The sequence below is a fragment of the Flavobacterium aquiphilum genome, assembly GCF_027111335.1.
In the GTDB taxonomy this organism is placed as follows: domain Bacteria; phylum Bacteroidota; class Bacteroidia; order Flavobacteriales; family Flavobacteriaceae; genus Flavobacterium; species Flavobacterium aquiphilum.
This window is the reverse complement of the sequence record NZ_CP114288.1, coordinates 3,402,206-3,459,876: the sequence shown is the minus strand read 5'-3', so window position 1 is coordinate 3,459,876 and position 57,671 is coordinate 3,402,206. Positions and strand designations below refer to the sequence as shown.

Annotated in this window: 52 protein-coding genes (2 of these 52 running past the window's edge); 29 read left to right on the top strand and 23 right to left on the bottom strand. The window is 35.1% G+C overall.

The annotated features are described in order from the left end of the window. The 4 genes in view from OZP12_RS14120 to OZP12_RS14105 are tightly spaced (at most 48 nt apart) and all read right to left on the bottom strand, a layout consistent with a single transcriptional unit that may run on beyond the window. On the bottom strand, positions 1 to 522 hold the 5' portion of the coding sequence (locus OZP12_RS14120; protein WP_281225670.1) for a transketolase family protein. The gene continues 435 nt to the left of window position 1, outside the view; only the first 522 of its 957 coding nucleotides appear in the window; it begins with the start codon at positions 520 to 522; the stop codon falls past the left edge of the window. Next, complete coding sequence (locus OZP12_RS14115) at positions 522 to 1,361, bottom strand: transketolase (protein WP_281225669.1); 840 nt, start codon at positions 1,359 to 1,361, stop codon at positions 522 to 524. The genes OZP12_RS14120 and OZP12_RS14115 overlap by 1 nt, the downstream gene beginning before the upstream one ends. A 10-nt stretch (positions 1,362 to 1,371) precedes the next feature. Then, positions 1,372 to 2,775, bottom strand: coding sequence for an L-fucose/L-arabinose isomerase family protein (locus OZP12_RS14110; protein ID WP_281225668.1), 1,404 nt, complete (start codon positions 2,773 to 2,775; stop codon positions 1,372 to 1,374). A gap of 48 nt (positions 2,776 to 2,823) precedes the next feature. Next, entirely contained in the window at positions 2,824 to 3,585 is a 762-nt protein-coding gene (locus OZP12_RS14105) for a DeoR/GlpR family DNA-binding transcription regulator (protein WP_281225667.1), read from the bottom strand. 791 nt (positions 3,586 to 4,376) lie between these two features. On the opposite strand from OZP12_RS14105, the gene OZP12_RS14100 reads away from it, so the two are divergent. From OZP12_RS14100 to OZP12_RS14065, 8 genes are all read left to right on the top strand, one after another. Further along, positions 4,377 to 4,871, top strand: a complete 495-nt coding sequence (locus tag OZP12_RS14100) for a hypothetical protein (RefSeq protein WP_281225666.1) — start codon at positions 4,377 to 4,379, stop codon at positions 4,869 to 4,871. 677 nt (positions 4,872 to 5,548) lie between these two features. Then, positions 5,549 to 5,983 carry a thioredoxin family protein gene (locus OZP12_RS14095; protein WP_281225665.1) on the top strand — a complete coding sequence of 145 codons (435 nt, stop codon included), beginning with the start codon at positions 5,549 to 5,551 and terminating at the stop codon, positions 5,981 to 5,983. A 6-nt stretch (positions 5,984 to 5,989) separates the two neighbouring features. Next, a complete protein-coding gene (locus OZP12_RS14090) occupies positions 5,990 to 6,658 on the top strand; it encodes a response regulator transcription factor (protein WP_281225664.1) in 669 nt (222 codons plus the stop codon). 4 nt (positions 6,659 to 6,662) lie between these two features. Next, on the top strand, positions 6,663 to 8,042 hold the full coding sequence (locus OZP12_RS14085; protein ID WP_281225663.1) for a sensor histidine kinase: 1,380 nt from the start codon (positions 6,663 to 6,665) through the stop codon (positions 8,040 to 8,042). Between the two features lie 325 nt (positions 8,043 to 8,367). Beyond that, entirely contained in the window at positions 8,368 to 12,702 is a 4,335-nt protein-coding gene (locus tag OZP12_RS14080; RefSeq protein ID WP_281225662.1) for a CusA/CzcA family heavy metal efflux RND transporter, read from the top strand. A gap of 132 nt (positions 12,703 to 12,834) precedes the next feature. Then, positions 12,835 to 13,950: an efflux RND transporter periplasmic adaptor subunit gene (locus tag OZP12_RS14075; protein ID WP_281225661.1), complete on the top strand. Its 1,116-nt coding sequence runs from the start codon at positions 12,835 to 12,837 to the stop codon at positions 13,948 to 13,950. A 12-nt stretch (positions 13,951 to 13,962) separates the two neighbouring features. Beyond that, the gene (locus OZP12_RS14070; protein WP_281225660.1) at positions 13,963 to 15,081 is read left to right on the top strand and encodes a VIT1/CCC1 transporter family protein; all 1,119 of its coding nucleotides are present in this window, start codon (positions 13,963 to 13,965) and stop codon (positions 15,079 to 15,081) included. Between the two features lie 70 nt (positions 15,082 to 15,151). Then, positions 15,152 to 15,649: a DUF2231 domain-containing protein gene (locus OZP12_RS14065; RefSeq protein WP_281225659.1), complete on the top strand. Its 498-nt coding sequence runs from the start codon at positions 15,152 to 15,154 to the stop codon at positions 15,647 to 15,649. A gap of 292 nt (positions 15,650 to 15,941) precedes the next feature. Here OZP12_RS14065 and OZP12_RS14060 read toward each other — a convergent pair whose 3' ends face one another. From OZP12_RS14060 to OZP12_RS14045, 4 genes are read right to left on the bottom strand one after another with little or no spacing between them, the layout of a single operon-like run. Then, positions 15,942 to 17,126 (bottom strand): DUF3570 domain-containing protein, encoded by a 1,185-nt coding sequence (locus OZP12_RS14060; RefSeq protein WP_281225658.1) that lies wholly within the window; start codon positions 17,124 to 17,126, stop codon positions 15,942 to 15,944. A gap of 17 nt (positions 17,127 to 17,143) precedes the next feature. After that, complete coding sequence (locus OZP12_RS14055) at positions 17,144 to 17,320, bottom strand: DUF4266 domain-containing protein (RefSeq protein WP_281229077.1); 177 nt, start codon at positions 17,318 to 17,320, stop codon at positions 17,144 to 17,146. A gap of 53 nt (positions 17,321 to 17,373) precedes the next feature. Beyond that, positions 17,374 to 18,267 carry an FAD:protein FMN transferase gene (locus OZP12_RS14050; protein WP_281225657.1) on the bottom strand — a complete coding sequence of 298 codons (894 nt, stop codon included), beginning with the start codon at positions 18,265 to 18,267 and terminating at the stop codon, positions 17,374 to 17,376. A 40-nt stretch (positions 18,268 to 18,307) separates the two neighbouring features. Next, entirely contained in the window at positions 18,308 to 18,745 is a 438-nt protein-coding gene (locus tag OZP12_RS14045; RefSeq protein WP_281225656.1) for a thioredoxin family protein, read from the bottom strand. Positions 18,746 to 19,051: 306 nt separating this feature from the next. On the opposite strand from OZP12_RS14045, the gene OZP12_RS14040 reads away from it, so the two are divergent. Then, on the top strand, positions 19,052 to 21,553 hold the full coding sequence (locus OZP12_RS14040) for a cation-translocating P-type ATPase (protein ID WP_281225655.1): 2,502 nt from the start codon (positions 19,052 to 19,054) through the stop codon (positions 21,551 to 21,553). 94 nt (positions 21,554 to 21,647) lie between these two features. On the opposite strand, the gene OZP12_RS14035 is transcribed toward OZP12_RS14040, so the two are convergent. From OZP12_RS14035 to OZP12_RS14000, 8 genes are all read right to left on the bottom strand, one after another. Then, positions 21,648 to 22,253: a 5'-methylthioadenosine/S-adenosylhomocysteine nucleosidase family protein gene (locus tag OZP12_RS14035; protein WP_281225654.1), complete on the bottom strand. Its 606-nt coding sequence runs from the start codon at positions 22,251 to 22,253 to the stop codon at positions 21,648 to 21,650. A 504-nt stretch (positions 22,254 to 22,757) separates the two neighbouring features. Beyond that, positions 22,758 to 22,943 carry a YgaP family membrane protein gene (locus OZP12_RS14030; protein WP_281225653.1) on the bottom strand — a complete coding sequence of 62 codons (186 nt, stop codon included), beginning with the start codon at positions 22,941 to 22,943 and terminating at the stop codon, positions 22,758 to 22,760. 2 nt (positions 22,944 to 22,945) lie between these two features. Then, positions 22,946 to 23,254, bottom strand: coding sequence for a hypothetical protein (locus OZP12_RS14025; RefSeq protein ID WP_281225652.1), 309 nt, complete (start codon positions 23,252 to 23,254; stop codon positions 22,946 to 22,948). Between the two features lie 73 nt (positions 23,255 to 23,327). Then, positions 23,328 to 26,522, bottom strand: a complete 3,195-nt coding sequence (locus tag OZP12_RS14020) for an efflux RND transporter permease subunit (protein WP_281225651.1) — start codon at positions 26,520 to 26,522, stop codon at positions 23,328 to 23,330. Between the two features lie 79 nt (positions 26,523 to 26,601). Then, complete coding sequence (locus OZP12_RS14015) at positions 26,602 to 27,693, bottom strand: efflux RND transporter periplasmic adaptor subunit (RefSeq protein ID WP_281225650.1); 1,092 nt, start codon at positions 27,691 to 27,693, stop codon at positions 26,602 to 26,604. A 55-nt stretch (positions 27,694 to 27,748) separates the two neighbouring features. Continuing rightward, positions 27,749 to 29,062: a TolC family protein gene (locus OZP12_RS14010; RefSeq protein WP_281225649.1), complete on the bottom strand. Its 1,314-nt coding sequence runs from the start codon at positions 29,060 to 29,062 to the stop codon at positions 27,749 to 27,751. A 151-nt stretch (positions 29,063 to 29,213) separates the two neighbouring features. Next, positions 29,214 to 29,855 (bottom strand): Crp/Fnr family transcriptional regulator, encoded by a 642-nt coding sequence (locus OZP12_RS14005; protein WP_281225648.1) that lies wholly within the window; start codon positions 29,853 to 29,855, stop codon positions 29,214 to 29,216. 195 nt (positions 29,856 to 30,050) lie between these two features. Then, positions 30,051 to 30,455, bottom strand: coding sequence for a response regulator transcription factor (locus OZP12_RS14000; RefSeq protein ID WP_281225647.1), 405 nt, complete (start codon positions 30,453 to 30,455; stop codon positions 30,051 to 30,053). 864 nt (positions 30,456 to 31,319) lie between these two features. On the opposite strand from OZP12_RS14000, the gene OZP12_RS13995 reads away from it, so the two are divergent. From OZP12_RS13995 to OZP12_RS13970, 6 genes are all read left to right on the top strand, one after another. Then, positions 31,320 to 31,733 (top strand): response regulator, encoded by a 414-nt coding sequence (locus OZP12_RS13995; RefSeq protein ID WP_281225646.1) that lies wholly within the window; start codon positions 31,320 to 31,322, stop codon positions 31,731 to 31,733. A gap of 434 nt (positions 31,734 to 32,167) precedes the next feature. Next, positions 32,168 to 34,045, top strand: a complete 1,878-nt coding sequence (locus OZP12_RS13990) for a PAS domain S-box protein (RefSeq protein ID WP_281225645.1) — start codon at positions 32,168 to 32,170, stop codon at positions 34,043 to 34,045. A 4-nt stretch (positions 34,046 to 34,049) separates the two neighbouring features. Further along, a complete protein-coding gene (locus tag OZP12_RS13985) occupies positions 34,050 to 35,183 on the top strand; it encodes an FIST signal transduction protein (RefSeq protein ID WP_281225644.1) in 1,134 nt (377 codons plus the stop codon). Next, entirely contained in the window at positions 35,183 to 36,226 is a 1,044-nt protein-coding gene (locus tag OZP12_RS13980; RefSeq protein ID WP_281225643.1) for a sensor histidine kinase, read from the top strand. Before OZP12_RS13985 ends, OZP12_RS13980 begins: the two co-directional genes overlap by 1 nt. After that, positions 36,207 to 36,536, top strand: coding sequence for an Hpt domain-containing protein (locus OZP12_RS13975; protein ID WP_281225642.1), 330 nt, complete (start codon positions 36,207 to 36,209; stop codon positions 36,534 to 36,536). Before OZP12_RS13980 ends, OZP12_RS13975 begins: the two co-directional genes overlap by 20 nt. 10 nt (positions 36,537 to 36,546) lie before the next feature. Beyond that, complete coding sequence (locus OZP12_RS13970; protein WP_281225641.1) at positions 36,547 to 37,275, top strand: LytR/AlgR family response regulator transcription factor; 729 nt, start codon at positions 36,547 to 36,549, stop codon at positions 37,273 to 37,275. A gap of 205 nt (positions 37,276 to 37,480) precedes the next feature. Here OZP12_RS13970 and OZP12_RS13965 read toward each other — a convergent pair whose 3' ends face one another. Beyond that, complete coding sequence (locus tag OZP12_RS13965) at positions 37,481 to 37,888, bottom strand: winged helix-turn-helix transcriptional regulator (protein ID WP_281225640.1); 408 nt, start codon at positions 37,886 to 37,888, stop codon at positions 37,481 to 37,483. Positions 37,889 to 38,002: 114 nt separating this feature from the next. Between OZP12_RS13965 and OZP12_RS13960 the strand changes: the two genes are divergently transcribed. The 6 genes from OZP12_RS13960 to OZP12_RS13935 all read left to right on the top strand — a co-directional run bounded on the left by OZP12_RS13960 (position 38,003) and on the right by OZP12_RS13935 (position 43,260). Further along, on the top strand, positions 38,003 to 38,803 hold the full coding sequence (locus tag OZP12_RS13960) for an SDR family NAD(P)-dependent oxidoreductase (protein WP_281225639.1): 801 nt from the start codon (positions 38,003 to 38,005) through the stop codon (positions 38,801 to 38,803). A 71-nt stretch (positions 38,804 to 38,874) separates the two neighbouring features. Continuing rightward, the gene (locus OZP12_RS13955; RefSeq protein ID WP_281225638.1) at positions 38,875 to 39,246 is read left to right on the top strand and encodes a DoxX family protein; all 372 of its coding nucleotides are present in this window, start codon (positions 38,875 to 38,877) and stop codon (positions 39,244 to 39,246) included. Positions 39,247 to 39,334: 88 nt separating this feature from the next. Next, entirely contained in the window at positions 39,335 to 40,171 is an 837-nt protein-coding gene (locus OZP12_RS13950; protein ID WP_281225637.1) for an alpha/beta fold hydrolase, read from the top strand. Positions 40,172 to 40,190: 19 nt separating this feature from the next. After that, positions 40,191 to 41,195 carry an NADP-dependent oxidoreductase gene (locus tag OZP12_RS13945; protein WP_281225636.1) on the top strand — a complete coding sequence of 335 codons (1,005 nt, stop codon included), beginning with the start codon at positions 40,191 to 40,193 and terminating at the stop codon, positions 41,193 to 41,195. A 149-nt stretch (positions 41,196 to 41,344) separates the two neighbouring features. Then, positions 41,345 to 42,382: an SDR family NAD(P)-dependent oxidoreductase gene (locus OZP12_RS13940; RefSeq protein ID WP_281225635.1), complete on the top strand. Its 1,038-nt coding sequence runs from the start codon at positions 41,345 to 41,347 to the stop codon at positions 42,380 to 42,382. A 56-nt stretch (positions 42,383 to 42,438) separates the two neighbouring features. Beyond that, positions 42,439 to 43,260 carry a helix-turn-helix domain-containing protein gene (locus OZP12_RS13935; RefSeq protein WP_281225634.1) on the top strand — a complete coding sequence of 274 codons (822 nt, stop codon included), beginning with the start codon at positions 42,439 to 42,441 and terminating at the stop codon, positions 43,258 to 43,260. Positions 43,261 to 43,380: 120 nt separating this feature from the next. Here OZP12_RS13935 and OZP12_RS13930 read toward each other — a convergent pair whose 3' ends face one another. Then, complete coding sequence (locus OZP12_RS13930; protein ID WP_281225633.1) at positions 43,381 to 43,743, bottom strand: winged helix-turn-helix transcriptional regulator; 363 nt, start codon at positions 43,741 to 43,743, stop codon at positions 43,381 to 43,383. Positions 43,744 to 43,855: 112 nt separating this feature from the next. Here OZP12_RS13930 and OZP12_RS13925 point away from each other — a divergent pair, with 112 nt between their 5' ends. Both OZP12_RS13925 and OZP12_RS13920 read left to right on the top strand, forming a co-directional pair. Beyond that, positions 43,856 to 44,614, top strand: a complete 759-nt coding sequence (locus OZP12_RS13925) for an SDR family oxidoreductase (RefSeq protein ID WP_281225632.1) — start codon at positions 43,856 to 43,858, stop codon at positions 44,612 to 44,614. Between the two features lie 22 nt (positions 44,615 to 44,636). Next, positions 44,637 to 45,395: an SDR family NAD(P)-dependent oxidoreductase gene (locus tag OZP12_RS13920; RefSeq protein ID WP_281225631.1), complete on the top strand. Its 759-nt coding sequence runs from the start codon at positions 44,637 to 44,639 to the stop codon at positions 45,393 to 45,395. A 216-nt stretch (positions 45,396 to 45,611) separates the two neighbouring features. Here OZP12_RS13920 and OZP12_RS13915 read toward each other — a convergent pair whose 3' ends face one another. From OZP12_RS13915 to OZP12_RS13895, 5 genes are all read right to left on the bottom strand, one after another. Then, on the bottom strand, positions 45,612 to 45,980 hold the full coding sequence (locus tag OZP12_RS13915) for an MmcQ/YjbR family DNA-binding protein (RefSeq protein ID WP_281225630.1): 369 nt from the start codon (positions 45,978 to 45,980) through the stop codon (positions 45,612 to 45,614). 82 nt (positions 45,981 to 46,062) lie between these two features. After that, a complete protein-coding gene (locus OZP12_RS13910) occupies positions 46,063 to 46,959 on the bottom strand; it encodes a helix-turn-helix domain-containing protein (protein ID WP_281225629.1) in 897 nt (298 codons plus the stop codon). Between the two features lie 8 nt (positions 46,960 to 46,967). Continuing rightward, complete coding sequence (locus tag OZP12_RS13905; RefSeq protein ID WP_281225628.1) at positions 46,968 to 47,825, bottom strand: SDR family oxidoreductase; 858 nt, start codon at positions 47,823 to 47,825, stop codon at positions 46,968 to 46,970. An 18-nt stretch (positions 47,826 to 47,843) separates the two neighbouring features. Then, positions 47,844 to 48,950 (bottom strand): alkene reductase, encoded by a 1,107-nt coding sequence (locus tag OZP12_RS13900; RefSeq protein ID WP_281225627.1) that lies wholly within the window; start codon positions 48,948 to 48,950, stop codon positions 47,844 to 47,846. Positions 48,951 to 49,399: 449 nt separating this feature from the next. Continuing rightward, the gene (locus OZP12_RS13895; RefSeq protein ID WP_281225626.1) at positions 49,400 to 50,293 is read right to left on the bottom strand and encodes an SDR family oxidoreductase; all 894 of its coding nucleotides are present in this window, start codon (positions 50,291 to 50,293) and stop codon (positions 49,400 to 49,402) included. 178 nt (positions 50,294 to 50,471) lie between these two features. On the opposite strand from OZP12_RS13895, the gene OZP12_RS13890 reads away from it, so the two are divergent. The 6 genes from OZP12_RS13890 to OZP12_RS13865 all read left to right on the top strand — a co-directional run. Next, positions 50,472 to 50,804, top strand: a complete 333-nt coding sequence (locus OZP12_RS13890) for a winged helix-turn-helix transcriptional regulator (protein ID WP_281225625.1) — start codon at positions 50,472 to 50,474, stop codon at positions 50,802 to 50,804. 157 nt (positions 50,805 to 50,961) lie between these two features. Beyond that, complete coding sequence (locus OZP12_RS13885) at positions 50,962 to 51,579, top strand: TetR/AcrR family transcriptional regulator (RefSeq protein ID WP_281225624.1); 618 nt, start codon at positions 50,962 to 50,964, stop codon at positions 51,577 to 51,579. A 52-nt stretch (positions 51,580 to 51,631) separates the two neighbouring features. After that, positions 51,632 to 52,969, top strand: a complete 1,338-nt coding sequence (locus OZP12_RS13880; RefSeq protein ID WP_281225623.1) for a TolC family protein — start codon at positions 51,632 to 51,634, stop codon at positions 52,967 to 52,969. 11 nt (positions 52,970 to 52,980) lie between these two features. Further along, positions 52,981 to 54,021, top strand: a complete 1,041-nt coding sequence (locus OZP12_RS13875) for an efflux RND transporter periplasmic adaptor subunit (RefSeq protein ID WP_281225622.1) — start codon at positions 52,981 to 52,983, stop codon at positions 54,019 to 54,021. 7 nt (positions 54,022 to 54,028) lie between these two features. Then, on the top strand, positions 54,029 to 57,094 hold the full coding sequence (locus tag OZP12_RS13870) for an efflux RND transporter permease subunit (protein WP_281225621.1): 3,066 nt from the start codon (positions 54,029 to 54,031) through the stop codon (positions 57,092 to 57,094). A 68-nt stretch (positions 57,095 to 57,162) separates the two neighbouring features. Continuing rightward, a protein-coding gene (locus tag OZP12_RS13865) for an SDR family NAD(P)-dependent oxidoreductase (protein ID WP_281225620.1) crosses the window boundary here: on the top strand, positions 57,163 to 57,671 show its 5' portion. 262 nt of this gene lie beyond the right edge of the window; the window shows 509 of its 771 coding nt (coding positions 1-509); its start codon is at positions 57,163 to 57,165; its stop codon lies beyond the right edge, outside the window.

Genomic DNA, 57,671 nt, shown 5'->3' with positions numbered 1-57,671 from the left:
TGCAGGCATCGCTTTTTTGCCAAAACGCAGGTATATTGGACTTTGCATTTCGGCCGCTTCTTTGATGGCTTCTGCAGTTTCATAATTATCTGCAGGGGCAACAATGGTAATGTTATTAATGGCTCTCAACACTGCATAATCATGTAAGCTGTGATGTGTTGTTCCTAAAGCACCATAACTTACTCCGGCACTTATGCCAATCAGTTTTACAGCATTATCAGAATAAGCTACATCATTTTTAATTTGTTCCAATGCCCGTGCCGTAAGAAAACAGGCAGGGGAAACAGCAAATGCTTTTTTACCCATACTTGCCAATCCTGTGGCAACGCCTACCAAATTTTGTTCGGCAATACCAACTTCAACAATTTGTTCAGGATATTTTTGACCAAATGGCACCAGCTTTCCTGAGCCACGAGAATCACTTGTTACAACCATAATATCCCTGTCTGTTGCTGCCAATGATTGAAGAACTTCAGAAAAGACTTCGAGATTAGCGGCGTCGATTGTTTTTATTTCTTCCATTATTTTATGACAGTTTCAAGTTCTTGTAATTGTTTGTCTAATTCTTCTATAGCCAAATCGTATTGCTCTTTTGAAGGAACACCATGGTGCCATTTCAATACGTTTTCCATGTAGCTGATTCCTTTTCCTTTGGTTGTATGGGCGATGATAAAACTTGGTTTTCCATTTTCCAATGGTAAACTATTAAGCGTTTGCGAAAGTTCTTCTAAATTATGACCATCAACATGAGTTACTGCCCAGCCAAAAGCTTCCAGTTTTTTATCTATTGGCTCCAAGCCCATAACGTCAGCATTTGGAGCTGTAATTTGAAGTTTATTATAATCTAAAATAGCACAGAGATTATCTAATTTGTAGTGCGCAGCAAACATCATGGCTTCCCAGTTTGAACCTTCTGCCATTTCACCGTCACCCAAAATAGTAAAGACTTTTGTTTTTAAATTGTCTTTTTTTGCTGCCAAAGCCGCTCCTGCACTAATAGGCAATCCGTGACCTAGACCACCGGTATTTTGTTCAATACCGGGAATAGCTTTGGTTGGATGCCCTATATAAGGTGATTTGTATTGGCAAAGTGTCAATAAATCCTCTTCTGGAAAAAAGCCTTTGTCAGCCAAAATAACGTACAAAGCTTCAACACAATGTCCTTTACTCTGGATAAATCGGTCTCTGCTATTAGAATCGAAATTTTCAGGAGAAACGTTCATCACATCGTTGTACAATACGTTCAGGATATCCAGAATAGAAAGGCTTCCACCTGTATGACCTGCTTTGGCATTGTAGATGTATTTGAGTATTTTTTTTCTACTCTCTATAGATTTTCGTTTTAAATTTTCGATATGCATTTTGATTTATTTAATGTTTGTAAACTTCCCAACCCATGTAGTTTCCTAGGGCTTCTTCTAAGATTGCTGCCGTTTTTGAAGCATTCATTACCACGTGGTGTTCAAATCCGTTTTTACATACGTATTGCATTAATCCTTGTAAGTCTGGAATTTGAGCTACGGCTCTGTTTCCAAAAGTGTTTAATTCATCATTAGTTAATTCACCTTCACCAATATATACTTTGATGATTCCTTTAGGATCATCGGTACTGATTCTACCATAAGTCAATGGCATGGCAGGAGTTCTTCCGTCAAGAGCACCATAAGTGTTTTCAACTCCAACAGTAGTTCCTAAGATAGGAGCAGTGCTTAACTGAATATCTGGAAGGAATGATTTTGCCCAGTTTCCACAGTGGAATAAAACGCATTTTTCAGGATCGTCAGCATAGTTGTTATTCCAGTCCACTAAAGCACTTGGTGAACCTGAAGCCAATTGCATCGCATACATACTCAATGTACCCGTAACGTCCACTTCGCAGGCACTTGGAAGCATATTTTCGCTCATGATACTCATACTGGTACACACATTACAACCATAGTTTTGTTGCAATGAAGTCCAACATTGAATAGCTGTAGCGTCTAAAGCGTACTCTTCCATGAAATCTTTCAATACCACATCTAATTTTGCAATTTGAAGCATCGCTTCATTAGGTGTTTTTCCTTGGGCTACATAAGCGTTGATCGATTCCAGATGTTTTTTTACAGCCGGGCTTTCAGCCGTTAATTTATTAGCTTTTCCTAAAATTTCAGATAAATCCACAGTAGTAACTGTGATACCGTTTCTTTGTAATATTTTTTCAGAATAACGAACCGTGTTGAAAGCGCCCGGTCTTGCACCGATAGCACCAATACGTACATTACGCATTCCTTTTACGACTCTGCAGACAGCGGTAAAATCTAATAAGTCTTTATGGAAAATAGGATCCGAAGGACTCATTACATGCTGACTTGTTAACGAATATTTGATACCGTATTGGTATAAATTGTTGCAAACTGATATTTTTCCACACCAGGAATCACGACGGTTCACTACATTCATTTTTGTCAATTCATCCGGGTAAGCCTGGATTAAAACGGGAACATTCAAATTGGCTAATTTTAAGGTATCAGCTACTCCTTTTTCATCACCAAAATTTGGTAGTAATACTAATACTCCCATAATTTCATCTTGGTGCTTTTTGAATAATTCAGCACATTTTTGCGCTTCTTTATACGTTTCGACACCGCCTAGTTTTGTATCCGTACTGTCTAATAAAATAGGTTTGATATTTAATTTAGCAAAGACTTCAATGATTTCAAATCTTGCTTTTTCAACTAAACTGTCTGGAAAAAAATCTCTGTTTCCTATAATTACTCCTAATGTTGATGCTGCCATTTTGTTTGTGTTTATTTTCTTTTTGTATGTTTTACTTTTGTTTTCTTTTTATGCGACAATAACTTCTATTTCGTTATCTTTAAATACTTCTTTGTGCTTTTCTTCAATTCCGTTATCTGTAATGATATAATCGATTAAGGATAAGGCGCCTAAACTGGCCAGGGCACTTTTGCCAATCTTTGTGCTGTCAGCTACCAAATAAGTCGTTTCGGCGGCATCAATCATGGCTTTTTTTACTACTAAATCACTTATACTTGGATAGGTAAGTCCTGATTTTAAAGAGATTCCTGCGGTGGCTAAAAAAAGTTTTTGAACATTTAAACCTTTAAAGAAATCGGCAGCTTTTTGACCAGTTAATGATAAGGTAGGCGGTTTAAATTCGCCTCCTGTCATAATAACTTCTATATCTGGATCTGCTCCTAATAATAATGCAATATTTAATGCATTTGTAATCACTGTCAATTCTTTATAGCCTTTTAGTTTTTTTGCAATTTCCGTTGTTGTTGAACCAGAATCAAGGATAATGGTGTCTCCATTTTCAATAAATTCTAAACATTTTTGAGCAATAGCTGATTTTTGCTCTAGGTTTTCCTGGCGCTGTAAGGAAAAGCTCCTTACCTGATCTTTTACGTTTTTAATGCTTGCTCCTCCGTGCTCTTTGATGATGAGGTCTTCGCTCTCTAGTTTTTCAAGGTCTTGACGTATAGTGACCTCGGTTACTTTGAATAAACGCGCTAAATCGTTAACTTTTGCAAAGCCATCCTCTTTTAAAAGATCTAAAATTTTTTCCCTTCGTTGATTTGGCAACATAGTTTGTTTTCTTTTTGTATTAATGTGAAAACAAATATAAAAGAAAATAAACGAAACAAAAAGAAAATAAAAGTTAATTTTTAGTGGAACAAAATAAAATTTAAGAAGCTATTTTGTTATTCGGAAAAATAATCTGGTTTTATTAATAGATTCTTATCCAATAAAAGAAAATAATTGATCGTTTCTATGAAACTAAAAGGCCGAAAACTTCCAGTATTCTGTAGATATTTTACTTTTAACAGAGTTGTTTGAGTTTCGTCGGGGCGAATTATTTATAGAAAAAAGAATCCATTAAAAGAAAGTTCGATAGGAGCGAGCTGTTTCAAGATGTTTTAGGAATAGAAAATTATCTTTAAATTAAGCTAATTGTCCCATAATGTAAAGTATGCTGTTAATTGATATGGTTCTTGCTTGTAAAAGGTTTTGTAGAACTGAGAAACAACAAGGCTAATTTATTAAAGTTGAATTTTGTTACTGAAATATCTAACCTTTACTTTTTTTAGGGTTTTGGAATTGGGATATTATCTTTTTTTCACTCTGAGAATTCTCCTGTCATACATTATTAGCAAATTAGAGTGTAGTTGCTTAATAAAGATGCCCTGTCCTGAAATAATTATACAGGTTATTAAATAAATCCTATTATAGTTATATAAATATAATTTTTATTGTGGAAAAAAAAGTAAATTCGTTACCCAACATCCACGAATTCGTTGGCTTTTGGACTCTAATGAATCCTTAAAAAGTTAGACGAAATACTAGAATAACCATGCAAACAATAAACTGACCTTAAAATGAAGCAACTACTTTTAATCATATCTATATTAGGACTTTTTGCTTGCAATCGGCAGAAAGACAACACGAAGGTTTTGCAAAAACGAATTGATAGTTTGGAACACAAACTGGTAGACACTTACAAGCCTGGCTTTGGCGAATTTATGACGGGCATACAGGCACATCATACCAAACTTTGGTTTGCAGGACAAAACAAAAACTGGAAACTTGCCAACTTTGAAGTTCACGAAATAATGGAAGCGATAGAAAATATTCAGAAATTTCAAAAGGAACGGAAGGAAAGTCAAGTGATAGGAATGATAAATCCTGCATTAGATAGTATAAACAATGCTATTCAGCAGAAGGATCCTGTACTATTTAAAAAAAGTTATACCTTACTAACAAACACTTGCAACGCTTGCCACCGTGATGCTGACTTTGAATTCAATGTTGTGAAAATCCCCGATGCACAACCTTTCAGTAATCAAGACTTTAAAGTTAATGAGTTAAAGTAATCTGAATGGAGTAACCAAATTATTTTGATTCTACTCTTTTTAGTTTTCTGACTGGCTACCTAATGTGTTTTATTGTGATACTACATGTTTTGTTGATTTCTGAAATTTGCTATATGAAATGGCAAGGCAATTTTTTTCAGATATAATAAAAGGTTCATTATGAATAATGTGTGAAAAAAAATGCGAAATAAAGAGTTGTCTTGTTGTAGAATGGAACCCATATTTGGCAAGTAAAAAAAAAATCTCGAAACCCCATGAATCAAGTGTCTCTGGATTAAAGAAGTGGCCTTGCCGTATAATTTGTAAACCACATTTTACAAGATTTAAAGAAATTTATTATTTAAATAAATCAATTAAGTAATTGAATATAAATAATTATATAAGAATGTTTTTGTCTTATAAATAAAGATTCATATCGTTAAGATATTTTCGTAAGATTGTGTTTGGGGGATCGAGTAAATTTGTTTTTATTTTAAGCAAAATTAATAATGTAGTTCTTATTTTTATTCTTAAATTTAACTTAAGACCAAAGTAATAATACAATTAAACAGAACTATTTAAGCTAATTTTGTAGAACATAATTTTTTTGCAATATTGCTATGGTTCTCAATAGCCAATAGATAAGAAATTAATAAAAAAATACTGTACGAACTTTGCAAAAAGTACAAATGAAACTTATGAAATATCAAATCTCTTTTTTGGTCTTATTAGCAACCGTGTTTGGTTATTCTCAAAATTGGCATACTAATTTTGAAGAGGCTAAAATGAAAGCGGAAAAAGAAAATAAAAATATCTTGTTGGTTTTCTCTGGTTCAGATTGGTGTGGACCCTGCATGAGATTGGAAAAAATAGTTTGGAAATCTCCAGAATTTCAAACTGAAGCCAATAATAACTGGGTCATTTACAGAGCCGATTTTCCTAGAAAGAAAGTAAATCAACTTTCACCGGAATGGGCAGAAAGAAATAATAAATTAGCTGAAAAATACAATAAATACGGTAGCTTTCCATTGGTTTTACTTTTGGATAAAAAAGGAAAAGTAATTGGAACCACCGGTTTCAAAAATGTGTCGGCATCCGAATATATTAAGCTCCTCCATTCATTTGAAAAATAGTAAAAAATGAAAGTTTTAGTTGTCGAAGATGAAATAGGTATTGCCGGTTTTCTAAAGCAAGGTTTAGAAGAAGAAGGTTATGAAGTTCTCGTAGCCCACGATGGAAACTCGGGACTTGAAATAACCAGAAAACAAAAAGTGGATATCGTTTTGCTAGATTGGATTTTACCTCAAATGTTAGGTATTGATGTTTGCAAAGAAATCCGAAAAGTCGATTCGAAAACACCAATTTTATTTTTGACTGCCAAAGATACGATCCAGGAAACCATTGAAGGCTTGAAGGCAGGTGCCAATGATTATATAAAAAAGCCATTTAGTTTTGATGAATTGGTAGAGCGTATCAAAATTCATTTTAGAAATGAAAATCAAAATGATATACTTTCGCTGGGTAGGATTAAAATAATTCCGTCCAAACACCAAGTCATGGTAAATGATCAGGAAGTTTCACTTACCCAAAGGGAATACGAGTTGCTTGCTTATTTGATAAAGAATAAGGGAAAAGTATGTACAAGAAATGAAATTATTAATGATGTTTGGGATATACATTTTGAATACGATACTGGTGTAATTGATGTTTTTATGAATGCCATTCGGAAAAAACTTAATTTGAATAAGGATGAAGAATTGATAAAAACCATTAGAGGTGTTGGATATATTGCAAACGACATAAATTAGATTAATGCTTTTATTCTCCTATAAAAACAGAATTGCTTTTAATTACATTTTTAGTACGGCACTATTGATATCCGCTGTGTTTTTTGCTATATATGGAATCACGTCTTATAGCATTAATAAACATATAAATGATGATATATTAGAAGAGTCAAGTGAATATATTAAAGAGATTGAAATTGATAATAACAATACCTATCTAATTCAAGTTGAACAATGGAGAGAAAGGGACAATAATAGGGTAAACGTTAATCCTGTTTTTGTTCAGTTTTCAGACAATAAAAATGTGTTAATTGACAAGTCCCCAAACCTTAAGGGACTTCGTCTTCAATTGCACAAACCCAAAAAAGATAATCTATTTGTTGATACTTATTTGAATAAAAAACCAATTCGGCAAATACAAATTCCGCTTTTAAAAAAAGGCAGGAAATTGGGGTATCTTTTTGTAGCAATGTCTTTGGACGAAGCTTCATCGGTATTGACTAATCTTAGAAATACCCTTTTTATCGCTTTTCCGTTAATTTTAGTCCTGTTGTTTTTTATTGCGAGACTTATAGCCGGGCGCAGTATCAAACCAGTAACTTTAATCACAGAAACTTCGAGCAGAATAACGAAAGACAATCTGAAAGACAGAATAATTTTGCCTCAATATAAAGATGAACTATATGTGCTCTCTAAGACAATTAATGATTTGTTAGATCGAATTGAAAATGCAGTCGAAAGAGAAAAACAATTCACATCTGATGCTTCTCATGAGTTAAGAACGCCTTTGACCGTTTTAAAAGGAACTTTGGAAGTTTTGATTCGAAAACCTAGAAACCAAGCTGAATATGAAGATAAAATCAATTTCAGCATTTCAGAAGTTAACCGTTTGAATAATTTGGTGGATCAGTTGCTATTGTTAGCCCGATTTGAAAATCAAAAACAAAGTTTGCGGATAGAACAAATTTATTTGAATGCCATAATTTTAGATGCGCTTTCTTTGTATTCAAGTAAGATAAATGAAAAAAAAATTGAAGTGTCCTACGATTTTTCGAAAGACTATTTTGTTACATCAGATAATTATTTGGTTTCGACAATCGTCAGCAACGTAATTTCAAACGCCATAAAATATTCTCATGAAAATGGGAAAATAGTGATAAATATTAGCAAAAAAGATTCAAAAACGATTTGCTCCATATCAGATAATGGTATAGGAATTCCGACTGCCGATTTGGATAAAATTGTAAACCCCTTTTTTAGATCAAATCCAACATTACATCCTGAAATTAAAGGTTCCGGTTTAGGGCTTTCGATTGTAGAACGAATAACACGATTGTTAAATATTAAATTCAAAATCGAAAGCGAATTAAACAAAGGAACTACAGTTTTTTTTATTTTTAGTTAGAGCCTGTTTAAATTTTATTTTTGAGATTTATTATTAGAGGATTTTTGAGTGAAACGAGGCAAATTTTTATAAAATAGCAGAGCTATTATATAAAAATTTAACGAAGTTGTAGCCAAAAATCGTCATAAGAGAGCCAATAAATAAAACTTAAACAGGCTCTTTAAGCTCTTATTTTCTTTTAGGAGCGAAGGTTTTATGAATTCTATATTGATTTCATAAGTACCAAGCGATCTTTTATTAAGACATTATTAAGCGGTTTTTAATTTGTTCTTAAGCATAACTTTATTTATTAGATGCAATTTTGTATAATAAATTAAGAAGAAAAATGTTAGAAAAAATTATTGCTTTCAGTTTAAAAAATAAAGCGGTTGTTTTACTTTTTACTGCTTCCGTATTAGGATTTGGTTTGTTTTCTGTTTTCCAAATTTCTATAGGAGCTGTTCCCGATGTTACCAATAACCAGGTGCAGGTAATCACTACTTCCAGAAATCTTTCTACACAAGATATTGAGCAGTTCATTACCTATCCGGTTGAAATTGAAATGGCTAATTTGCCAGGTGTTGAAGAAATTCGTTCAATATCCAAATTTGGATTATCGGTTGTGACTATTGTTTTTAATGATAATATTGGAACCTATTTACCTAGGCAATTAATTGCTGAAAAGATTAAATCAGCTTCAGAAAAAATTCCGGAAGGTTTTGGTGTACCTGAGATGGGACCAATTACAACAGGTTTGGGAGAGATTTATCAATATACTTTGGAGGTAAAGCCAGAGTATAAAAAACAATATTCAGTTACAGATTTGCGTACACTTCAAGATTGGGTTGTAAAAAGACAACTTTCCGGAATTAAAGGAGTTGTTGAGATTAATACGTGGGGTGGTTATTTAAAACAGTATGAAATAGCCATTGTTCCTTCCCGTTTGAAAGCAATGAACGTTACCATGAGGGATGTTTTTACTGCTTTGGAAAAAAACAACAGTATTGCCGGTGGAGCTTATATTGAAAAAGTAAATCAGAGTTATTTTATCCGCGGTGAAGGAAAGGTAAATTCAATTGAAGACATTGAAAATATTGTGGTAAACAACACTAACGGTATTCCAGTTTATATTAAAAATGTTGCTCAGGTTCGTTTTAGTCATGCCAATCGCTTTGGGGCAATTACAGGTAATGGTGAAGGTGAAAAAGTTCTCGGTCAGGTGATGATGTTAAAAGATGCCAATTCAAAACAGGTTATTAGTGCTGTTAAAGAAAGAGTGGCTCAAATTCAAAAAACATTGCCCAAAGGCGTTTATATCAATGGTTTCCTCGAACGTAGCGAATTGGTAGGCAAAACTACTTTTACTGTTGCCGAGAATTTAATTTTGGGTTGTCTTATCGTAATTTTTGTAGTGGTTCTTTTGTTGGGCAACTGGCGTTCGGGACTAGTGGTTGCTTCGGTAATTCCATTGTGTTTGCTTTTTGCCATTTCGTTTATGAATATTTTCGGAATTGATGCCAACTTGATGAGTTTGGGAGCTATAGATTTTGGGATTATCATTGATGGAGCAGTAATTATAGTTGAGTTTATTGCTTTTCAAATTGCCCATAAATCGTCTGATTTGGTTAGTTTGAACAAAGAAGACCGCCAACTTCAAATTGACCAAATAACCTATAAAAGTGCTTCCAAAATGATGAATTCCGCCGTTTTCGGGCAGCTTATCATTTTAATTGTATTTATCCCGATTCTTTCTTTGACCGGAATTGAAGGAAAAATGTTTAAGCCAATGGCTATGACTTTCAGTTTTGCATTATTGGGAGCCATGATCTTTTGTTTTACTTATGTTCCGGTGGTTTCTTCTTTGTTTTTGAAACCAAAAGAGGAAAACCCAAATTCAATATCATCTAAGTTAATTCAAAAATTAAATAGTTGGTATTTGCCGGTAATTACATGGGCATTGCACAATACCAAGAAAGTCCTTTATGGAGCAATAGCACTTTTGGTTTTTGCCGTAGCATTGTTTTCTACGATGGGGGGTGAATTTATACCAACGCTGGATGAAGGCGATTTTGTGATTCAGCCAGTGTTGAAAACCGGAACGTCGTTGTCTAAAACGATTGCCACTACAACCAAAATTGAAAAAATAATTTTAAAGAAATTTCCCGAAGTGCTTCAGGTTGTGAGCAGAATTGGTGCTGCCGAAGTTCCAACAGACCCAATGTCTATGGAAGAAAGCGATATTATTGTAAAGCTGAAACCAAAAGAGGAGTGGGTTTCGGCTTCGAGCAAAGATGAACTGGCTGACAAAATAAAAGCAGCCATTACAGCAGAAATACCAAATATGGAAATCGAGTTTACGCAGCCAATTGAAATGAGATTCAACGAATTGGTGTCGGGAACACGTTCGGATGTGGCCATTAAAGTTTTTGGCGAAGATCTTACTATTTTGGCTCAAAAAGCACATGAAATAGAGAAAGCTATAAAAAATGTTGAAGGAGCTTCGGATGTTATTATCGAAAAAACAGCCGGTCTGCCTCAGATGTATGTACAATATGACCGTTCCAAAATTGCAAGATATGGGCTTAATATTTCAGATTTGAATGACATGATAGCATTGAGTTTTGCGGGAAAAACGGTTGGAAATGTTTTTGAAGGAGAAAAGCGTTTTGATATGGTGGTTCGTTTGGACGATGCAAACCGTCATGATATTGAAGATTTGAGAAATTTATATGTTTCGGTTCCAAACGGACAGCAAATTCCATTGAGTGAATTGGCTAAGATTGAATATACCGAAGGGCCTGCCAAGATTTCAAGAGACAATACCAACAGAAGGATTGTAGTAGGTGTAAACGTTAGAAACCGAGATCTGCAAAGTGTCGTGACCGACATTCAGAAAATCGTTAATACCAAAATAAAACTGCCTCCTGGATATTATGTGAAATACGGCGGACAATTTGAGAACCTGAATAGTGCAAAAGCGCGTTTGGCAATTGCAGTGCCTATCGCTTTAGTCTTGATATTCATATTGCTGCATTTTGCCTTTGGCTCGATTAAAGAAGCCTTGATGGTTTATTCTGCTATTCCGCTTTCGGCAGTTGGGGGAATATTGTTCCTGTGGCTTCGCGATCTGCCTTTCAGTATTTCGGCAGGTGTCGGGTTTATTGCACTATTTGGAATTGCGGTGCTGAACGGTATCGTTCTGATTGAACATTTTAAAGAACTCAAACATAAAGGAATGACAGATTTGGATGAATTGATTTTAAAAGGGACAACCGACAGATTGCGTCCGGTTTTATTGACCGCTGCGGCTGCGGCTTTGGGTTTCTTGCCGATGGCTGTTTCTTCGTCTGCAGGTGCCGAGGTTCAAAAACCATTGGCTACGGTGGTTATCGGTGGACTCTTCACCGCAACTATATTAACGATGATTGTTTTGCCGATTTTATATAAGTTTTTGGATGAAAAAGAAGTTAAAAAACCAAAGTTTAAATTACACAATAAATCGAATTTAATTATACTAATGCTGTTGAGTACTTCATTGGCATTCTCTCAAAACAATAATTCGGAATTAGATAGTCTGGTGGCAAAAGCCTTAGGAAACAACAAAGGAATAAAAGCAGCCAAACTTCAGGTGCAGCGAATGAACGAGAATACAAAAACAGCTTATTCTTTTGATAAAACCAATGTGTATTATAGTTATGACCAAAACAATTTGGCCATTAACAATGTTCCGTTAAAAGTATTTGGAGTACAGCAAAAGTTTGAGTTTCCAACGGTTTATGGGGCTCAAAAAAAAGTATATAATTCCGAATACAAAAAAGAAAAAGCCAATTATGATATTCAAAAAATGAAACTTTCATTGGAGGTTTCAAAGACATATCAACAGATTGTTTTTCTTCAAAATCAGGAAAAACTGTATGTGTATTTGGATAGTCTGTACCAAAATTTTTCGAATGCAAGCGGGAGAAAGTTTGAATTGGGTGAAACCAATTATCTTGAAAAAATTACGGCAGAATCCAAATTCAGGCACATCAGGTCTAAGCTTTCCCAAATAGAAAGCGAGAAAAGGGCACAGTACGAAATCTTGTATTCTTTGATTCAGGCTGATGAAAAAATTACAGTTAAAAACAATCAGATTAAGCCTCTTGGCAAAGTTGTAAACGACACTGTGAAATCATATTATAACGCTTATTTGAATAGTGTGACCAATGTATATGAAAATCAGGTGAAACTAAAAAAACAAAACTGGCTGCCCGACATAAATGTCGATTATTTTCAAGGAAAAAATAGTGGTTTGACGCAGTCTTTATATGGGTTTCAAGTAGGTTTGGCTATTCCTGTTTTATTTTCGGGGACTGTGTCTAAAACAAAGGTGGCAAAGCTTGAACTTCAAAGCTGGGAGCAAAGAAAGCAAAATGAAGAGCGTAAAATTGACAACTATGTGACCCAAAAGAATAATGAATTAATGAAATATCAGGAAGCTTTGGATTACTATAATAAATACGGGAAAAAATTGTCTGAAGAGATTTTAAAAGTGGCTAATAAAAGCTATAAACAAGGAGAAATTGACTTTTTTCAATATATTCAAAGCTTAGAAAACGCAACCACCATTCAGATAGAACATCTTGATGCAGTATTGCAGTTTAATAGTACCCAGTTGGATTTACAATACCTTAATTTTTAAATTTAAATACATGAAATCGCCATTAACAAAAGGTTTGTTGCAAACAAACACCAATAAATAAAAGGCGACCCGAGCGGTAGCGAATTGGCGAAGCATACCATATATGACCTATAACAAATAAATTTTACATACATGAAAAGAATCATATACACCATACTATTTACATCATTGTTTTTTTCTTGTAAAGAAGCAAAAAAGACTGAAGCTATGCCTAAAGATGATGGATTGATTACTGTGACCAAGCAACAGTTTCAGTCTTCAGGAATGGAAATTGCTTCACCATCAGAACAGGATTTTAATGTAGTTATCAAATGTTCGGGAAAGATTGATGTCCCACCGCAAAACCGAGCTCAAATTACTTCGTTTATTGGAGGTTATGTTAAGTCAACCCATCTTTTAGTTGGAGATAAAGTAACCAAAGGTCAAGCGTTATTGACTTTGCAGAATACGGAGTTTTTGGATATTCAAAAGGAATATCTCGAAGTGGCTGAACAGATCAATTATTTAAAATCGGAATATGAGCGTCAAAAAACTTTATATGATGAGAAAATTTCTTCACAAAAAAATTATTTAAAAGCAGAAAGTGATTATCGTAAAACAAAAGCAATGTATCAAAGTTTACGCGAAAAATTGCTAATGCTTAATATTAATCCTGCTCAAGTTGAAAAAGGAAAATTAACTTCGACAATAACTATTTATTCTCCAATTTCGGGTGATATCGTTATTATGAATGCTAATGTTGGTATGCCTATTTCTCCTTCCGATGTAATATTGGAAATCGTCGATACACAGCATTTACACCTGGAATTGTCTGTTTTTGAAAAAGATATTTTAAAAGTAAAAGAAGGTCAAAAAATTGAATTTACGGTGCCTGAAGCTACAAAAGAAGTATTTAATGCCGAAGTTCATTTGGTTGGAAAATCCATTGAAGGGAATGACAGAACCATAAATGTTCATGGACATTTGGAAGACAACATTAAGCAAAAATTATTGACAGGAATGTTTGTTGAGGCTGGAATATTTGTGGATTCCAAGAAAGGTTTGGCGATTCCTGCGGAAGCATTAATTACAGAAAATAATAAAAATTTCGTACTTTTATTAGATAGTTCAAAAAAGGAATATTCTTTCAAAAAAGCTAAAGTTACTCTAGGTGAAAAATCAGAGAAATACGTCGAGATAATTCCTGATAATGAAATTAATGCTACATCTAAAATTTTGACCAAAGGAGTGTTTGATATAGCAAATTAAACAAAATCAATTATGGATTTAAATAAACTCAAAAAACAATTACAGACAGAAGTCGATACCGCTTTTTTATATGAAAGTATCGCAGCTGTTCAGGATGATAAAAATTTAACTAAAGTGTTGCATAGTTTAGCTTCGATCGAAAAAGAACATGCCAAGCACATGCTTGATAAAGTGTTGACTTTTGATCCGAATTGCAAAATGCCATTGCCTTCATCCAAAGCAAAATTCCAATTAAAACTAGGCAAATTATTTGGATATAGCTCGATTATCAGTAGCTTATCAAACATTGAAAAACAGTTTGCAGTCAATACTTTGAAAAACAAAATAGAGAAAGGAGAGAAAATTACCGGTTTTGAACACAATCACCTTAATATTATTGAAGCAGTCAATAATAATTCGGCTTTGAATGTTTCGGGAGGTTTATTATCTAAATTTGAAAGCCGACATAAATCAGTTGGAGGGAATGCTTTGCGAGCGGCGGTTTTGGGTTCTAATGATGGATTGGTTTCAAATATGAGTTTGGTAATGGGAGTTGCTGGTGCGGCTGTTTCGAATAATACGATTTTATTAACAGGTATTGCAGGTTTATTGGCAGGAGCAATTTCGATGGCTTTGGGAGAATGGCTGTCTGTTCAAAGTTCGAGGGAATTAAATCAGCGTCAGATAGAACTGGAAACTGAAGAACTCCGAGCTTCTCCAGAAGAAGAAAAAAAAGAATTAGTATTATTGTATCAAGCCAAAGGAATGAATGTTTCGGAGGCTCAAAAACTAGCAGATAAAGCTTTTGAAAATCCTCAAACAGCCATTGATGCTATTATTACTGAAGAATTAGGAATCGACAAAGAAGAATTAGGAGGCTCAGCTTGGGAAGCGGCTATTGCATCTTTTATTTTATTTGCCATCGGGGCAATCATCCCACTTTATCCTTTTATGATTTTAGAAGGGAATAAAGCCATTTTTTTAAGTATTGCCAGTAGTGTTGTTGGTCTTTTTGGAATTGGTGCTACAATCACATTATTGACAGGAAAAAGTATTCTATTCTCTGGTACAAGACAAGTTGCATTTGGATTGGCTGCTGCTGCAGTGACTTATGGAATTGGGTCTTTGATAGGGGTTTCTTTGGCGGGTTAGTCAATTAATGTGTAATGCACATTATCTTTATATTTACTTAAAATCTTTAATCATTAAATCAAATTATATTATGAACGATGCACATTTACACATGGTAGTAAACCATTTTCCAATTATTGGAACCATTTTTGGGTTTGGAATTTTAATTGCAGGATTGGTTTTAAAGAACAAGACTCTGATAAATACCTCTTATGTATTATTTATTGTTGCGGCCATTTTTGGGGCAATCAGTATGGGTACGGGAGAAGGGGCCGAGGAGTTGGTTGAAGATATGCCAAATGTTGGAAAACAGATTATTCACGAGCACGAAGAGTTGGCTGAAAAATTAGCGGTATTGCTGTATGTTTTGGGGGCATTTTCGCTTGTTGGATTGTATCTGAATTTTAAAAATCATGCAAAAGCAAAATTACTTTCCTTTTTAATTTTAGTTGTTTCTGCTATCGGATTAATTTTGGTTCAGAAAGTTGGAACTTCAGGAGGGGAAATTCGTCACACCGAAATAAGACCCAACGCCAATACAATGGTTAATGGGGCTGTAAAACAATCGGAAGAAAAGGAAGAAGATTAAGGTTCTGATTTATACTTGTCAAGGGATTGATATAATTCATAAAAAAATAGACTCAAGGGGTCTATTTTTTTATGAATTAGAAGTTTAGTATATGTTATTTAAGCTAAGATTTTCTAGCTATATTTTTTCTAAATATGGCTCGCAAAGACGCGAAGTCGCAAAGTAATACGTTAACAACTTTGCGACTTCGCGTCTTTGCGAGATTGAATTTTATCCAAACTTAATAGCTTTGTTATCAAGTGCAGTCGAAAGCTATAATTGTTTCGACTGCGCTCGAATTGGCAATACAATTTTATCTAAATTTAATATTAAGGCTTACAATGTCGGAAACCATGTTAGTGGTTCTAGTATAATGACCATATCGTAATTCTAAAGTGTTCCAATGTTTGACACCAAAGACACCTTCGGGAGGTGTAAATTTCATGCCCATTCCAAAAAAGCCACTGTTAAATTTTGATAAATCATAATTACTGGTGTAATACTCATCTGCCGAAGTATGTTCACGATAAGGTTTGAAATACTTGGTTCCGCTCTGGGTATAATATCTGTAGAACGGGCTCAGTGAAAAAGCCTGTGTTAATTTTACAGGAATTTCAAGGTCGGCTGTATGTGACTTGATGCCCCAATCATCCGAATAATATCTGTAGTAAGCTCTTAAAATTATGTTGTCTCCCAAGAAATAACTCGCCCTGATTCCTAGCGGAATTTTAAGCCTCGTATCTGGCATTTTTTCCTGATGGACGGAACCGTCCGTAAAATAAACACGATGGAAAGGAAGACTCAAATATCCATTCTGGCTGATAACGTCCCCAACAAGCATTATTTGGAGTTCCTTGTTTATAATCTGGGAATAACTAAGTGTTCCCACAAACGTATTTCTATCGGCTGTGCCATAGCCTTCTTGTCCATAAGGTCTAAGTTCAATAGGGGCAATTAGTTTTAACTGGTCGATGAAGGTTTGGAATTTAGCCGTAAACTCCCCATTTCTATCTTTTGTTTTTTGAGAAAAACTAAGGTTCGCACCAAAAGACTGGTAATCGAATTCGCTTGAAGACGAAACACCTGCGCCAAAACTTCTTCCTTTATCTATATTTTCTCTAAGATAACTTAAAGATGGATAGAAACGAATGTCTGAAGATGAAGCTGATGAATTGGCACTTAAATCAATCATGTCTGAAGATGCAGAAGTATAATGATCAATTCCCGCTTCGATATCAAAAGTGTGTCTGATTCCCGTTTGTCCGTACTTGACAAGTTTGACGTCTATGGTATTGGCAATATCGGTAAGGTGTTCGGAACCAATTCCTCCCGTAACGGCTGAATTATCTCCATTTTGGGTATAATAACTGGAAACTAAATTTACTTCCTCTACTTTTAGTTTTCGGGTTTCATAATTTGTTGTGTCCTTAGAAACGTTTTGTGCTTTTAATTGGAAAAATGCCAATAAAGCAAATCCTGATATGAATATTCTTTTCATTTTTTTACTATCAAAAATTAATTACAGCCGCAACCTCCGCCACTTTTTCCTGAATTTGCTCCGGAAGCTCCTTCTCGGTAGGATTGAAAACTGAGTTCTGTTTTTTCAATTTTTCTGTTGGAAAGAACCATTTCAGAATCGTTGATTTTTCCTTTCTGATATTCTTTTACTGGAGTGCAGGAGGCAAAGAGCATTGTTGATAATGCAATGCCGCATGCAAAGAAGAGTCTTTTCTGATTAGGCTTTTTCATTTTAAACGGATATTTTTTGAGGTGTAAATTTTATTGTTGTCATCTATTATAATACAGTGTAAATCTGGTATCTGATCGATCAAAAACAAGCCGGCTTTGATTCCCATCACCGCTATTGGAGTTGCCATCGCATCTGCAAACTCAGCATTTGGTGCTATGATGGTGACACTTTTTATGCCTGATATTGGCAGTCCTGTTTTTGGATCTATCGTATGTGAATATTTTTTGCCGTTGATCGTTACATATTTTTCATAATTCCCCGATGTAGCTACAGCTATATTGGAAATTTCCATATAAGAGAACGGAGTATTTGGAGAAACAGGATCGGCCACACCGATAGTCCATTTTTTGTTATTGGGCTGTTGTCCCCAAACGCAGAGGTCACCACTTGCATTAATAATTCCGCTCTTTACATTTTGTTTGAGAAGAATCTGTTTTGCCATTTCGGCGGCGTACCCTTTTCCGATTCCGCCAAAACCAATACGCATGCCCTTTTCTTTTAAAAAAACGGTTGTATTTTCTTTATCCAAAATAATATTTCGGTAATCAATGAGATGTACCATTTTTAAAGCTGTTTCACTGTCCGGCAGTTTGGTCATTGATCTGTCAAAATTCCACAGGCTTTTATCAATGCTTCCGTAGGAAATATCAAAAGCACCCTGAGTAATTTTGGATATGCCAATGGATCTTTCTATGAGATTAAAAACTTCCTGGTCAACTTTTACTGGTTGAATGCCAGCATTTGCATTGATCAGATTGGTCTGGCTGTCATCGCTGTAAGTCGTCAGAAGTTTTTCAATCCTTTTGATTTCCTCTATGGCGGTCTCAATATGTTCATTGGCTGTCTTTTCATCAGCCGCTACAACGGTGATGGTAAAGATGTTTCCCATAAGTTTCAGGGATTGAGAATACTTTTGATCTTTATGCATATTATTTTCTGCTGTCACAGATTGCCTTTATCTCTGCTGTCCATTCCTCAGGACTAATTTGAGGTTTTCCGTGCCATGTTTTAATTACTTTTCCCTCGGAGTCAAGCAGCAGTGTAAGCGGAAAATTTCCTTCTTTATTATATAATTCAGCTAGCTGCTCATTTTGCTTAATCTGTTCAGGTGTGCCTATGTTTTTCTTTTTTCGCGGAAAATCAGCATTGACAAGTATTAAATTTTTGTCTGCCATTTCTTTGAACGCCTCACTCTGGAAGTAATCCCTGTGTAATACGATGCAAGGTCCGCACCAATCCGATCCGGAGAAGTTCAATAATATTAATTCGTTTTTTTCTTTCGCGGTTTTTTTAGCAATAGTAAAGTCAGCTTCCCAATTTATTGTAGGAAGAAATGTTAAAAAAAGGAACATTGTTATCAGTTTCATAATGATTGTTTTAGATATACGAAATAACGAATTATAGGCGATCGTATTTTTTTTCTTTGCTTAAGATTTAATTAATTTTAAAATCGGACAAAAAGGTTACTACGTATATTCAATAAATTTACAGCCTGAAATTTTGGAATTATTCTTACAAGAAATAGGAAGTGTATTGCAGAAGACAACAGGGAGAGGGGCATAGGATTTATTAAATTAAAAATCCGAAATAATTCAGACAGCTTTTAGAACAGATAATTATTTTGTATCTTTTAGAACTGTATGTATTGATACTAATTTTATCTAAAATATTCAATGAACACAAGTGAGCAGGAATTAAAAGGACTAAGTTTTAACGAAGTAGTTGAAAACAGAAAAAAGTTTGGAATCAATAAGAGTAATTACAAAAATGAGAGCCGGTTTTTGTCTTTTCTAAAAACTGTTTTTGCAGAACCAATGGTTGTTTTATTGCTTATTGCCTCTGCTATTTATTTTATCAACGAGCAATACAGTGATGCTGTTTTTCTTTCGGTTTCAATTTTATTAATTGTTGCCATTTCACTTTATCAGGAAAAAAGAAGCCAAAATGCGCTCGCAAAACTGCAAGAATTCACTGAGCCTTTATGCAAAGTTATTCGCGAAGGACAACAGCAAAATATAAAAACTCATGATATTGTAGTTGGAGATCTTGTCGTTATTGAAGAAGGCAGTATGGTTCCTGCTGACGGCTTCATCATACGGTCGAATGATTTTTCAGTAAATGAATCGATACTAACCGGTGAATCAATGTCTGTTTTCAAGGATAGGAAAAAAGATGATAATACCGTTTTTTCAGGAACAACCGTTGTCAGCGGATTGGCGGTATTTAAAGTAACCGAGGTTGGTAATCAGACTAGTTTAGGGAAAATAGGAAGTAGTCTGGAAGCCATTTCGGAGGAGAAAACACCGTTAGAGCTTCAGATTGGGAATTTTATAAAAAAAATGGTTTTTGCCGGAGCTTTGATGTTCATTTTGGTTTGGTGCATCAATTATATTAAACTTGGAAATATTCTTGGAAGCCTTTTGTTGGCATTAACTTTAGCCATGAGTATACTGCCGGAAGAGATTCCGGTTGCTTTCACAACATTTATGGCTCTTGGTTCCCGCAGACTAATGAAGTTGGGAATTATTGTCAAGCAAATGAAAACGGTTGAGACGTTAGGCAGCGCCACTGTAATTTGTACTGATAAAACCGGTACGATCACACAAAATAAAATGGAATTGGCAAGACTTTATTTGCCTTCAGGTTCAGAAGTGGCGGTGAATACTTTTAGAGAATTAAAAGAAACCGAGGAACTCCTTACAATAGCGATGTGGGCAAGTGAGCCGATAGCTTTTGACCCGATGGAGATTGCCCTGCATAATGCCTACAAGAAAAATACTGATAAAGATTTGAGGAGCAGTTTTAAGATGATTCATGAATATCCTTTATCAGGAACCCCTCCAATGATGACCCATTTATTTGAAGACACCTATGGCATTCGTATAATTGCCGCAAAAGGCGCGCCAGAAGCTATCTTTGAAGTTTGTCATCTCTCAAAAGAAGAAAAAGAAAAGGTAACATTGGCTATGGATAAACTTACGAGAAAAGGTTACCGAGTGCTTGGTGTTGCAAAAGGGAATTTTCAGGGTACTAATTTTCCCGAAACACAGCAAGAAATTCCATTTATATTCAAAGGTTTAGTCGCTTTTTATGACCCGCCAAAAGATAATATAAAAGAGGTTTTAGAATCTTTTTATTCGGCGGGAATAGGGGTGAAAATTATTACCGGTGACAATGCTCGTACCACAAATGCCATTGCACAGGAAATTAATTTTTCAGGTTTTGATAAAGCCATTACAGGCGAGGAACTCATGAAGTTAAACGATGCTGAATTGCAAAGCGAAGTAATGAATATTAATGTGTTTAGCAGAATGTTTCCTGAGGCCAAATTAAGGATTGTTAATGCCTTAAAAGCGAATGGGCAAATCGTTGCCATGACAGGAGACGGTGTTAATGATGGGCCGTCGCTAAAGGCCGCACACATTGGTATAGCAATGGGAACAAAAGGTACGGCTATAGCCAAAGATGCGGCCTCTCTTATTCTTGTGGAAGATGATCTTTCTAAAATGGTGGATGCCGTTGCAATGGGCAGAAAGATTTATACCAACTTAAAAAAAGCTATTCAGTATATTATTTCAATACACATTCCTATAATCTTGATTGTTTTCCTTCCGCTTGCTTTAGGGTGGATCTATCCTAATATATTCAGTCCTCTTCATGTAATTTTACTTGAACTTGTTATGGGACCGACCTGCTCCATAATCTACGAAAATGAACCCGCAGAAGCTGATACGATGCAAAGGGGGCCAAGACCTTTCACTTCGACATTTTTTAACATAAAAGAACTTGTAGTTAGTATATTGCAAGGGATTGCTATAACCTTGGGCCTTTTATTTACTTATCAGTGGTCAGTACATAATCAGTGGAATGAAGACACAACCAGAAGCATGGTCTTTCTGACTTTAATGACGGCCAATGTTGTGCTTACGTTGGTGAACAGGTCTTTTTATTATTCATTATTGGTGACACTTCGATACAAAAATGTTTTGATCCCTGTCATAGTAGGTATTACTGTGTTTTTGGTCACATTGCTGTTTGCTATACCATATTTACGTTCTTTATTTAGTTTTGAACCAATTACATTTATTCAATTAATTTCATGCGTTTTGATAGGTTCTTTATCGGTGTTGTGGTTTGAAGTGGCGAAATATTTTAGAAGAAGAAAAAGAGGCTAAGACCATTTCTGTTACCTTTTTTCCAAAAAATAAAAACCTCCAAAATCATTTGACTTTGGAGGTTTTCTTATTCTAAAATTACTTTAAGATTTATTTAAAGTCGCTCAGCACTGAGCTTATTTATACCCAAAAGATTTCCATAAGCCATCGCCGCTTTATGAACCTGAATAGTCCAGTCCTCTGCAGCGTTATCGTCAGCGCCATCCGAGATGTATTTCAGACACAAAAATGGAATTTGCTCTTTCATGGCAATCATCGCCAAGGCATAGGCTTCCATATCTACGACATTATATAATACTTCTGAATGTTCCATCTCAAAACTATCGCCCGTTCCGCAGATCCCTTCCTGTAAACCATCCATTTTTAAACCATATTCTAAAATAGGAGGTAAGCCGGATAGAGGCGTTTCATACAACTGAAAACCTAAACCGCGTACATCCATATCTCTTTGTATGAATTTGGTACAGCAAACAATATCTCCTTTCTGAAAAAAGTTACTTCCGGCCGACCCCAGGTTTACAATCAATGAGGGTTTTTTCTCTTGAATGATTTTTGTTAGTTCATAAGCAGCATTCACTTTCCCTATTCCTGTTATAATAGTGTTGCATTCTTCAAAAACATCAGCAGCTTCGGAGGCTAATGCAAAAGAGAACAAGGTGTTTTTTATTGAAAAAGAGTGATCTGTATTTATATTTATCATCGTTTTTTATATTTTTTTCGGATGTGCAAAAATATTCAATTTTAATCAGCTATTTATCGGTGTGGTGGTGAAATTATAGATTTCCCGATTTATCATTGGCTTCAAAACTTTTCTTTTTTTGTCTCAAGTAAAGTTTTAAACTATGCACTTTATTGCATTTGTTTTTAGATTTTAAATAAATATTCATTTGCCACAGATTCACAAATTAAAATGATTTTAAAATCTGTGAATCTGTGGCAAATTCATAAATTTTCGGAATCCAATTTTGCAGACTTCCAGTTTCTCGTAGAACCAGACCTCTAAACTTTCAGTACAGAGTGGTTTAGTATATCATCATGTATTTTTAATTTAATTATCACTTTAGTTAATAAATAATAAAAGCCTGAATATTTAGGTATTCAGGCTTCTGCTTTTTTGATTTGTTTTTTCAAATAAGAAGCTATTCAAAAAAAATAAGAGATTTAATTTTCGTTGAAAACTTAGGAAACATAAATCTAAAATGGATTAGTCTTTGATGCCAAGTTTGCTAAGGATATCTTCAAGTAAACACCATTTGGTGATTGATGATTGCAATAAATTAGCTCCTACAAATGCGGTAAACCAAAGGAAATTTTGGTTGACATAAATAGCCAGTAATAAGCTCAATAATGTAAAACTTCCGGCAACGGCTCTGATAATTCTATTTTTCATATTTAATTTATTTTTTCGATGTTTAATACAGCTATGTGGATTTTTGAAGCAATATCCTGCTTGGAGTTTAGTTGTTCGATTTCTTCAAAAACAGTTTCCATTTGTTGGCTTGGTACAAAAGCATAGAAAAGGGTAGAGTCGGTTTCTACCGTTTCAGCTGCAAACCAGTTGTTTTCAGTTTTTTCCGATTCGGTTAAATCTTTATGGCCTTTAACTTCTCTATAAGTAAAAGTGTTCACTTTTGTTTTCTTAAGTATTGCTTTGACCTCAGAATCAAAAGCAGTTATGGCGGTTATTAGTACTAATTTCATTTTTAATCATTTTAAATTTTAAAAATATCAGGACTTGAATTTCAAGTTTAGACTTTCAAGCCCCGAAAAATATTTATTCTTTCTCCCACTTTTTGCGTTCGGTGATGTAATAAATTATCGGCACCACAATAAGCGTTAGTATAGTTGAAATAATGGCTCCAAACACCAGCGAAATTGCTAATCCTTGGAAAATAGGATCAAAAAGGATAATCGATGCACCAATTACAACCGCACCTGTGGTCAGCAAAATAGGAGTGGTACGCACCGCACCCGCCTCGATAATGGCTTGTTTGAGATTAATACCTTCGTTGAGCCTAATTTCAATGAAGTCAATGAGCAACACCGAGTTTCGAACCATAACCCCGGCCAAAGCAATCATCCCAATGAAGGAAGTTGCCGTAAAGTAAGCCCCCAATAACCAATGCCCAAAGACGATTCCGATAAGTGACAGCGGAATGGCAAGCATCATCACTATTGGCGTTTTAAAGTTTTGAAACCACCCTACAATCAGCATATATATGATGACGATAACCACCATGAATGCGACTCCCAAATCGCGAAATACTTCGAGTGTAATTTGCCATTCACCATCCCATTTTACGGTGAAATCGCTTTCATCAGTGGGTTGTTCCATATATAATTCATTCACTTTATAGCCTTTTGGCAAAGTTATTTTGGCAAGTTTTTCATTCATTCCCAAAATTGCATACACGGGGCTTTCCAATGTTCCTGCCATATCGGCCGTTACGTAAACTACACGTTTTTGGTCTTTACGGTAAATGGTTTTTTGCAAAGTGTCATTTTTTACTTTTACCAAATCACTTACCGGAACCATATTTCCTTGATTCCCTTTGATTTTCAGGTTTTCAATTTCCTGAAGGCTGGTTTTGTCTTTATCATCAAGCGAAAGGACAATTGCTACATTATCATTTGATTTTTCGTCATACAGATTTGAAACCGGATATTCTTTTAACAGATAAGTAAGATTACCGACGATTTGCTGAGGTGCTATACCGTTTAGCATCGCTTTTTCCTTGTCAACTTCCAATTTGTATTCGGTTTGGTTGTCTTCGGTCATCCAATCAACATCCACGATATCGGGAGTGTTTTTCAAAATAGTTTTCACCTGATCCGCCACTTTAATCTGCTCTTTATAATCAGGACCGTAAATTTCGGCTACCAATGTTGACAATACCGGTGGTCCTGGTGGTACCTCAATCAGTTTTACATTTGCGCCATACTTTTTGGCAATTTTCTGAATTTCAGGACGAATTGCTTTGGCAATTTCGTGGCTCTGCGCTTTCCTTTCTTCTTTGTGCAATAAATTCACCTGAATATCAGCCATATTGCTTCCGCCACGCATATCATAATGGCGAACCAAACCGTTGAAGGTAATCGGAGCCGAAGTTCCTATGTAGTTTTGGTAATTCACCACTTCGGGACGTGTTGACAAATAGTGTGCAATTTCTCTTGTCACCGCCGAAGTACGTTCCAACGTAGTTCCCTCTGGCATATCGATAACCACCTGAAATTCATTTTTGTTGTCAAATGGAAGCATTTTTACCAATACTGATTTGGTAAAGAACATTAGTATGGAACCCAATAATAAAATCACCGTTACAACCATCAATATTTTTCTTTTTCCTGAGTTTTCAAGAAACGGACGCTCGAATTTGTTGTAAAAACGGTATATCCAACTCGTTTCAAGACCGTGAGTTTCTTTGTGCTGCTGTTCTTCTTTTTCCTGAAGGAAATGATATCCTAAATAAGGAGTCACAGTCAATGCAACGAACAAAGAAAGTATCATCGCTATGGAAGCCCCGATTGGCATCGGACTCATGTAAGGTCCCATCATTCCAGACACGAATGCCATTGGCAAAATCGCGGCAATTACAGTAAATGTTGCCAAAATTGTTGGGTTACCTACCTCATTGATAGCATAAATGGCCGCTTGCTTAAACGGTAGTCGCTTCATTTTGAAATGACGGTGCATGTTCTCAGCAATAATAATGCTGTCGTCAACTACAATTCCTACTACAAACACCAGGGCAAAAAGGGTGATTCGGTTTAGGGTATATCCAAGCAGATAGTAGGCAAATAAGGTCAATGCAAAAGTCAGAGGCACCGAAAGAAAAACAACCAAACCGCCTCGCCATCCCATGGTCAGCATAACCAAAACGGTCACGGCAATAATCGCAATTCCAAGGTGCATCAACAGTTCGCCAACTTTATCAGATGCGGTTTCTCCGTAATTTCGGGTTACTTCTACGTGAACGTCATTTGGAACCAACGATTTTTTAAGCTGTTCTACTTTGTCCAAAATTTTGGCTGAAATCTTCATTGCATCGGCACCTTTTACTTTACCAATAGAAATCGTGACAGCAGGATATTCGGATTTTGCAGTTTTGAATTTTTCATTGGTTTTTCCATATCCGAAAGACACATAACTTTTAGGTGTTGAAGGCCCATCCTGAACAGTTGCTACTTGTTTCAAATAAACCGGCATGTTTTTGTTTACCCCCACCACAAGATTTTCTACATCTTCTGTATTTGACAAAAACTGACCTGTTGTTAACAAATACTCCTGATCGTTTTGCACAAAACTTCCGGATTGTGAACTCCCGTTATTGGCTTGGATCATTTGCATTATGCTCAAAGGATCCACACCGTTTTCAGCCATTTTATCTTTATCCAAAATCACTTTCACTTCGCGGTTTTGTCCTCCGATTTCTTTGGTAATCGCCACGTCCTTAACTTTCTCTATTTCCGAAGTCAATTCCTCGGCAATTTGGCGTAACTGAAATTCATCCTGTTTTTCGCTCCATAAAGTCAGTGCCAACATGGGTACGTCGTCAATAGAACGGGTTTTTACCATTGGTTTGTAAACGCCAGTTGGGAACATATTTTCATGTTTTCCCAATTCGTCGTATAATTTCACATATGAACGTTCAACATCCTGTCCCACATAAAATTGGACAATCATCATGGCCTGACCGTTCATGGCCATACTGTGGACGTGTTCAACCCCTTTGATGTTCGAGATTATTTTTTCCAATGGTTTTACTACTCGGCTTTCTACTTCTGCCGGACTTGCTCCCGGATAGCCCACCATGATGTCGGCCATAGGAACGTTAATTTGCGGTTCTTCCTCCCTTGGGATCAGAAACGAACTGTAAACCCCAATAATCATCAACGCTGCCATCAATAAGACAGTTAATTTTGAGTTGATAAAAAAATGGGCTATTCTGCCTGAAATTCCTTCTTGCATATTTTTTTTGTTTAAAGTTTATGGTTTAAAAGTTTAAAATTGCTGTTCAACTAAACTTAAAACTGCTACTAATTACTGTTTACTGAATACTGATTTTAGCTCCGTTATACAATTTTCCATCGGCAGAAACAATGTATTGTTCTCCTGCCGAAAGCCCTGACAATATTTCTGCTTCATTACCAAAAGTCTTTCCGATGCGAAGCCACCTCAAAATAGCAACATTTCCTGCACCTACAGTATAAACTCCAGTCAATTGTCCTTGATGGATCAAGGCTGATTGAGGTATCAAGACTTTATCGGATGTTTGTGTCATACTATTTTTATTGGCTACCGGAAATTGCACATTTGCGAACATCCCTGATAAAACTGTTTTATCAGCTCCTTCCAAGTTAATTTTTACCAAATATTGACCTCCGGTATTTTTGGCTGACAAACTCACTTCACTCACTTTTCCGTTCAGTGTTTTGTTTGTAGATTTAACCAAAACTTTCACCAGCATTCCGCTTGTTATCGATGCAATGTCACTTTCGGCTACCATCGCGGTTGCTTGTAGTTTTGAATCTCCTTCAACACTTACTAAAGGCATCCCCGGACTTGCCATATCTCCTTCTTTTACAAAAGTGTTAGTCACAACTCCCGAAAATGGTGCCGTGATATTGGAGTAGGCAAACTGTGCCATTACTTCGTTACGCATTTGTTTGGCACCTTCTAATCCGGCTTTTGCCATTTCATAACGGGCAGTCATATCATCCAGTTCTTTTTGCGAAGCGCTTTGTTGTTTAAATAGAACCGTAAACCGGTCGTAGTCTTTTTTTGCATTGTTGTACCCCGCAGTTGCCTGAAGGATGTTGGCATCTACTTGAGCTTTTTTTGCCTGTATATCGGTATTGTTGATGCTTATCAAAAGTTGTCCAACAGCTACTTTTTGACCAACTTTCACATGAAGTTTGGTCACATATCCCATCATACGGGTGCTTAGGTTAGCGCTGTTTTGGGCTTCAATTTTTCCGCTTGCCGTTATAAATGGGCTGCTGCTGTTTGTGTCCGTGCCGCTTACTTTTACTGCAATTGCAGGTTCGTTAGTAATAACGTCTTTTTTCTCTCCGTTGCAGGAAGGCAGCAAAACCAAAAGCGAAATCGTTAGTGTTGATTTTAAAAAGAAGTTTTTCATTATAATATTTTTAAAATTGATATTGATTCTAGTAATTGTCATTGATATTGGCTTTTTATTTGGTTAAAAATTGAATATATTCTTGTGTGAATCGATATTCAAAAATGGCTTGCAGGTTTTCTAATTCCTTTTGGGACTGCAAGGTTTCGGATTGCAGTAAATCGGTTGTTTTTTCCAATCCCTGAGCAAAACGGTTGCTTCTGATTTTGTAGGCTTCCTGCGCTTGTTCAAAAGCCAATTGAGTGAGTTTTACATTGTTTTCTGCATCCGAAAGCTGACGGACTGCTTGGTTTAGCTCCATCTGACTTTTGGCTTTATACTGCTCGGTTTCCGTTTGGGCTTTGTTGTAGTCTGCTTTTGCTTTTTCTAATTTTCCTATGGATTTGTAACCGTCAAAAACATTCCATGATAATTGTGCTCCAACTAAATATCCTTTGGCACTAGTCCCAAATAAACTGTCATCGTACATTTCATAACTTCCAAAAGCATTCAGTCTTGGAAGCAAATTCATTTTACCGGATGTTACCATTTTTTCATAAGCTTCAGAGGATTTATCCATAGCCTGAATATCTTTTCTGTTTGCTGGTAATTCTGTGTTTACACTGATAACCGAAAATTCACTTTCAAATTCTTCTGTCGGTTTGTAAACTTTTTTGGATTGTTCATCATTTAAAAGAAAACCCAAATAATCCGAAGCATTTTGAACATTTGATTTGGCATACTGCAGTTGATTACTGATTTCGTTTACACGAACCTGCACGTTCAATAAATCAGTTTTCTGCAACATTCCCTGCTTAAAATAGTTTTCAACCAATTTCAGATTGGCTTTGCCTGTGCTTTCGGCCTTTTGCAAAACTCTAACCGCTTTGTAAGCCAGTTGCAACTGCATAAACGCTTTATTTACTTCGAGTTCCAAATATTCCTTGGTACGTTCGGTTTGCAATGCAAAAGCATCCATTTTTGATTTTGCTGCCTGACGTCCGTATAAACCGTCAAGATTGATTAATGGCTGCTGCACTTCGATTTTGGTGGCAAAATTTTTAGTCTGTGAAGGATGATTTAAAACGGCAGGGTTAAAGTCCTCAGGACTAACGATGGCCTGATTTAATTTTGAACCAAAAGCCATAAGCGGATTTGTAGTCAGCATAGCGGTATGTGACACATTTACATTGGGCAAAAACAAGGAGTTTGACTGATGATAATCTGCCATAGCCGACTCATAATTTTTTTCGGCAATTTTGATTTGCAGATTTTTTTCGGACATTCTCTGTATCAGGTCTTTTTTTGAAATACGCAAAGTATCCTGACCGAAAGCGGTCCATGATAAGGCTAAGAGCCCGAAGAGAGTAAATATATTTTTATTTTTCATCTTTACTGTTGTTTCATTAATTTGAAGCAAAAGTAAGAGAGTGGAAAAAGGTAGTTTGTAACAATAGTTACATAGGGAACTCATAAAATTTAAAAAGTCCCAAAAAGGGACTTTTACTACAAAATAGACAACTTGTTTGTGAATTAAAATTTTACAATAATTCTATAATATTTCGGTTGAGTTTTATTTTTCCTTCGTCTTCAAGCACCTTAAGCAATCTAGAAATAACCACGCGTGAAGTATTGAGTTCATCAGCAATTTCTTGATGTGTAATTTGCATGATGTTTGTTTGGTTTACTTTTGCTTTTTCATTCAGATGTTTGATCAAACGCTCGTTCATATTCATAAAGGCAAGAGTATCAATCGCATTAAGCATCTCTTTCATACGGTTGGTATAGCTGTCAAAAACAAAGCTTCGCCAGCTTTTGTATTTACCCAGCCATTCTTCCATTTTCTCTACGGGTAACATGAGTACAAGTCCATCAGTTTCGGCCACAGCCCTGATTTCGCTTTTGGTTTTTCCCATGCAGCAGGCCATAGACATGGCACAGGTATCTCCTTTTTCTAAAAAATATAGAAATAACTCTCCCTGATCTGGAGCTTCCCTCAAAATTTTAATGGCACCTTCCAGTAACAATGGCATTTTAAAAATAGTATTTCCTATTTCTATTAAAATATCCCCTTCTTTGAATTTTTTTGTTACTGCCACCGATGCAATTTCATCAATGAGGGCTTCTTCAAAAATATAACTGTAATGTTTTTGGATTATTGATTTTAATTCTTGCTGTGTCAATGTATGTTGGTTTATTTCAAATCAATATTTAAGTTTTGACGTATAATTTGTCGGTCTAAGCGGAATTAAAAGTAGAGAAAATTTTGGAAAAAAAGACAGTAATCAAAATTTAGTGAGGACATCTAATCGATATCCTAAATGCTGCAGTACAAAGTACAATTACTTTTTATTTATTCATGAGTTAAAACTTATTGTTTAAGCATATTTAAGTTGGATACTGCGTTTTGTTGTAGCTATTGAACGTTTTATTCTAAATAATAATTCATTTGGATTAAACGGTTTAGATACAAAATCATCAGTACCAAGGCTAAAAGCTTTTAGAACCGTAGCTTCTTCTTCACCTAAAGAGGAAACTACTATTATAGGGATGTTTTCAAAATGTTCTTTTGAGAAGCCAATAATTTCTAACCCAGAGCGAAAAGGGAGCATAATATCGGTAATAATCAAATCAGGCAGTAGTACTGGGATTTTTTCTATGGCACTCAATCCATCTTTGCATGTTGTCACGTGGTATCCTTCTTTTTTAAGGATGTATTCGAAGATTTTAATTAATAATACATCATCTTCTACTATTAGTATTTTTAAATCTGATCTTTCCATTTTTTTAGCGATTAAGGTTAATAATGTAGATTTTGGGAACCTGTCTTTTATAGTTGCTTTAATTATTTTTAGCATTAATTCTGATACAAATGTATTTTTATAAATAGGTAATATTTTGTTTTTTAGATTATTGAACTTGTAGTGTCGGTGAATGGTAATTTGCTTTAGACGTAACGGTCATCGAACTTTCTTTTAGTTGCTGTTCTATAAAGTTTAAGTGCATGAATTCAATTTGTTTCTAGGCAGTTTTATTAGATTGTGGAGAATTCAAATTCAAGAAGTGTCTTTAACAGTCAAATCTAAAATAAGTTTTGAGGATACATAAATGAATAAAAAAAGCTCCCTGTGGCTAGGAGCTTTTAAAAAAACTAAAATTGTTTTTGGATAATAATTGCAATATACTTGGGGATCAATGAAATTATTACAGTACAAATATCTATCACTTTTTAATATATTATTTCCATTATTAGATAAGTAGTTAATTACTATAGATGAATGGCCTTTGGAAATCGTTAACTGGTATAATCAGTTTTTTATTTATTGGTTTTGCGTATCTTTTTAAAACAATCTATTCCAGCTTTTAAAAATAGTCTAAGCACAAATCAGATATTTTTTTTATGAATTAATTAGCGACGGTTCTTATAATTATTGGTAAATCAACAAGTACAGTGGTAACCTCGCAGACAGGAAGTTTTTTATTAAGTATTACACGGTCTAAATTAAGTGATTTTTGGATTTTCGTATTTCTGTTCAACGACCAATAGATACCATCCAACTACAGTTTTATACCGCTTATCGAAGATTTATACTTTTATAACCAAGTTCTGGCTAAATTTGGTAATCATTTTTTATACATAAAACTATATGTCAAAGTCATTAAACATACTATTAATAGAAGACGATGCTATTGAGGTCATGAAATTTAACAGAGTTTTAAAAAACCTGGAGCAAGTACATAAAATAATAGAAGCCAATAATGGCGAAGATGCCCTTTCAATACTTAAAAATAAAGTAATCATCCCAGATATAATTATTCTGGATCTTAATATGCCAAAAATTAACGGAATAGAGTTTCTGGGTATTCTCAAAGCTGATGATGTACTAAAATATATACCAGCAATTGTCTTGACTACTTCCAACAATCATAGAGATCTTTTAGAGTTTTATAGGTTAGGAATTGCCGGATACATGCTCAAACCACTAAAATATGAGGAGTATGTTGATAAAATAAAAAAAATGATTGAGTATTGGAGCATTAATGAGCTAATATCTCAATAAAAGCTCATTTCGCCTTATGAGAATTGTATAATCATTGAATTCGTACAAAAAAAACATCAAAACTATCTCATTTTCCAATAGATAAAATTCTGGTTTATTTTCGGAGAATACATATCAAAAAAGTGTGTCGTGAGAAATATCTGTTAAAAATAGATTCAAATGATAGTAATTTAAAAGATTATTTACTAAATTTACCTAGCTTTCATATCTGGATGTTGTTGATTTACCCTAAAACTGACTTCTCCTGAATTTAAACCTACTGTTGTAAATGATACTTTTTAATGTTGCATTATTACACACGTACGCCCGGAATGAAAGAATAGTAGAGGGTATTTTAACAGATTAAACGCACTTGAAAGTAATGTAGTAATTGAACAATTGTATCTAAACAGTTAAGCGAATTTTAGGATTAGTTTAAATCAAGCGGGTAATGTATGGATTCAATTAATTTTACTACAGAAAGGTTTAATGAAGTCTTCCCTTTTTACGTTTTGTTTGATCAGCAAATGAGTATTTCTTCTTATGGAAAAAGCTTGAAAAAAGTTTTTCCTTCCATACAACAACGAACCAAACTTTCGGATTATTTTGCATTCAAAAGGCCATTTGTGGAAAAAATGGATGCAGGAACAATATCAGAAAACTTAAATCAACTTGTAATCTTAGAATGCATAACAAATAAGGACCCTTTAATTAGGGGGCAGTTTGTTGCTGTAGATAATTATTTTCTATTTATCGGATCACCGTGGTTGACATCGGTAGAAGATGTGAAAAAAAATAATCTTATTATATCGGACTTTGCCAATTTTGATCCGCAATTTGATTTGATGCAGATGCTAAAAAAGCAAGAAACAAAAAATGAGAATCTTAATAGGGATGGTGAAGAACTCAACCGGCTTTCATTAGTGGCAAGCGCCAATAAAAATGCCATCGTTTTTACCGATGCTGATGGGAAAATATTTTGGTGTAATGAATCGTATCACAAAATAACAGGATTTACAAAGGAAGATGTTATTGGCAAAACACCAATCGAGGTTGGTAGGATCCCTAACACAGATAGAGAAGCCATAAAAAAAATGACTACTCTTTTTTTTAAAGGAGAATCATTTGATATAGAAATCATTCATGGGCGCAAAGATGGAACTTACTTCTGGTCTCGGACAAAAGGACAGCCCGTTTATGATGAAAGTGGTAAACTTCTGCAATATTTTGCCATCATTGAAGATATGACTGATGAAAAAAAGAAAGAGGAACAGTTAGTTTTATTATCGCTTATTGCTGAAAAAAATATCAATGCAGTTATAATTTGCGATAATGAGGGAAGACTCGAATGGGTTAATTCAAGTTTTGTAGTCATGTCTGGATATGAAGTAGAAGAACTTATAGGATTGAAGCCAGGTAAGCTATTACAAGGTAAAGAAAGTAATCCTGAGACAGTAATTTATTTAAGCCAGCAGATAAAAAAAGGAGAGCCATTTAGTTGCGAAATAATTAATTATTCTAAAACCGGAAAAAAATACTGGGTAAAAATTCAAGGTCAGGCATTATATAATGAATGGGGAGAGATTTGCCGTTATTTTGCTATTGAAGAGGATATCACCGCACGAAAAATACTTGAAGAACAAAAAGAGCAACTTTTGGCTAGTTTAGAAAAAAGTAACAATGACCTCGAAGAGTATGCTCAAATAGTATCTCACGATTTAAAATCACCACTAAGAAGTATAAATTCATTAATTTATTGGATAAAAGAAGAGGATGGAGCCAATTTGCGGGAACAATCCATTCAATATCTGGATATGATAGAAGGTAAAATCGAAAAGATGGATCGGCTCATAGAAGGAATATTGACGTATTCTAAAATAAATAACGAAAATACTGAGATCTTGCAACCTGTTAACACGCAGGAAGTAGTGAGGAATATTATAAATACAATTGACATTCCAAAAAATGTGAAAATAGTAACATCAGATAAAATGCCTGTCATTAAAGCTGATAAGTTTCGGATTCAGCAATTGTTTCAAAATTTAATAGGTAATGCGGTAAGTTATAGCGATAAACCTCAGGGCTTGGTTGAAGTAAATGTAGAAGAATCTGAATCACATTATGTTTTTTCAGTAAAAGATAATGGACCCGGTATAGCAGAAGAACACTTTGAAAAAATTTTCAAAACATTTCAATCACTGGGCAGTAATGAAAAATCCACAGGTTTGGGTTTGTCTATAGTTAAAAAAATAGTTGATTATTATAAAGGAAAAATTTGGATAGAAAGTGAGTTAGGTAATAGTACCATATTTTATGTACAGCTAAATAAATAGAGTTATGAAAATAGTGCAGGCTTTTAAAAAAGAGAATTTCACTTGGGATTATCTTACGGATAAAATTATTTTGAAAAATCCATTAGTGCTGGTATTTGCAAATCGATTGTTGCTCGAGGATGAAGCTTTTTTGAAAGATATTAAAAAAGAATTTCCTTATCAACATATTGTTTATGGTTCTACAGCAGGTGAAATTGCCGGCACAAGTGTTCTGGATAATTCGGCAACAGTAACAGCTGTTGAATTTGAAAAAAGCAGTTTTGTAATTAAAACCGGTAATATTTTAGATTATAAAAAAGATGCTGTTGCTCTTGGTAAAAGTCTGTATTCAAATATGCCAAAAGAGAATTTGAAACATCTTTTTGTGCTATCCGAAGGAAGCTTTATTAACGGCAGTTCTTTAATAAGTGGGTTGGAAGATGCTATTGATTCAAGTATATCGATAACAGGAGGAATGTGTGGTGATGATGCAAAATTTGAAAAAACCCTTGCCTCTTATAATGAAAAACCAAAAGAAGGTGAAGTGGTATTGATTGGTTTTTATGGTGATACATTAGAAATTAGTTTTGCCAGTTATGGCGGATGGCAGCCATTTGGACCGGAAAGAATAATTACGCATTCTGACGGAAATATTTTGCACGAGATAGATGGGCAGCCAGCATTGGAGCTATATAAAAAATACCTGGGAGAAAAGGCCAATGAACTTCCGCAAGCCTCACTTTTGTATCCATTAAATGTAACACCCCCTGAAAAAGAGGATGCCCTTGTAAGAACGATACTCAATATTGACAATGATAATCAATCAATGATTCTTGCCGGAGATGTGCCGCTAAACTCAAAAGTACAGCTGATGATGGCATCTGTGGACAGTATTGCCAATGGAGCCAATTTAGCAGCTCAAGATGCTATGAGAAACCGAAAAGCAAAACCGGGTTTGGCTATTCTTGTAAGTTGTGTTGGGCGAAAATTGGTAATGGATCAGCGGGTAGAAGAGGAGCTTGAAGAAGTAAAAGCTGTTTTAGGCGACGAAACCGTTTTAACAGGGTTTTATTCATACGGAGAAATGGCACCGTTTTTTGGAAGTACAATTTGCCAATTACATAATCAGACAATGACTTTAACACTTGTTAGCGAATAATGAATTCCTTACTAGAAAGACAAATAGCAAAATACCTGGGAGGTACTATTCCTGATGGATTAGAGAATTTCCTGAATGCAATAAACAATTCATATATAAACTATGATGAACAAAGGACATTGTTGCAAAGAGCAATGAAATTAAGTTCAGATGAATTATTTGAAGCAAACGAAAAATTACGGGAAGAAGCTCGTAATCTTACAGATTTAAACAAAAATCTGGAATTTATATTAAGCTCAATGAACCTTGATGTAAATGATTATTCTGATAAAAAATTCAATGCAACCGATTATATAAAGCAACAATCCGAAGAGATAATTAGAATTAACAAGCAACGTGAAGAACTCCTTAAAAACCTGGAGTTACAAAATCAGGAACTTAATGATTATGCGCATGCGGTTTCTCATGACCTAAAAGCGCCGTTAAGAAGCGTAAATACGCTTATTGAATGGTTTATTATAGACAACCAAGAAAAACTTAGTGCTGATAACTTAGATTCATTAAACCTTATTTTGCTGAATGTTGAAAAAATGGATCTGCTGATAAAAGGGATTTTAGACTATTCTTCTATTGATAAACTGCAGTCTGAAAATAGGATTATTGATTTTAATGTGCTTTTGGAAGAAATAATCAGAACGGCCTTGCTTCCAAAAAATTTCGAAATAAAAGTGAACGGCAAATTGCCTAAACTCTATGGGAATTACTATAGATTTAGACAGCTTTTTGAAAATTTAATTAATAACAGCATCAAGTATAACAACAAAGACAAAGGATTTGTCGAAATAGGATGCGGATTAAATGATGATAATTTGTTTGAATTTTACGTAAAAGATAATGGAGTGGGTATAGAGTCAGCCTATCTCAATAAGATTTTTAATATTTTTACTAAACTTGATAATTCGGATACGTCATCAGGAATAGGACTCTCAATAGTGAAAAAAATTGTTCAGTTTTATAACGGAAAAATTCGGGTTGAAAGTGCAATAAATAAAGGCACCACATTTTTCTTTACTCTTGATACTAATGGACAAGCCAAATCTTAACTATATTAATAGTCTTTCGGGAAATGATGATGTTTTTAAGCAAACAATCATCAATATCCTTAAAAAAGAACTGCCAAAAGAAATAGGCGAATATTATGTACAAATGGATAATAGCTGTTTTCTTAAAGCTGCTGAAGTTATTCATAAGATTAAACATAAAATTAGTATAATGGGAATGGAAAAAAGTTATTATCTTGTAGAAGAGTTTGAATGTAGCTTAAAAAACCAATCGGCAGATTTTAATGCAGAGTTAAAAGTAGCGTTTGATCAAATACTTTGTACAATGCAGGATTTTGCTGATTCATTATAATCGTAACCGTATGAATTGTATTGTAATAGATGATGAAGCATTGGCAAGGACTATTATAAGTAAGATGATTACAAGCCATCCCGCTTTAAATTTCATAGATGAGTTTGAAAATGCTATGGAAGCTATAAAGTTTCTTAATCAAAGCACTGTTCCGATAGACATTATTTTTTTAGATATTCATATGCCCGGATTTACAGGTTTTGACTTTATTCAAACCATAAAGAATCCACCTTTGGTTATTCTCATAACCTCAGACAGGAATTTTGCTATCGAAGCTTTCGAATACAAGTGCATTGTTGATTATTTGGTGAAACCAATCACAGAAGAACGCTTTTTAAAAGCAATAAGTAAAATTGAAGCAAAAAAAAATACACTCCCTTCTTATTTAGAGCGTGCTGATGTTCATGTAGCGCAGCCTACTGATGCAGCTACAGAGTTTTACGTAAATATCGACCGAAGGCTCATAAAAATAAATATGGCATCTATAAATGTAATTGAAGCTAAAGGAGATTATATTTTGATAAAAACAGAAGACAAAAATTACACGGTACACTCAACATTAAAAAAGATAGAAGATAAACTTCCTGTATCTTCTTTTTTAAAGGTGCATAGAACGTATATAATCAACATAAAAAAAATAATTGATATCGAAGACAATAGTGTTTTAATTGCAAAAGATGTAATACCGGTAAGCAGGTCCAATAGACCAGAACTTATGAAGCGGCTTAATATGCTTTAAAAGCGCTTTTTGTAAATAGAATGTTATAATTACTACGAGGTAGAATCTCAAATGTGATTTCAATTATGTCCTATCCTATCCTGAAGCTATACACAATTCAAGGGTGCATGAGAATAGTGCATGAAAAAGAATTGTGAAATTAAAAGTTATCTTGTGATGAGATGGAATTCACATGTTCTGTTTACGTTATTTTAAACGAATTCATTTAATTTTCAAACCTTTTAGTAAAATTTTCAATAAAACCAACTTTATCTTTTTTTACTAGTTCAAGCATTTCACGAATATCTTCCGGAGTTGTCCCATATTTATCAAACCACAGATGAATTTCAATTAAAATGGGCAGCAAATCAATTCCTTTTTTGGTTAATTTATACAATACTTTGGCTTTACTAGTTGGATGTTCTAGTTTTTCTATTATTTTATTTTCTTCCAAAGTAACTAATCTGCTTGCCAAAATATTGGTTGCAATTCCTTCGGCTGACTTTAGGAAATCACCATAAGTGCACTCTTTTCTAAATAATAAATCCCTGATAATCAAAAATGACCACTTGTCGCCAAACACGTCTAAAGTGCCGCTAATAGGGCAATCTGATCTTTTTTTTATTACTTTCATAAAAATAAATTAAAAATATTTTTAAAATCACTTGCAAAAAACAAGTGAATGTGTTTATATTTGTACTTGCAAAATGCAAGCAAATTTATAAATTAATTTTCAAACACAATAAAAATGAAACAAAATATTTTAGTTACCGGAGCGTCATCAGGATTTGGATTGTTAATCGCAAACAAACTGCATCAAAATGGTTATAATGTCATTGGCACAAGTAGAAATCCTGAAAAGTATGTGGCACAATTGCCCTTCAAAATGATTGCATTAGACCTTGATTCAGAGCAATCAATAAGCTCATTTTCAGAAAGACTTTTTAAAGAAATCCCTCAATTGGATATTTTGATTAACAATGCGGGTTTTTATGTATCAGGCATTGCCGAAGAAACACCTATTGAGTTGGGAAGACAACAATTGGAAACTAACTTTTGGGGAACCATCAAAGTAACCAACGCTGTATTACCCCATTTTAGAAAACAAAAATCTGGTAAAATTATTACCGTGGGGTCTATTGTTGGACTTGTGGCATTCCCTAATGCAGCCTACTATGCAGCATCCAAACACGCATTGGAGGGGTATTTTAAATCATTGCGATATGAATTGAACGAGTTCAATATTGACGTAGCAATGATTGAGCCTGCTGCATTTAAAACAAATATTTTAGAAAACTCTACTGCAACTATAAATAAAATAGCTGATTACAACTCTTTAAGAAATAAAATCAAAAATTTCTCTGACGAATTATTTGATAAGGCCGAAGATCCTATTTTGGTTCTAAATAAAGTGTTAAAAGTAATACAAAAAGACAAGCCAAAATTCAGAAACATCGTAGGAAAAGGGACTACGACTTTGATAAACCTACAACATTTTGCTGCTGGATTTTTAGAAAAAAATGTTCTTAAAAAATTAAATAATTTTTAAAATAAAAAACGGGAAATATGGCATTAACAACATTGTATTAACCTTTTTATTAATAGAAGCAAGTAAAATAAATGAAAAAAGATAAAATTATATACTGGTTATCTACTGCTTTAGTTACCGTAGGTATGTTATTAAGTGCTTATCAGTACTTTAATGGAACATATATGGCAGAAGCATACAAACAAATGGGATATCCTGATTTTTTAAGGGTAGAAATTGGTATCGCAAAAATAATTGGGGCAATTGTATTACTTTTACCTGTATTGCCTTCAAAAATTAAAGAATGGGCTTATGCGGGATTTGGTATCTTGTTTTTTTCAGCAGCACTTACACATTTTTTATTAAAGGATCCAACAGAAAGAATTATTACACCGCTTGTGTTTTTAATGCTTCTAATAGTATCTAACATTTATTATTCTAAAGTTAGCACAAAAAACAAGTAAAATGAAAAAACTTTCAATTACGCTCTCGTTGCTACTATTTTTTACAAGCATTATTTTTTCACAGACAAATAATTCAATTCGGCAAAAAATGATATATCAAAATGTAAAAACAGAATCGGTAAATGTAAATGGTACCCTATTTTATTACAGAAAACTTGGAGCAAGTAATGATGGAATTCCTGTCATATTCTTAAATCACCTAGGTGCTACTTTAGACAATTGCGATCCAAGGATAATGGATGGTATAGGAACAAAATATCAAATAATTCCATTTGATAATCGAGGTATTGGTGCCACCATAGGGACAACTCCAAAAACTATTGCCGAAATGGCAAAAGATGCTGTCGATTTTATAAAAGCACTTGGATATGAAAAGGTTGATTTAATGGGGTTTTCAATGGGAGCATTTGTGGCTCAGGAAATTGTGCTTCAACAACCCCAATTGGTTCGCAAAATGATTATGACCGGTACAGGCCCTGCAGGTGGGATTGGAATTGATAAAATTAAACCAATTACTTATAAGGATATGCTAAAAGGCTATTTAACCTTTAGAGACCCTAAATTTTATTTGTTTTTTAATCAAAACCCTAATGGGAAAAAAGCAGCAAAAGCATTTTTGAAACGCATAAAAGAACGTACAGAAAACCGTGATAAAAAAATCAGATTGGGTTCGTTTGGTAATCAGCTTACAGCCATAAAGGCTTGGGGAGAACAAAAGCCACAAGATTTATCAGTAATAAAGCAGCCTGTATTAATTGCCAATGGCGATAATGATAAAATGGTGCCAAGCAGCAATACGTATGACTTAGCAAAACGTATTTCAAATTCTGAATTGATTATTTATAAAGATGCAGGACACGGAGGTATATTTCAGTATCACGAAGCGTTTGTAAAAAGCGCATTAGATTTTTTAGATAAACAATAAACCAAGACTTAATAAAAAAATGAAAGCATTTACAATAACAAAATACAGCAAAAAAGAAAAACTGCAACTTACTCAAGTAGCCGAACCAATTGCGAAAGCAAATGAAGTTTTGGTCCAAATTCACGCAGCGGGTGTCAATCTCTTGGATTCAATGATTAAACGAGGAGAGTTCAAACTCTTTTTGCCATATAAAATACCGCTTATCAATGGGCACGATATGGCAGGAACCGTAGTTAAAGTTGGTTCTAATATAAAGAAATTCAAAGTTGGGGATGAAGTTTATTCAAGAGTTGGAGATTACAGAATAGGCACTTTTGCGGAATATATTGCCGTAAATGAAGCTGACTTAGCATTAAAACCCAAAAATATTACAATGGATGAAGCTGCTTCAATTCCTTTGGTGGGATTAACCACTTGGCAGGCTCTTGTTGAAACTGCAAATCTAAAAAAAGGACAAAAAGTTTTCATTCAAGCCGGCTCCGGAGGCGTGGGTACTTTTGCCATTCAGTTGGCCAAACATTTGGGGGCATTTGTAGCAACAACCACTAGTACAGCCAACATAAATTTGGTAAAAAGCCTCGGTGCAGATTTGGTTATTGACTACAAAAATGAAGATTTTGAAACGAGACTTAAAGATTATGATTTGGTTATTCATAGCAATCGCGACCCAAAGATTCTAGAAAAATCACTGCGCATTCTAAAATCAGGTGGACAATTAATTTCCCTAGTTGGGCCTCCTACACCCGAATTTGCAGCTGAAATTGGCTTGCCTTGGTATTTAAAATTAGTGACAAAACTGCTAAGTTCGAGCGCAAAGAAAAAAGCAAAAGAATTAAACACCACGTTTAAATTCTTGTTTATGAGAGCCGAAGGAAGCCAATTACAACAAATTACCCAATTAATAGAATCAGGTGTTATAAAACCTATTATCGATAAAGTTTTTCCATTTGAGCAAACCAATGATGCTATGGCATATGTAGAAACGGGACGAGTAAAAGGTAAAGTTGTCATTAAAATCAAATAATTAATTACCATTAAAATCAAATAATTAATTACCATTATCACCAATAAAAACCGACCTTTTAAACAAAGTAATTCGGACTTTTGAACAAAACGCACTGGCGATACGCATTCTATCTTTGTCTCAATAAAAATTTAAAATGAATTTAAAAAATGGGACAAAAAAATTACAACGGAGCCTTGCAAAAACCGATAGGTTCTGGCTTCAACGCAACATCAACAACAAAAGATGTTATCAAGGGAATTGACCTTACAGGAAAAATCGTCATTGTAACAGGCGGTGATGGCGGGCTTGGTTTAGAAATTACCAAAACATTGACTTCGGCAGGGGCAACGGTTATCGTTCCGGCAAGAGATACTGAAAAAGCAAAGCAAAATCTGGAAGGGATTGCCAATGTAGAAACAGCAGCATTGAACCTGACAGATCCTGCTTCCATTGATGCATTTGCCGATAATTTTTTGGCTTCGGGCAGACCGCTACATATTCTTATCAACAACGCCGGGGTGATGTGGACGCCTTTACAACGTGATGGGCGTGGTTATGAAGGACAATTTTCTACCAATCATTTAGGGCATTTTCATCTGACGGCCAAACTATGGGACGCATTGAAAAAAGCAAATGGCGCAAGGGTAATTACTGTTTCCTCTTCAGGACACCATTATTCGCCGGTACTTTTTGACGATGTAAACTACAACACTAGGGAGTACGACAAATTTGAAGCTTATGGACAATCCAAAACTGCAAATGTTCTCTTTACGGTAGAATTGGATAGAAAGGCACAGCAATTTGGCGTTCGGGCTTATGCTTTACATCCTGGTTTGATTTTGGAAACCAATCTGGGCAGACATTTAGCGTTTGATGATTTTGTTACCTTGGGTATTCTAAATCCTGACGGCACGCCAAACCCTGAAGCTGAAGCAGCAATGAAAAAAATACAGAAAACCAAGGAACAGGGAGCTGCCACAACTGTTTGGGCAGCAATGAGTCCACAGCTTGAAAACATTGGAGGAGTGTATTTGGAAGATGTTGAAATTGCCCAATATGATGAGGCCAATTATGAGAGTATCGCTGCTGCTTATAGAAACCCGGGCGGATTTGGAGGAGTAGCACCCTTTGCGCTTCAAGCGGAAGCTGCCCAAAAACTTTGGACACTGACTGAAGAATTAACGCAGATAAAATTTGACATTTAATTAATTGGAAAAAATAAGGTTCACATCGTTGGGCCTTATTTTTTTACCTTTGTATTATGGCAACAAGACAAATCAATAAAAACGCTGAAATTGTTTTCAGCTGCAGCGGATCTACTCGAAACAATACCGAAATGATTGCGGAGGAACATTGTGTTGTTCGGGTGTTGTCGGGCGAATTAAAAGTTATTCAGTTAAATAAAACCTATGTTTTTGGGTTGGGCGAAACGCTTCTATTTCCAAGAAATCAACTATCTACCTTAATAAAATCCGATAAAGACGGCTTGCCTTACAGAGCCATTGTGGTAAAACTGACGCAGGATGTTTTAAGGGCATTTTACGAACAAAAAAAACTGCAAGCCACTCTGGTTTCTAAAACCGATTACATCATTCCGTTGTCCCAAAGTCCTTTGCTCGATAGTTTTTTTGCTTCGATCTTGCCGTATTTCGACCTCAATTACAAATTACCACAAGAACTTTCGGAATTGAAAATTCAGGAATCAATTACCGTTTTGCGCTCCATAAACAAAGACATCGACAACATTTTATCTGACTTTTCAGAACCTCATAAAATCAACCTTGTCGAATTTATGGAACGTAATTATATGTTCAATATGCCAATAGAAAAATTTGGTTACCTGACCGGGCGAAGTTTGACCACTTTTAAACGTGACTTCAAAAAGGCTTTCAATACAACACCACAAAAATGGATTACTCAAAAGCGACTGGAACTAGCCCGCTTTCAAATAACTGAAAAAAAGAGAAAACCTATTGATATCTATTACGAAGTGGGTTTTGAAAACTTATCCCATTTCTCATTTGCCTTCAAAAAACAATTTGGTAAAAGCCCTACGGAGTTTTTAAATAACAATCTGCGATAATCCGTTAAAATCAGTTTCATCTGTGCGCCAATCTCAATGTTACAAGAAAAGTTAACCAACCTTACTGTCAAACACTTGAGAAATACACCAACTGACAATTTTAAAACTTTCCGACAACGGCTATTTCCCAATAATTTTTCCTCTATGCTTAATACCCCATTCTCTTAATGCTGCAATAACATTAAACAGGGAATGTCCGTGTTCGGTGGCGGCATATTCTACCGTTGGCGGAAAAGTATCGTAAACAGTTCGGGTAATCAATTTATTAGTTTCTAATTCTTTCAACTCTTTGGACAGCACTTTATCCGTAATGCCCTGAACATCTTTTGAGATTTCCTTAAAACGTTTGTTTCCAAAACTCAACGCAATAAGTATAGGCAGTTTCCACCTACCACTTAGCACATCCAATGCATCTTTTACTGGAAGAATTGCATTAACGCATTCCACCCGCTTTTCTTTTGTTTTTGTTGTAGTTGTTATCATTTCATTTTGCGTTACTATCCCATTGGAAAGTGCTATCCAAAAGGATAGTAATATCAAACGGATAGTAAATGTAAATAAGTTTGCATTGTTAAACAAATAAATAACAATCAAAATGAGTTTTACAGACAAAAACGTATTAATTACAGGCGGAAGCACAGGTATAGGATTTGCAACCGCACAAGCTTTTATCAACGCAGGTGCAAGCGTTTGGATAACAGGAAGAAGTGCCGACAACCTGAAAAAAGCGGCTGAAAAAATCAACAGCCCAAAACTGAAAACAGTCGTTTCCGATACATCAAACTTGGCAGGAATTGAAGTTTTAGAAAAAGCAGTTGCCGAAAGTGGAAACAAAGTGGACGTTCTTTTCCTAAACGCAGGAATTGCGGTTTTTGCACCAATTGAATTTGCAACAGAAGCAGATTTTGATGCACAATTCAACACCAATGTAAAAGGGTATTTCTTTACGTTGCAAAAATTCATACCGCATTTAAAAGACGGTGCTTCGGTTGTGTTCACTTCATCAAACGCAGCACATTTGTCAAACATAAATGTTAGTGCTTATTCTGCAACAAAATCTGCGGTAAACACTATTGCCAAAGTTGCGGCTAATGAATTGGCAGAAAGAAAAATCCGTGTAAACATTGTTACACCCGGTCCTACAGACACAGGCGTTTTGGCAAAAGTAGGTATGCCTAAAGATATTGAAAAGCAAGTTACAGAACAAATCATTGCTTCTACTGCGGTTAAAAGAATGGGACTACCCGAAGAAATCGCAAACGTGGTGCTGTTCTTGGCTTCTGACAAAGCCGATTTCATTACAGGCAACGAATTTTTAGTGGATGGTGGAATGACCAACTACGCAACAAAATAAATCAGTAATAAAAAAAATTAAAATGGGTAAATTAAAAAACAAAGTAGCGATAGTTACAGGTTCATCAAAAGGAATTGGTGCGGGAATTGCAAAAGCATTTGCCAACGAAGGTGCAAAGGTTGTTGTAAATTATGCTTCAAGTAAAGAAGAGGCAGAAAAAATAGTAAAAGCCATAATTGAAAGTGGCGGAACTGCCATTGCGGTGCAAGGTGATGTATCAAAAGAAGCCGATGTAAAAAGGCTGTTTGAAGAAACAGAAAAAGCGTTTGGCGTATTGGATATTTTGGTAAACAACGCAGCATATCAAGGTTACACGCCTATTGAGCAAGTAACAGTAGAAAGTTTCCATCAGCATTTCAACGTAAATGTTTTGGGTGCTATCCTTACTATTCAATCATCGTTAAAACTGTTTGGTGACAAAGGCGGAAATGTAATCAACATTAGTTCAGGTGCAAGCAAAATGCCACTTCCAACAGCTTCGTTATATTCTTCCACCAAAGCAGCATTAGATGCCGTAACCATCGCTTTGTCAAAAGAATTGGGGGCAAAAAACATTCGTATCAATTCTATTCTGCCTGGTGCAACGGAAACGGAGGGTTCTACAAACGCTGGTGTCACAAAAGGCAGTGAGTATGAAAAATTATTTGTTGCCCATACACCGCTTGGTCGAAGAGGGCAACCCGAAGACATCGCAAAAGCGGCTGTATTTCTTGCTTCCGATGATGCGGCTTGGATTACAGGCGAACAAATTTCTGTTTCAGGAGGTATGTTTGGCTTTTAAATAAATCAGCAACATCGACAGGAAGGACGACAAAAGCAGGGCTGAAGTGCAAACTTCAGCTTTTGTGTTTATATTAAACTTCTTTACATTAGCCGAACGAAAATGCTTCGATTGCCCTGCCTTCGCCAAGCCAGAAAACGATTGGTATAAGAAACAGATAGACATATTATTTAATTCAAAAACCATTCTCTATTTAAGACTTCTTTATTGAGCATTTTAAAGATATTTTGCCTGTTCCTTTTTTGGAAGCGATTCTAACACTAACTGATAAGATTCCTTAACAAGTTTTAGGATATTTTTATCATCTAAATCTGTATTGAAATATACTGAAATCCAATGTTTGTGATTCATATGATAGCCGGGGCGGATGCTGTCGTATTGAATGCGTAATTCTTCAATTAAATCGGGTTCTGATTTTAGAACGCAGAAGTCAAAAACCTCAATATTTACAAGGCAAAACCATTTATCACCAATAGAAAAGACAAGTAAATTACGATCGTATTGACTTGTTGCTTTTCCAAATGGCATTTTTTCAGTCACACCATTTAGAGATAGACAATATTTTCTAAAATCCTCAACATTCATATCTTATTGTTTTTAGATTTAAACTACTTCTTTGACAGCACTTTTTTGCATAAATTTGTTACAAATGACCGTTTCATTTTGTTTAATTCAAAAAATGTTCTCTGTATTCGGTGGGCGTTTGTCCTACTTCTTTTTTAAACAATCTTGAAAAATACGGAGCATTTTCAAAGCCCAATTGATAGGCTGTTTCTGCTACGGTTTTAGTGGTACTCATTAGTAAATTTTTGGCTTCCATAACCAATGCAATGTGTATGTGTTCCAAAGCTGTTTTGCCTGTTTCCTGTTTCAGTAAATCGCTCAAATACCTTGGCGATAAGTTTAATTGTCCGGCCATATATTTTACGGTTGGCAAACCGTTTTTTTGAAAACTTCCATTTTCAAAATATGCAGTCAAAACATTTGTAAATTTTGAAACCGTTGTGCCTGAAAGAACTGCTCTGTTTAAAAATTGCCGTTTGTAAAACCGCTGCGAATATTTCAATATAGAATCGATATGAGTAATCATTATATCTCTACTAAAATCATCCTGATTATTGTAATATTCTGATTCTATTTTATTGAATAAGTCCCAAATAATTCCCTCCTCTTTTGGTGATAAATGAAGGGCTTCGTTTACTTCGTAATCAAAATATCCGTATTTTTTTATTTCGGAATAAAGATTAGAATTGAATAAAAAAGCCTCGTGAATATAGAGCAAAAATCCTTTTTCAGCATTTTTTAAATTAGCCATTTTTATTTTCTGATGAGGCTTTACAAATGCCATTGAGCCATTGTCGTGGTCATATTTAGTTTTGCCATAAGAAAGAGTACCTGTTTCAAATTTATTATATGAAATGCCATAAAATGCCATTGTAAACTCTTTTTCTACAAAGGGGCAATCTTCGGCTTGTTCAAAAGTTAATACCCCCAATAACGGATTTTCTGGTGGCGAGAATCCGTTAGCTTTAAATAATTCACTTATGGTTTTATAATGTGTCATAGATTTTATTATTTTTTTGCAAATTTCGCTACCGTCATTGTTGGCTTGCCCAATTCGTCCCAAGTTTTTTGAGCTTCAAAGATTTCTTTGTTGTTGTTCATTACCGATATTAATGGCACAACATACCGTAAAGGCTTTATAAACAAAGATAAAATTTTTGCCATCCCGATTGGTAATTTTGCAATCGTTAATTTTTCTTTGGTATAGTTTTCTACAAAAATTTGGGTTGCTTCTGTTGTAGTTAACGGTTCCAAGCCTTGTACAGCATATTCTCTATTCAATGATTTTTCAGTTTTAAAAGCATTTGCTACTTGTTTACCAAAATCTTCGGCATCTATCCACCACGATTTTTCATTGGATGTTCCGATGATGTTTACCTTATTTCCATCTCTCATTCCACCATTAAAATTTTGCATAAAATTGGCAGGATAAAATATGGTATATGGAATACCCGTATTTTTAATTTTTTGAACTGCTTGTTTTTTGGCATTCATTGCCCACCAATCGTCTTTGTAGTTTCTTGCCAAAAACGAAGATAAAAATCCAACTCGTTTTACAGATGATGTTTTAAGGGCAGTAATAATATTATCCACACCTCCTGCTTCAGGATTAAATCCGTTTTCGGTATCGTTAGGACCTGAAGATATACTGATGTAAACCGCATCTGCATCTTTTATTGCTTTGGAAATGTTCGATACGTTTTTTAGGTCGCCTTGCACAAAATGTACACCCGATGGAAAAATATGTTTTTCTTTTTCAATGTTTCTCACAAAAGCTGTTACTTCAAAGCCTGCTTTTATCAATTCTTTGGTTACAGGAGTACCTATCATTCCTGTTGCTCCAATTACTGTTATTTTCTTAATCATTGTTTAATTTTTTAAAATTTAGATGGAGTTAGAAACTTCAGTCATTTTCGGATAATCAGTATACCCTTTTTCTCCAGAAGTATAAAAAGTGTTTGGGTCAGGTGCATTAAGTACAGCATCTGTCTTAAAACGTTCAACTAAATCAGGATTCGCAATAAAGGGAACTCCAAACGCTACTAAATTTGCATCGCCAGATGCTATAACTTTATTGGCAGTTTCTTTTGTATAGCGAACATTTGTGATGATAGTACCTTTGTAAAATCCGCGGAAATGTTTTGCTACGTTTTGAATAGCTAAACTCACATTAGATACATCTGTAAAAGGCTCTGTAAGATGAATGTATGCTAAATTATAATCATTTAATCGGTTTGCAATATAGTTATACAAAGCAATCGTCTCATCATCAGCTTCAATGCCCATAATTCCGTGAACTGAAGGGTTAAAACGTATTCCTGCTTTTGATAGATCAATTACGGTTTTTAATTCGTCTAGTATTTCAAAAATTATACGAGTTCTGTTTTCTATAGAACCTCCATATTCATCTGTCCTGTGATTTGAGTTTTTATGTAAAAATTGCTGTAACAAAAAACCATTGGCACTGTGTATTTCAACACCGTCAAATCCTGCCTCAAAAGCATTGATTGCTGCTTGTTTGAAATCATTTATGGTTCTTTTTATATCGGCAATGGTCATTGCTTGTGCTTCTACCGTATCCTTAAACCCCTCAAAAGTAAATACCTGTTGGTTGGGATTAACAGCCGATGGTCCAAGTGGTTTGTTCCCGTTTTGCAAATCGGGATGGGAAATAGCCCCTGTATGCCATAATTGGGCAAAAATACTTCCTCCTTCTTGGTGTACGGCTTGGGTTGTTAATTTCCAACCTTCTATTTGATCTTTTGAATAAATGGCTGGTACATTAATATAACCAACGGCTTCGGGACTGATGAAAGTTCCTTCTGTAATGATTAATCCTGCTGATGCTCGCTGTCTGTAATATTCTGCAATGAGTTCTGTGGCAACGTTTCCTTCATTATCAGCTCTAGAGCGGGTCATAGGCGCCATTACGATACGATTTCTTAATTGTAACCCATTTAAATTGTAGGGTTCGAAAATTGTCTTGCTCATTATTTTATTTTTTATGATTATTTAATGTTGCAAAACTACTATCGAAGTTATTCTGGCTAGTTATACAAAAGTCGGAAGGTGTGATACGTTTTTACGGAGGTTTTGTAGGATGATGATTTTGGTCGCGAAGTTTGTAATGTTAACGCTAACACCCAAAATATTATGCACGGCTCAAAAACTTTAAATTAATTAGCTGGCAGAATAAGACCTATACAAATTACAATGCTATGTAAAAAGGCTGACTTTAGCTTGTTCCAAGATTTCGAAACAAGTTGCTTACATTTATTTCAGGCATAAAATAATCAAGAATAAATATTCACCCCTACAATTAAAAAGGTGGTCTTGATTTTACAATCCAATAGAATTGAAAAAATCAAAATCACCTTTGCTATCAAGTTAAAATTTGCATTAACTTTAATTGTTACCTCTACAAAAGTTAATACCTTTTTTTAGGAAAAATACGCTTTATTCTCATTTGCCCATTGCACCAAAGGTGTCATTTGCACGGGCAGTTTCTCTAAAATCTCATTCATCTTTGGATTGAATTTTGGAGGAAACTCTGTTGCGTTTTGAAGGCTTTCATAGTACGAAGTTACTCCTGCTGCACCTGCTTCACCAACAAATGGTTTTAATATATCACCAAATTCTTTGGCAGGTTGCGTATAATAAACAACGTTTTTACCCAAACCTTTAGAAAATTGTTCAGCCAAATCATTACCTTTTAAATTTTCTAAACCACTTATTTGAAATGTATCCGCTTTTAGTTTGTCATTGTAAACTGCTTCTACAACAAAAGCACTTACATCTCTTGAAGCTATCCAACCAATAGGCATAATCTCTGGAGTAGGATAAGCAAGCTTCATTTCGTTTTTTACAAAAGGTGCACAAAAAGGTCCCATCATATTTTCCATATAAATAGTGGGTTCAATTATCACATACTCCAATCCGCTATTTTTTAAATACTCTTTTATGTCCAACTTTACATCTTCGCCAGGGATTCCTATTTTTTGCGGAGCTAACCAACCACTTGTGTTCCAAACGATTTTCTTTACACTATTTATCTTAGCTGCATCAATCACATTTTTGGCATATTCCAAGCCATCAAATGGATTGGGCAAAGAAACAGGAATCATAAAAGCTATCGCATCTATGCTTTTGGTAATTTCCAACATTTTATTGGCATCACTCATATTAGCCAAAATAGGTTTTGCACCTGCTTGACTTAATTTTTCAAAACTTGCAGCAGAACTTGTTGCTGCAAATACTTCTGCTCCTTTTTTGATCCCTTCAGATATTACATTGAATTGTTGTGAGCCTGAAGCTCCAAATACTAAGATTTTCATTTTTTTACGTTTTTATGTTATTAAATTGTTTTTGATTAGTCATTGCATCCTAATCTATTTGCTTGTTTCTAGTTGTTTTTTAAAATTACTTGCACAAAAGTATTGTGTTACTTACTTTTGTACAAGTACTTACCTAAAAGTAAAGTACCTACTATACAGTTAGAATAATTGAATATCAATGGAAAAAAAATCTAAAATAATTTTACCTTGTGATGAAAAGTGTCCTGTTAGAGCCTCTTTAACACTTCTTAGCGGTAAATGGACTTTGTTGATATTGTTTCAAATCAACAAAAAAGTGATGCGATATGGCGAACTAAAAAGGGCTATACCCGGTATTAGCGAAAAAATGCTGATACAAGAATTGAATATGCTTGTTGAAAATAAACTAGTCAGCAAAAAAGCCTATCCCGAAATTCCACCAAAAGTTGAGTATACTTTAACTGAATTGGGGTTAAAAACTTTGCCAATTGCAGATAAATTGGCTGAATTCGGTTTAGAGAATTTAGTCTGATTATATCAGTTGGATTTCTTAAGAATCCTAACAGTAATTAAAAATTGGTCTTCAAAAACACAGTAAAAACAAGAGATTTTGTTACTGTGTTTATTTTTCTATAAAAAATGAACGTTGTTCAAAAATAAAACATATCTTTGTGGAATAATTTCGAGGTATGAGTATAGTTGACAGAAAAGCAAGAGAAAAAGAAGCACTGAAAGCATTGATTTTAAAAGGTGCCAAAAAACTTTTTATAGAAAAGGGTATTGAGCAAACTACCATTCGAAATATTGCTGACGAAATTGACTATAGTGTGGGTACGGTATATGTTTATTTTAAAGATAAAAATGCCATTCTGCACGACCTGCATTCCATAGGATTTCAGGAATTGGGAGGGTATTTTGAAGAATTGTTCAGCATAGAAGATCCAATGGAACGATTGCGAAAAATGGGTTTTACCTACATAAAATTTGCCTTGGAGAATCAAGAAATGTATGATTTAATGTTTAATCTTAAAGCACCTATGGAGTTTTTGGAAAGCTCCGAAAATAAAGATTGGGATGAAGGTGCGGTAACTTTTGGCCGTGTAAAAAAAACTATTGAGGAATGTATTAATAATGGGCATTTTAAGGGACATAATATAGAACCGCTTTCGTTTATGGTTTGGAGTTTGGTTCACGGTATGTGCTGTCTTGAAATTCGTCAAAGAACCAAAGGCGTAAAATTCACAAATCCCGATACGATCTTGCTTGATGGCTATAATGAGTATTTGAAAATAATAGATCGGCTATAAATTTTTTTGTTCAAAAAAATGAACAATGTTCAATTAAAAAACAATGTATATTATGATAAAAAATGCAGTAATTCTAACGGTAATCTTACTCGGATATCAAGGATATTCACAAAGTAAGCTAGACGGATACATAGAAACCGGACTAAAAAACAATGAAGTAATAAAGCAACATTATTTTGACATTAACAAAAGTGTGTATGCTCTTAAAGAAGCACGCTCTTTGTTTTACCCCACAGTTTCCTTAAACGGGAGCTATACAAGGGCTGAAGGAGGAAGAACGATTGATATTCCCGTAGGCGATATGCTCAATCCGGTGTATAACACGCTGAATCAAATGACGAATTCCAAAGCGTTCCCAACTCTTGAAAATCAGTCGGTTTTAATCAATCCCGATAATTTCTATGACGCGAAGATTCATACAACAATGCCCTTGCTGAATTTCGAAATTATTTATAATGAAAGGATTAAAAGTCAGCAGGCATCACTGCAACAGATTGAATTGGAAATTTATAAGAGGGAGTTGGTCAAGGAAATAAAAATTGCCTACTACAAATACCTACAGTCCATTGAAGGAATTAAAATTTATCAAGATGCGTTGGCATTGGTCAAAGAGAATCAAAGGGTAAACCAATCTTTATTCAAAAATGACAAAATCAACCGTACCGCAGTTTTGCGAAGTGATAACGAGGTAATACGGATTCAGGCAAATCTCGAAACGGCAAAACAAGTCAGTAATAACGCCAAATCGTACTTCAATTTTTTGCTCAACGAAAAATTAGATTCTGACATTGAAACAGATGACAATGAGGTTTTGCCCATTGATGCCGTTACAGAAAATACCCAAAACAGGGAGGAATTGCTAAAACTGACTCAGGTTAAGGAATTAAATGAAACTGTTGGTAAACTAACACAATCGTATTGGTTTCCTACAGTAAGCGGATTTGCCGATTTCGGTTTTCAGGACTTTGATTTTGATGTGAACAAAGATTCACGCTATTATTTCGCAGGATTAGGTTTGCAATGGAATATTTTTTCCGGAAACAAGAATAAATACAAACTCAAACAGGTTGAAGAAGATACTAAAAAAATTAGTTCCCAAACTGATAATGTAAGGCAGCAATTACTGCTTCAGTTTCAGGTATCACAAAACAATCTGAAATCGGCATTGGAACAATTTTACGCCAATAAAAACCAAAAAGAATCCGCCAAAAAATACAATGATGACATCACCAAATTGTATAAAGAAGGACAGGCTATTTACATTGAACTTCTCGATGCACAAAATCAATGGGTAAATGCCCAACTCAACACCAATATTGCACTTTATAATTCTTGGATCGCTTTTGCGGAATTAGAAAGGGCCAATGCAACTTTTACTTTAAAAAACTAAAAATTAGAACAATGAAGAAATTAATAATTATCCTATTCGTACTACAGCTTTTTTATTCTTGTAAAGAAGAAAAAAAAGAACAAAAACCTTTTGAAAATGCCGATGTTATTTCGATTAAAACAGCAACGGCTCAATCATTGGCACTTGCAACTAACATAAACGCATCCGGCTTGGTGACAACGGAAAATCAAGCCAATTATGGCTTTAAAATTGGTGGTGTTGTCAGTAAAATTTACGTAGAAGAAGGTCAGTTTTTCAAGAAGGGACAACTTCTTGCCACTTTAGATGAAACCGAAATCGGTTCGGGCTTGAATCAATCGGATCTGAATGTTAAGAAATACGAGCGTGATTATACGCGTGCCTTAAATCTTTACAAAGACAGTGTTTATACTTTGGAACAGCTTCAAAACACCAAAACAGGTTTGGACATTGCCCGAAAACAAAAAGATGCTGTCGCTTTTAATGCCCGTTATGCAAAAATTTATGCCACGGCCGATGGTTTTGTTACTGCAAAAATTGCCAATGAAGGTGAAGTGGTCGGTGCCGGATCTCCAATTTTAGCCATAAACGAAACAAGCAAAAACAACAATTACCTGTTAAAAGTTGGTTTAACCGACCAAGAATGGGGGACTGTTAAATTGGGGCAAAAAGCAACTGTCACTCTTGATGGATTTCCTGATGAACAATTTGACGCTACTATTTTTAGAAAATCACAAGCTGCCGATGCTGCATTAGGTTCGTTTCAGGTGGAGTTGAAACTTAATATGAAGAACAGCAAACCGGCCGTGGGTATGTTTGGAAAAGCAGAAATCAAGGCCGAGAAAGCCGAAGACCGCATCATCATTCCGTATAATTCACTTATAGAAGCCGACGGAAACAAAGCCTTTGTGTTTGTCGTAGAGAACAACAAAGTAAAACGTCAGCCTGTTACAATTGCCAAATTTGAAAACAATAAGGTTTTTATCAAAGACGGTCTTCAAAAAACGGATGAAATCGTGATTTCCAACAGTGCTTATCTCAACGAACAATCCACTATCAAAATCATTAAATAATAACGCTATGCAAATAACAAATTTTTCCGTTAAGAATTATCAGTTCACACTGATTCTGGCGCTGTTAGTCGCTGTGGTTGGGGTGCTAACCTTATTCACGATGCCAAGATCAGAAGACCCCGGAACGCATCCGCCACAATATTTGATTACCGTTATTTATCCCGGAACGAGTCCGAAAGATATGGAAGAACAAGTCGTAAAACCTATTGAAAATAAGATTTACGGATTGGAAAATATTGAAAAAATCCTCACAACCGTTGAAGATGGTGTAGCCGCTTTTCAGGTAAAATTCAAATACGGAGTGGATGTTGACAATAAATATCAGGAAATCTCCACCGAAATGAATGCCCTTAAAAACAGCGAATTGCCAAAAGATATTTATATGATTAAGACGGAGAAAATTTCGTCTTCGGATGTAAAAATTCTTCAGGTTGCTTTGGTTTCAGAAAATGCATCCGACAAAAAACTACGCGATGAGGCCGATGAACTAAAGACAAAGATTGAAAAAATAACCAATCTCAAGGACGTAAAATACAGCGGCATTCCGGAACAGGAAATCCGCGTAGATTTGAATTTGGAAAAATTGGCACAACTGAAAATTCCATTGAACATAGTAATGGGAAGTTTACAAAGTGAAGCTGCCGATATTCCCGGCGGAAGTATCGATTTGGACACCAAAGTATTCAACGTAAAAACAAGCGGTAAATTTAAAAATGCGGATGATGTTGCCAATACCGTCGTTTACAATGCTAACGGAAAAATCATCTATATGAAAGACGTAGCCGAAGTGAGCTACAAATCTGAAGTGGTAAATCACATTACAAGAATTAATGGACACCGATGCGTTTTGGTCACCGCCGGAATGAAGGACAATGTAAACATTAGCGATGTGCAAAAGCAATATTTACCAATTGTAGCCGAATTCTCCAAAGATTTGCCTCCTAACATAAAACTAATCAAGAACTTTGACCAAGCCGATATGGTATCAAAACGTTTGGGACATCTAGGCTTTGACTTTGCATTGGCCATTCTTTTGGTTGTCATTACATTGGTGCCATTAGGTGGAAGAGCATCTCTTATCGTTATGATTTCCATTCCTTTATCATTGGCTTTAGGTTTAATTGCAATGAATGCTTTAGGGTATTCCTTAAACCAATTGAGCATTGTTGGCTTGGTAGTCGCTTTAGGATTATTGGTTGATGACAGTATTGTGGTGGTCGAAAACATTGAGCGTTGGTTGCGTGAAGGGCATTCTAAAATGGATGCTGTTTTAAAAGGAACTAAACAAATAGGAATCGCTGTTGTTGGTACAACCACTACTTTGGTAATTGCTTTTTTGCCATTGGCTTTTCTTCCCGATATGGCAGGCGAATTCATCCGAAGTTTACCAATGGCGGTTATCACGAGTGTTTTGGCTTCTATGATTGTGGCGTTGACATTGGTTCCATTTTTGGGAAGCCGATTTTTAAAAACGCATGAACATGGTGAAGGAAACATCTTTCTTCAATATTTGCAAAAATTTCTAACAAGAGCCTACAGGGACATTATGCCAAAAGCATTGAAATTTCCAAAAATTACGATTGCCATTTCAGTATTTTTAAGTGTAATTGCTTTTGGATTGTTTTCGGTTACCGGATTCAAATTGTTTCCAACTTCTGAAAAACCAATGTTTCTTATCAATATTAAAATGCCGCTTCAGGCCAATATTTCTGAAAGTAACCGAGTGACAAAAATTGTGGAAGCAGAATTAAAAAACCACAAAGAGATTGTTTACTACACCTCAAATGTGGGACATGGAAACCCGCAGATTTACTATAACGTGCATCCACAGGACAGAAAATCTGATTTTTCCCAAGTATTTGTTCAGTTGGAAGATGAAGCTACACCTACCGAAAAGACGGCTTTAATTAAAAAATTGCGCGACAAGTTCAAAACGATGCCTTATGCCAAAGTGGAGGTAAAAGATTTTGAGCAAGGAACACCGTTGGAGGCCAATATCGTCGTGCGAATATTTGGCGAAGACCAAGCCGTTTTGCGCAAATTATCGGCTCAGGTAGAAAGTATTTTACGAAATCAAAAAGGTACGGTGTACATCAACAATGAGTTGAATACTTATAAAACCGATGTTAAAGTAAAAATCAATAAAGAAAAAGCAAGAACATTGGGCGTACTGACAAGCGAGGTCGATAAAGTAATCCGGCTTGCGGTAGCAGGACTAACCGTTGGTGATTACATTGATGACCGTGGCGATGCCAGAAACGTAATTATTACTTTACCAAGGAATAAGTTTTCTAATCTTGATGCACTGAAAAATTTATATGTAAATAATGTTCAGGGAACACCAATTGCATTGAATCAAATTGCGAGCATCACTTTTGAAACCGCACCCACTGCCATCAACCACTTTAACAAATCACTCTTTTCAAAAGTCAGCGCTATGACAAAAGAAGGTTATTTAGCGAATGACCTGTTGGTAGATATTATTCCAAAATTGGATAAACTAAAAATGCCTAAAGGCTATTATTACAAACTTTCGGGAGAAAAAGAATCAGAAGGCGATGCGTTGGGAGGCAATTTTCTTTCGGTAATCATATTGAGTGCCTTTTTATTCATTGCTGTTTTATTGCTGCAATTTAAAACGTTCAAGGGAATTATTATCGTACTGTCTATCATTCCGTTGGGAGTTCTTGGTGGTGTGTTGTTTTTATTAGCTACAGGAAACCCAATGTCTTTGGTATCTATAATTGGTTTCATTGGACTGTCCGGAATCCAGGTGAAAAATTCCCTCCTTTTGGTCGATTTCACCAATCAATTGCGACAAGAAGGAAAATCCATTGACGAGGCGATTGCCATTGCCGGTGAAACCCGTTTTCTTCCGGTAGTGCTGACATCCATTACGGCAATCTGCGGATTGATTCCGTTAGCGGTGAATCCTAATCCTCAAATATCTCCGTTGGCGATTGTATTGATTGGCGGTTTGATAAGCTCTACCATCCTGTCAAGAATTGTAACCCCGGTAATGTATAAATTGATTCCGCCATCTTTGGAAAAATCTAACTATAGCATTAACTAAACCAAAAGCTAGACTTATGGTGAGTTTCTTTCTTAAATTATATTGAGTAAAATAATAAAACTAAAAAAATGGAATTGAAAGATGAAAAAGTACTAATTACAGGTGCTAGTGGAGGCATCGGATTAGAAGTAGCCAAATTGATGGCTGCAAAAAATTATGCAGTAACACTTGTAGCAAGAAGCGAGAATAAATTAAATGAAGCCAAAGCTATACTTCATGGAAATAACCACACAGTACTGGTAGCTGATCTAAACAACTCAAAGGATTTGGTTAGGCTGTCTGAACACATTAAATCAGAATGTTATAATGTCCTAATTAATAATGCAGGTGCTGGACTGTATGGACAATTTATCAATATGCCGCTTCAGGAACAAATAAATGGTATGCACCTTAATATGGATGCATTGGTAACACTGTCTTACGCTTTCCTGCAAAACGCAAAAAAGGGAGACAGTCTGGTAAATGTGGCTTCACTTTTAGGACATTCTTCTTTTCCAGGAGCAGCTGTATATGCAGGAACTAAAAGCTTTGTTGCTAATTTTTCCGAATCCTTGTGGTTTGAATTTAAAAATAAAGG

Coding starts and splice junctions, on each gene's coding strand:
- OZP12_RS13990 (WP_281225645.1), top strand. CDS start 32,168: ATGGATTCAATTAATTTTACTACAGAAAGGTTTAATGAAGTCTTCCCT.
- OZP12_RS13890 (WP_281225625.1), top strand. CDS start 50,472: ATGGAAAAAAAATCTAAAATAATTTTACCTTGTGATGAAAAGTGTCCT.
- OZP12_RS13880 (WP_281225623.1), top strand. CDS start 51,632: ATGATAAAAAATGCAGTAATTCTAACGGTAATCTTACTCGGATATCAA.
- OZP12_RS14040 (WP_281225655.1), top strand. CDS start 19,052: ATGAACACAAGTGAGCAGGAATTAAAAGGACTAAGTTTTAACGAAGTA.
- OZP12_RS13955 (WP_281225638.1), top strand. CDS start 38,875: ATGAAAAAAGATAAAATTATATACTGGTTATCTACTGCTTTAGTTACC.
- OZP12_RS14075 (WP_281225661.1), top strand. CDS start 12,835: ATGAAAAGAATCATATACACCATACTATTTACATCATTGTTTTTTTCT.
- OZP12_RS13915 (WP_281225630.1), bottom strand. CDS start 45,980: ATGAATGTTGAGGATTTTAGAAAATATTGTCTATCTCTAAATGGTGTG.
- OZP12_RS14050 (WP_281225657.1), bottom strand. CDS start 18,267: ATGGGAAACATCTTTACCATCACCGTTGTAGCGGCTGATGAAAAGACA.
- OZP12_RS13910 (WP_281225629.1), bottom strand. CDS start 46,959: ATGACACATTATAAAACCATAAGTGAATTATTTAAAGCTAACGGATTC.
- OZP12_RS13885 (WP_281225624.1), top strand. CDS start 50,962: ATGAGTATAGTTGACAGAAAAGCAAGAGAAAAAGAAGCACTGAAAGCA.
- OZP12_RS13930 (WP_281225633.1), bottom strand. CDS start 43,743: ATGATAACAACTACAACAAAAACAAAAGAAAAGCGGGTGGAATGCGTT.
- OZP12_RS14070 (WP_281225660.1), top strand. CDS start 13,963: ATGGATTTAAATAAACTCAAAAAACAATTACAGACAGAAGTCGATACC.
- OZP12_RS13985 (WP_281225644.1), top strand. CDS start 34,050: ATGAAAATAGTGCAGGCTTTTAAAAAAGAGAATTTCACTTGGGATTAT.
- OZP12_RS14065 (WP_281225659.1), top strand. CDS start 15,152: ATGAACGATGCACATTTACACATGGTAGTAAACCATTTTCCAATTATT.
- OZP12_RS13875 (WP_281225622.1), top strand. CDS start 52,981: ATGAAGAAATTAATAATTATCCTATTCGTACTACAGCTTTTTTATTCT.
- OZP12_RS13895 (WP_281225626.1), bottom strand. CDS start 50,293: ATGAAAATCTTAGTATTTGGAGCTTCAGGCTCACAACAATTCAATGTA.
- OZP12_RS14010 (WP_281225649.1), bottom strand. CDS start 29,062: ATGAAAAATAAAAATATATTTACTCTCTTCGGGCTCTTAGCCTTATCA.
- OZP12_RS13995 (WP_281225646.1), top strand. CDS start 31,320: ATGTCAAAGTCATTAAACATACTATTAATAGAAGACGATGCTATTGAG.
- OZP12_RS13940 (WP_281225635.1), top strand. CDS start 41,345: ATGGGACAAAAAAATTACAACGGAGCCTTGCAAAAACCGATAGGTTCT.
- OZP12_RS14020 (WP_281225651.1), bottom strand. CDS start 26,522: ATGCAAGAAGGAATTTCAGGCAGAATAGCCCATTTTTTTATCAACTCA.
- OZP12_RS14015 (WP_281225650.1), bottom strand. CDS start 27,693: ATGAAAAACTTCTTTTTAAAATCAACACTAACGATTTCGCTTTTGGTT.
- OZP12_RS14025 (WP_281225652.1), bottom strand. CDS start 23,254: ATGAAATTAGTACTAATAACCGCCATAACTGCTTTTGATTCTGAGGTC.
- OZP12_RS13960 (WP_281225639.1), top strand. CDS start 38,003: ATGAAACAAAATATTTTAGTTACCGGAGCGTCATCAGGATTTGGATTG.
- OZP12_RS13945 (WP_281225636.1), top strand. CDS start 40,191: ATGAAAGCATTTACAATAACAAAATACAGCAAAAAAGAAAAACTGCAA.
- OZP12_RS13950 (WP_281225637.1), top strand. CDS start 39,335: ATGATATATCAAAATGTAAAAACAGAATCGGTAAATGTAAATGGTACC.
- OZP12_RS14035 (WP_281225654.1), bottom strand. CDS start 22,253: ATGATAAATATAAATACAGATCACTCTTTTTCAATAAAAAACACCTTG.
- OZP12_RS14030 (WP_281225653.1), bottom strand. CDS start 22,943: ATGAAAAATAGAATTATCAGAGCCGTTGCCGGAAGTTTTACATTATTG.
- OZP12_RS13980 (WP_281225643.1), top strand. CDS start 35,183: ATGAATTCCTTACTAGAAAGACAAATAGCAAAATACCTGGGAGGTACT.
- OZP12_RS13870 (WP_281225621.1), top strand. CDS start 54,029: ATGCAAATAACAAATTTTTCCGTTAAGAATTATCAGTTCACACTGATT.
- OZP12_RS14085 (WP_281225663.1), top strand. CDS start 6,663: ATGCTTTTATTCTCCTATAAAAACAGAATTGCTTTTAATTACATTTTT.
- OZP12_RS14060 (WP_281225658.1), bottom strand. CDS start 17,126: ATGAAAAGAATATTCATATCAGGATTTGCTTTATTGGCATTTTTCCAA.
- OZP12_RS14095 (WP_281225665.1), top strand. CDS start 5,549: ATGAAATATCAAATCTCTTTTTTGGTCTTATTAGCAACCGTGTTTGGT.
- OZP12_RS13965 (WP_281225640.1), bottom strand. CDS start 37,888: ATGAAAGTAATAAAAAAAAGATCAGATTGCCCTATTAGCGGCACTTTA.
- OZP12_RS14090 (WP_281225664.1), top strand. CDS start 5,990: ATGAAAGTTTTAGTTGTCGAAGATGAAATAGGTATTGCCGGTTTTCTA.
- OZP12_RS14080 (WP_281225662.1), top strand. CDS start 8,368: ATGTTAGAAAAAATTATTGCTTTCAGTTTAAAAAATAAAGCGGTTGTT.
- OZP12_RS13935 (WP_281225634.1), top strand. CDS start 42,439: ATGGCAACAAGACAAATCAATAAAAACGCTGAAATTGTTTTCAGCTGC.
- OZP12_RS13975 (WP_281225642.1), top strand. CDS start 36,207: ATGGACAAGCCAAATCTTAACTATATTAATAGTCTTTCGGGAAATGAT.
- OZP12_RS13970 (WP_281225641.1), top strand. CDS start 36,547: ATGAATTGTATTGTAATAGATGATGAAGCATTGGCAAGGACTATTATA.
- OZP12_RS14000 (WP_281225647.1), bottom strand. CDS start 30,455: ATGGAAAGATCAGATTTAAAAATACTAATAGTAGAAGATGATGTATTA.
- OZP12_RS13925 (WP_281225632.1), top strand. CDS start 43,856: ATGAGTTTTACAGACAAAAACGTATTAATTACAGGCGGAAGCACAGGT.
- OZP12_RS14110 (WP_281225668.1), bottom strand. CDS start 2,775: ATGGCAGCATCAACATTAGGAGTAATTATAGGAAACAGAGATTTTTTT.
- OZP12_RS13905 (WP_281225628.1), bottom strand. CDS start 47,825: ATGATTAAGAAAATAACAGTAATTGGAGCAACAGGAATGATAGGTACT.
- OZP12_RS14105 (WP_281225667.1), bottom strand. CDS start 3,585: ATGTTGCCAAATCAACGAAGGGAAAAAATTTTAGATCTTTTAAAAGAG.
- OZP12_RS14055 (WP_281229077.1), bottom strand. CDS start 17,320: ATGCTCTTTGCCTCCTGCACTCCAGTAAAAGAATATCAGAAAGGAAAA.
- OZP12_RS14115 (WP_281225669.1), bottom strand. CDS start 1,361: ATGCATATCGAAAATTTAAAACGAAAATCTATAGAGAGTAGAAAAAAA.
- OZP12_RS13900 (WP_281225627.1), bottom strand. CDS start 48,950: ATGAGCAAGACAATTTTCGAACCCTACAATTTAAATGGGTTACAATTA.
- OZP12_RS13920 (WP_281225631.1), top strand. CDS start 44,637: ATGGGTAAATTAAAAAACAAAGTAGCGATAGTTACAGGTTCATCAAAA.
- OZP12_RS14045 (WP_281225656.1), bottom strand. CDS start 18,745: ATGAAACTGATAACAATGTTCCTTTTTTTAACATTTCTTCCTACAATA.
- OZP12_RS14100 (WP_281225666.1), top strand. CDS start 4,377: ATGAAGCAACTACTTTTAATCATATCTATATTAGGACTTTTTGCTTGC.